55 protein-coding genes and 1 tRNA gene (2 of these 56 cut by a window edge) are annotated in these 55,543 nt (G+C 71.1%); 37 read left to right on the forward strand and 19 right to left on the reverse strand.

From position 1 onward, the window contains the following. On the forward strand, positions 1-422 hold the end of the coding sequence (locus tag BLV96_RS22190; RefSeq protein ID WP_086675044.1) for an aminoglycoside phosphotransferase family protein. It extends 466 nt beyond the left edge of the window; 422 of the gene's 888 nt are visible here — the last part of the coding sequence; its start codon lies off the left edge, out of view; its stop codon occupies positions 420-422. 212 nt (positions 423-634) lie between these two features. On the opposite strand, the gene BLV96_RS22195 is transcribed toward BLV96_RS22190, so the two are convergent. The 4 genes from BLV96_RS22195 to BLV96_RS22210 all read right to left on the reverse strand — a co-directional run bounded on the left by BLV96_RS22195 (position 635) and on the right by BLV96_RS22210 (position 3,596). Next, positions 635-1,663, reverse strand: a complete 1,029-nt coding sequence (locus BLV96_RS22195) for a copper resistance D family protein (protein WP_086675043.1) — start codon at positions 1,661-1,663, stop codon at positions 635-637. Continuing rightward, positions 1,663-2,211 (reverse strand): copper resistance CopC family protein, encoded by a 549-nt coding sequence (locus BLV96_RS22200; RefSeq protein ID WP_167379694.1) that lies wholly within the window; start codon positions 2,209-2,211, stop codon positions 1,663-1,665. Before BLV96_RS22200 ends, BLV96_RS22195 begins: the two co-directional genes overlap by 1 nt. After that, entirely contained in the window at positions 2,212-2,973 is a 762-nt protein-coding gene (locus tag BLV96_RS22205) for a YcnI family copper-binding membrane protein (protein ID WP_086675042.1), read from the reverse strand. A 77-nt stretch (positions 2,974-3,050) separates the two neighbouring features. After that, on the reverse strand, positions 3,051-3,596 hold the full coding sequence (locus tag BLV96_RS22210) for a hypothetical protein (RefSeq protein WP_086675041.1): 546 nt from the start codon (positions 3,594-3,596) through the stop codon (positions 3,051-3,053). 253 nt (positions 3,597-3,849) lie between these two features. On the opposite strand from BLV96_RS22210, the gene BLV96_RS22215 reads away from it, so the two are divergent. The 4 genes from BLV96_RS22215 to BLV96_RS22230 are packed head-to-tail and all read left to right on the forward strand — an operon-like array spanning position 3,850 to position 7,397. Beyond that, positions 3,850-4,497, forward strand: coding sequence for an ABC transporter permease (locus BLV96_RS22215; RefSeq protein ID WP_086675040.1), 648 nt, complete (start codon positions 3,850-3,852; stop codon positions 4,495-4,497). Further along, positions 4,490-5,656, forward strand: coding sequence for an ABC transporter ATP-binding protein (locus BLV96_RS22220; protein ID WP_086675039.1), 1,167 nt, complete (start codon positions 4,490-4,492; stop codon positions 5,654-5,656). Before BLV96_RS22215 ends, BLV96_RS22220 begins: the two co-directional genes overlap by 8 nt. Beyond that, complete coding sequence (locus BLV96_RS22225; RefSeq protein ID WP_086675038.1) at positions 5,653-6,432, forward strand: ABC transporter permease; 780 nt, start codon at positions 5,653-5,655, stop codon at positions 6,430-6,432. The genes BLV96_RS22220 and BLV96_RS22225 overlap by 4 nt, the downstream gene beginning before the upstream one ends. Next, entirely contained in the window at positions 6,429-7,397 is a 969-nt protein-coding gene (locus BLV96_RS22230) for a glycine betaine ABC transporter substrate-binding protein (RefSeq protein WP_086675037.1), read from the forward strand. The genes BLV96_RS22225 and BLV96_RS22230 overlap by 4 nt, the downstream gene beginning before the upstream one ends. 73 nt (positions 7,398-7,470) lie before the next feature. On the opposite strand, the gene BLV96_RS22235 is transcribed toward BLV96_RS22230, so the two are convergent. Further along, entirely contained in the window at positions 7,471-7,932 is a 462-nt protein-coding gene (locus BLV96_RS22235; RefSeq protein WP_086675036.1) for a DUF6474 family protein, read from the reverse strand. Positions 7,933-8,022: 90 nt separating this feature from the next. On the opposite strand from BLV96_RS22235, the gene BLV96_RS22240 reads away from it, so the two are divergent. The 3 genes from BLV96_RS22240 to BLV96_RS22250 all read left to right on the forward strand — a co-directional run bounded on the left by BLV96_RS22240 (position 8,023) and on the right by BLV96_RS22250 (position 11,035). Then, entirely contained in the window at positions 8,023-9,663 is a 1,641-nt protein-coding gene (locus tag BLV96_RS22240) for a TM0106 family RecB-like putative nuclease (RefSeq protein WP_167379695.1), read from the forward strand. 82 nt (positions 9,664-9,745) lie between these two features. Further along, positions 9,746-10,375 carry a PadR family transcriptional regulator gene (locus BLV96_RS22245; RefSeq protein WP_086675034.1) on the forward strand — a complete coding sequence of 210 codons (630 nt, stop codon included), beginning with the start codon at positions 9,746-9,748 and terminating at the stop codon, positions 10,373-10,375. 39 nt (positions 10,376-10,414) lie between these two features. Further along, on the forward strand, positions 10,415-11,035 hold the full coding sequence (locus tag BLV96_RS22250) for a class I SAM-dependent methyltransferase (protein ID WP_425266190.1): 621 nt from the start codon (positions 10,415-10,417) through the stop codon (positions 11,033-11,035). Positions 11,036-11,105: 70 nt separating this feature from the next. Here BLV96_RS22250 and BLV96_RS22255 read toward each other — a convergent pair whose 3' ends face one another. Then, positions 11,106-11,864 (reverse strand): SDR family NAD(P)-dependent oxidoreductase, encoded by a 759-nt coding sequence (locus BLV96_RS22255; RefSeq protein WP_086675032.1) that lies wholly within the window; start codon positions 11,862-11,864, stop codon positions 11,106-11,108. A 142-nt stretch (positions 11,865-12,006) separates the two neighbouring features. On the opposite strand from BLV96_RS22255, the gene BLV96_RS22260 reads away from it, so the two are divergent. The 3 genes from BLV96_RS22260 (at position 12,007) to BLV96_RS22270 (ending at position 15,617) form a co-directional block, all read left to right on the forward strand. Beyond that, entirely contained in the window at positions 12,007-13,311 is a 1,305-nt protein-coding gene (locus BLV96_RS22260; protein WP_086675031.1) for a UDP-glucose dehydrogenase family protein, read from the forward strand. Between the two features lie 119 nt (positions 13,312-13,430). Then, positions 13,431-13,823: a VOC family protein gene (locus BLV96_RS22265; protein ID WP_341866098.1), complete on the forward strand. Its 393-nt coding sequence runs from the start codon at positions 13,431-13,433 to the stop codon at positions 13,821-13,823. A 27-nt stretch (positions 13,824-13,850) separates the two neighbouring features. Next, a complete protein-coding gene (locus BLV96_RS22270) occupies positions 13,851-15,617 on the forward strand; it encodes a gamma-glutamyltransferase family protein (protein WP_091389452.1) in 1,767 nt (588 codons plus the stop codon). On the opposite strand, the gene BLV96_RS22275 is transcribed toward BLV96_RS22270, so the two are convergent. From BLV96_RS22275 to BLV96_RS22285, 3 genes are read right to left on the reverse strand one after another with little or no spacing between them, the layout of a single operon-like run. After that, a complete protein-coding gene (locus tag BLV96_RS22275) occupies positions 15,614-16,483 on the reverse strand; it encodes a VOC family protein (protein WP_086675030.1) in 870 nt (289 codons plus the stop codon). The genes BLV96_RS22270 and BLV96_RS22275 overlap by 4 nt on opposite strands. After that, positions 16,476-17,000 carry an RNA polymerase sigma factor gene (locus BLV96_RS22280; RefSeq protein ID WP_086675029.1) on the reverse strand — a complete coding sequence of 175 codons (525 nt, stop codon included), beginning with the start codon at positions 16,998-17,000 and terminating at the stop codon, positions 16,476-16,478. The genes BLV96_RS22275 and BLV96_RS22280 overlap by 8 nt, the downstream gene beginning before the upstream one ends. A 4-nt stretch (positions 17,001-17,004) precedes the next feature. Next, complete coding sequence (locus BLV96_RS22285; RefSeq protein ID WP_086675050.1) at positions 17,005-17,331, reverse strand: hypothetical protein; 327 nt, start codon at positions 17,329-17,331, stop codon at positions 17,005-17,007. 99 nt (positions 17,332-17,430) lie between these two features. Here BLV96_RS22285 and BLV96_RS22290 point away from each other — a divergent pair, with 99 nt between their 5' ends. Continuing rightward, positions 17,431-18,267: a helix-turn-helix domain-containing protein gene (locus BLV96_RS22290; protein ID WP_158104119.1), complete on the forward strand. Its 837-nt coding sequence runs from the start codon at positions 17,431-17,433 to the stop codon at positions 18,265-18,267. 18 nt (positions 18,268-18,285) lie between these two features. On the opposite strand, the gene BLV96_RS22295 is transcribed toward BLV96_RS22290, so the two are convergent. Further along, positions 18,286-19,710 (reverse strand): MFS transporter, encoded by a 1,425-nt coding sequence (locus tag BLV96_RS22295; protein ID WP_086675027.1) that lies wholly within the window; start codon positions 19,708-19,710, stop codon positions 18,286-18,288. A gap of 101 nt (positions 19,711-19,811) precedes the next feature. On the opposite strand from BLV96_RS22295, the gene BLV96_RS22300 reads away from it, so the two are divergent. The 6 genes from BLV96_RS22300 to BLV96_RS49955 all read left to right on the forward strand — a co-directional run bounded on the left by BLV96_RS22300 (position 19,812) and on the right by BLV96_RS49955 (position 26,946). Continuing rightward, a complete protein-coding gene (locus tag BLV96_RS22300; protein WP_086675026.1) occupies positions 19,812-20,645 on the forward strand; it encodes a helix-turn-helix transcriptional regulator in 834 nt (277 codons plus the stop codon). Between the two features lie 67 nt (positions 20,646-20,712). Then, positions 20,713-21,831, forward strand: coding sequence for a sensor histidine kinase (locus tag BLV96_RS22305; protein WP_086675025.1), 1,119 nt, complete (start codon positions 20,713-20,715; stop codon positions 21,829-21,831). After that, positions 21,828-22,496, forward strand: coding sequence for a response regulator (locus BLV96_RS22310; protein ID WP_086675024.1), 669 nt, complete (start codon positions 21,828-21,830; stop codon positions 22,494-22,496). The genes BLV96_RS22305 and BLV96_RS22310 overlap by 4 nt, the downstream gene beginning before the upstream one ends. Before the next feature lie 573 nt (positions 22,497-23,069). Then, entirely contained in the window at positions 23,070-23,966 is an 897-nt protein-coding gene (locus tag BLV96_RS22315) for a hypothetical protein (protein WP_143051013.1), read from the forward strand. 143 nt (positions 23,967-24,109) lie between these two features. Continuing rightward, positions 24,110-25,321 carry a hypothetical protein gene (locus BLV96_RS49950; RefSeq protein ID WP_158104118.1) on the forward strand — a complete coding sequence of 404 codons (1,212 nt, stop codon included), beginning with the start codon at positions 24,110-24,112 and terminating at the stop codon, positions 25,319-25,321. An 11-nt stretch (positions 25,322-25,332) separates the two neighbouring features. Continuing rightward, the gene (locus BLV96_RS49955) at positions 25,333-26,946 is read left to right on the forward strand and encodes an SAM-dependent methyltransferase (protein ID WP_158104117.1); all 1,614 of its coding nucleotides are present in this window, start codon (positions 25,333-25,335) and stop codon (positions 26,944-26,946) included. Here the strand turns inward: BLV96_RS49955 and BLV96_RS22330 are convergent. From BLV96_RS22330 to BLV96_RS22350, 5 genes are read right to left on the reverse strand one after another with little or no spacing between them, the layout of a single operon-like run. After that, the gene (locus BLV96_RS22330) at positions 26,943-28,247 is read right to left on the reverse strand and encodes an acyltransferase family protein (RefSeq protein WP_091389453.1); all 1,305 of its coding nucleotides are present in this window, start codon (positions 28,245-28,247) and stop codon (positions 26,943-26,945) included. The two genes, BLV96_RS49955 and BLV96_RS22330, sit on opposite strands and share 4 nt — an antisense overlap. 3 nt (positions 28,248-28,250) lie before the next feature. Continuing rightward, positions 28,251-30,056: a glycosyltransferase family protein gene (locus tag BLV96_RS22335; RefSeq protein ID WP_244180402.1), complete on the reverse strand. Its 1,806-nt coding sequence runs from the start codon at positions 30,054-30,056 to the stop codon at positions 28,251-28,253. A gap of 2 nt (positions 30,057-30,058) precedes the next feature. Beyond that, positions 30,059-30,610: a hypothetical protein gene (locus BLV96_RS22340; protein ID WP_091389455.1), complete on the reverse strand. Its 552-nt coding sequence runs from the start codon at positions 30,608-30,610 to the stop codon at positions 30,059-30,061. Further along, positions 30,607-32,547, reverse strand: coding sequence for a glycosyltransferase family 4 protein (locus BLV96_RS22345; RefSeq protein ID WP_091389457.1), 1,941 nt, complete (start codon positions 32,545-32,547; stop codon positions 30,607-30,609). Before BLV96_RS22345 ends, BLV96_RS22340 begins: the two co-directional genes overlap by 4 nt. Before the next feature lie 31 nt (positions 32,548-32,578). Further along, positions 32,579-33,904, reverse strand: coding sequence for an alginate O-acetyltransferase AlgX-related protein (locus BLV96_RS22350; RefSeq protein WP_143051015.1), 1,326 nt, complete (start codon positions 33,902-33,904; stop codon positions 32,579-32,581). A 165-nt stretch (positions 33,905-34,069) separates the two neighbouring features. On the opposite strand from BLV96_RS22350, the gene BLV96_RS22355 reads away from it, so the two are divergent. Together BLV96_RS22355 and BLV96_RS22360 are read left to right on the forward strand one after the other, a co-directional pair. Then, on the forward strand, positions 34,070-34,675 hold the full coding sequence (locus BLV96_RS22355; protein WP_086678188.1) for a hypothetical protein: 606 nt from the start codon (positions 34,070-34,072) through the stop codon (positions 34,673-34,675). Positions 34,676-34,741: 66 nt separating this feature from the next. Further along, a complete protein-coding gene (locus BLV96_RS22360; protein WP_086678189.1) occupies positions 34,742-36,220 on the forward strand; it encodes a serine/threonine-protein kinase in 1,479 nt (492 codons plus the stop codon). Here BLV96_RS22360 and BLV96_RS22365 read toward each other — a convergent pair. Next, positions 36,205-36,882, reverse strand: a complete 678-nt coding sequence (locus tag BLV96_RS22365; protein ID WP_086678190.1) for an alpha/beta fold hydrolase — start codon at positions 36,880-36,882, stop codon at positions 36,205-36,207. The genes BLV96_RS22360 and BLV96_RS22365 overlap by 16 nt on opposite strands. Before the next feature lie 134 nt (positions 36,883-37,016). Between BLV96_RS22365 and BLV96_RS22370 the strand changes: the two genes are divergently transcribed. The 3 genes from BLV96_RS22370 to BLV96_RS22380 all read left to right on the forward strand — a co-directional run bounded on the left by BLV96_RS22370 (position 37,017) and on the right by BLV96_RS22380 (position 38,705). Further along, positions 37,017-37,556, forward strand: a complete 540-nt coding sequence (locus BLV96_RS22370; protein ID WP_091389458.1) for a DUF2716 domain-containing protein — start codon at positions 37,017-37,019, stop codon at positions 37,554-37,556. A gap of 33 nt (positions 37,557-37,589) precedes the next feature. Next, the gene (locus BLV96_RS22375; RefSeq protein ID WP_086676128.1) at positions 37,590-37,988 is read left to right on the forward strand and encodes an immunity 7 family protein; all 399 of its coding nucleotides are present in this window, start codon (positions 37,590-37,592) and stop codon (positions 37,986-37,988) included. A gap of 423 nt (positions 37,989-38,411) precedes the next feature. Next, complete coding sequence (locus BLV96_RS22380) at positions 38,412-38,705, forward strand: YiaA/YiaB family inner membrane protein (RefSeq protein ID WP_086676130.1); 294 nt, start codon at positions 38,412-38,414, stop codon at positions 38,703-38,705. 6 nt (positions 38,706-38,711) lie between these two features. Here the strand turns inward: BLV96_RS22380 and BLV96_RS22385 are convergent, their stop codons facing one another. Next, complete coding sequence (locus BLV96_RS22385) at positions 38,712-40,178, reverse strand: phosphocholine-specific phospholipase C (RefSeq protein ID WP_086676132.1); 1,467 nt, start codon at positions 40,176-40,178, stop codon at positions 38,712-38,714. 201 nt (positions 40,179-40,379) lie between these two features. Then, positions 40,380-40,452: transfer RNA gene (locus BLV96_RS22390), tRNA-Gly, on the reverse strand. A gap of 188 nt (positions 40,453-40,640) precedes the next feature. Here BLV96_RS22390 and BLV96_RS22395 point away from each other — a divergent pair. The 13 genes from BLV96_RS22395 (at position 40,641) to BLV96_RS22455 (ending at position 54,408) form a co-directional block, all read left to right on the forward strand. Continuing rightward, the gene (locus tag BLV96_RS22395; protein ID WP_086677813.1) at positions 40,641-42,179 is read left to right on the forward strand and encodes a sigma-70 family RNA polymerase sigma factor; all 1,539 of its coding nucleotides are present in this window, start codon (positions 40,641-40,643) and stop codon (positions 42,177-42,179) included. Between the two features lie 104 nt (positions 42,180-42,283). Further along, positions 42,284-42,718 carry a DUF983 domain-containing protein gene (locus BLV96_RS22400; protein WP_086677814.1) on the forward strand — a complete coding sequence of 145 codons (435 nt, stop codon included), beginning with the start codon at positions 42,284-42,286 and terminating at the stop codon, positions 42,716-42,718. A gap of 39 nt (positions 42,719-42,757) precedes the next feature. Beyond that, positions 42,758-43,618 carry an Fpg/Nei family DNA glycosylase gene (locus BLV96_RS22405; RefSeq protein WP_086677815.1) on the forward strand — a complete coding sequence of 287 codons (861 nt, stop codon included), beginning with the start codon at positions 42,758-42,760 and terminating at the stop codon, positions 43,616-43,618. Between the two features lie 245 nt (positions 43,619-43,863). After that, the gene (locus BLV96_RS22410; RefSeq protein ID WP_086677816.1) at positions 43,864-45,180 is read left to right on the forward strand and encodes a histidine kinase; all 1,317 of its coding nucleotides are present in this window, start codon (positions 43,864-43,866) and stop codon (positions 45,178-45,180) included. Positions 45,181-45,200: 20 nt separating this feature from the next. Then, complete coding sequence (locus tag BLV96_RS22415; RefSeq protein ID WP_086677817.1) at positions 45,201-46,046, forward strand: S49 family peptidase; 846 nt, start codon at positions 45,201-45,203, stop codon at positions 46,044-46,046. Positions 46,047-46,204: 158 nt separating this feature from the next. Then, the gene (locus tag BLV96_RS22420; RefSeq protein ID WP_086677818.1) at positions 46,205-47,593 is read left to right on the forward strand and encodes a glycoside hydrolase family 16 protein; all 1,389 of its coding nucleotides are present in this window, start codon (positions 46,205-46,207) and stop codon (positions 47,591-47,593) included. 82 nt (positions 47,594-47,675) lie between these two features. Beyond that, a complete protein-coding gene (locus BLV96_RS22425) occupies positions 47,676-48,512 on the forward strand; it encodes a LytR/AlgR family response regulator transcription factor (RefSeq protein ID WP_167379696.1) in 837 nt (278 codons plus the stop codon). A gap of 13 nt (positions 48,513-48,525) precedes the next feature. Beyond that, positions 48,526-49,059 carry a hypothetical protein gene (locus BLV96_RS22430; protein WP_086677820.1) on the forward strand — a complete coding sequence of 178 codons (534 nt, stop codon included), beginning with the start codon at positions 48,526-48,528 and terminating at the stop codon, positions 49,057-49,059. Between the two features lie 30 nt (positions 49,060-49,089). After that, positions 49,090-50,880 (forward strand): sodium/solute symporter, encoded by a 1,791-nt coding sequence (locus tag BLV96_RS22435; RefSeq protein WP_086677821.1) that lies wholly within the window; start codon positions 49,090-49,092, stop codon positions 50,878-50,880. Between the two features lie 124 nt (positions 50,881-51,004). Continuing rightward, a complete protein-coding gene (locus tag BLV96_RS22440) occupies positions 51,005-51,355 on the forward strand; it encodes a DUF485 domain-containing protein (RefSeq protein ID WP_091389460.1) in 351 nt (116 codons plus the stop codon). Beyond that, a complete protein-coding gene (locus BLV96_RS22445) occupies positions 51,352-52,980 on the forward strand; it encodes a solute symporter family protein (protein WP_086677822.1) in 1,629 nt (542 codons plus the stop codon). Before BLV96_RS22440 ends, BLV96_RS22445 begins: the two co-directional genes overlap by 4 nt. Positions 52,981-53,032: 52 nt before the next feature. Continuing rightward, positions 53,033-53,392 (forward strand): rhodanese-like domain-containing protein, encoded by a 360-nt coding sequence (locus BLV96_RS22450; RefSeq protein ID WP_086677823.1) that lies wholly within the window; start codon positions 53,033-53,035, stop codon positions 53,390-53,392. 38 nt (positions 53,393-53,430) lie between these two features. Continuing rightward, positions 53,431-54,408, forward strand: coding sequence for a DUF4328 domain-containing protein (locus tag BLV96_RS22455; RefSeq protein ID WP_425266191.1), 978 nt, complete (start codon positions 53,431-53,433; stop codon positions 54,406-54,408). Here BLV96_RS22455 and BLV96_RS22460 read toward each other — a convergent pair. After that, positions 54,405-55,001 (reverse strand): TetR/AcrR family transcriptional regulator, encoded by a 597-nt coding sequence (locus BLV96_RS22460; protein WP_086677825.1) that lies wholly within the window; start codon positions 54,999-55,001, stop codon positions 54,405-54,407. The genes BLV96_RS22455 and BLV96_RS22460 overlap by 4 nt on opposite strands. Positions 55,002-55,091: 90 nt before the next feature. On the opposite strand from BLV96_RS22460, the gene BLV96_RS22465 reads away from it, so the two are divergent. Further along, positions 55,092-55,543, forward strand: the beginning of a protein-coding gene (locus tag BLV96_RS22465; protein ID WP_244180405.1) for a DHA2 family efflux MFS transporter permease subunit. It continues 898 nt past the right edge of the window; only the first 452 of its 1,350 coding nucleotides appear in the window; it begins with the start codon at positions 55,092-55,094; its stop codon lies off the right edge, out of view.

Raw genomic sequence — 55,543 nt, forward strand, 5'->3', positions numbered from 1 at the left:
TGCTCGACCGCTGCGCCGAGCTCGAAGCCGCGCTGGCGGAGCTGGAGTTCCCGCTGCCCAGGGGCCTGGTCCACGGCGACGCGTACCCCGGCAACGTCATCCCCGGACCGGACGGGCCGGTGCTCTGCGACTTCGATTCGTCGTGCGTCGGGCCGCCGGAGTGGGACCTGACGCCGCTGGCGGTCGGCCGCGAGCGGTTCGGCGACCCGCCGGTGCACTACCGGACGTTCGCCGCGGCGTACGGCTTCGACGTGACGTCGTGGTCCGGGTTCGGCGTGCTCCGGGCGATCCGCGAGCTCAAGCTGACGACGAGCGTGCTGCCGATCCTGCGCAGCCGCCCCCAGGTCCGGCCCGAGCTGTTCCGCCGTCTGGACGATCTGCGCAGCGGCCGGATGGACGCGCGCTGGACGCGTTACCGCTGAGCCGGGTCTGTCACTTCATGTGACCGGCGCCACAGATTGCACGTGCATTCGCCGACTGCAGATGACCGTTCGTCGCTTCCGAAATGGGCTCTTCTCTGGGTAGAAAGTTCGGCCCGACGGGTCGCCTCCAATGGTCTACCCCTCATCCCAATGCGCAAGTTGCAGCTACTCGGCGTGACTTGGCACCGGCTTCTACCTGCGGGGAAGGGTTTTCAGGACGCGACGACCGGCGCCCGCGTCAGCACCACGGCGAAGCCGAACGCCAGACCCATCACGGTCAGCTCGAGCGTGGCCCACGCGGCGAGCGCCGTGCGGTTGTGCCGGACGATCTGCGGCATCAGCCGGAAGCGCGTGTACGCGCCGAGCAGCGCGATGACGCCGGTGCAGAGGAACTTGAGGACGAACAGCTGCCCGTACGGCGTCGTGAAGATCGCCGCCCAGAAGCCGATGGTCGGGTTGAGCGAGATCTCGACGAGCCCGTTGAACAGCCCGGTCGCCGCGGACAGGACCAGGCAGAGCGTCGCCAGTTTCGAGAACCGGGGCAGCGCGTGCGCCAGCAGCGTCCGGTTCGCGACGAGGAGCACGGTCATCGCGCCGAGGCCGCCCGTCCAGGCGACCGCGCTCATGACGTGCAGCTCCATCGAGATCATCGTGTAGTCGTGGTAGTTCCAGTTCGACGCGTGCCCGGTGACCGGCAGCGGCAGCAGCGCGAACAGCCCGAGCCCGACGCGGACCTCGGCGGGCACCTTCTCGCCGAAGCGCAGCGCCAGCGCGCCGATGCCGGCGTGCACGAGCGCGAGCACGGCGACGATGACGAGGGCCTTGCCCGCGCCGACGGCGACGATGTAGTCGCCGATGTCCCCGGCGGTGAGCGTCGACGAGCCGGGCTTGTACTCCGCGGTCTGCAGGACCAGCGCGACGACCGCGGCCGTCGCCCAGACCAGCGCGGCCGCGACGCCGGCGGGCCGGGCCAGCCGCATGATCGGCTCGGTCAGCTTCGGCCGGTCGTAGCCGGCGAGCACCGACAGCAGCGCGAGGCCGATGGTCGTGACCGCGGCGAGGTCGAGCAGGACCCGCACGACCGGGATGCCGGCCGAGACCACCGCGCTCGGCTCCACGACCCCGGGGACCGGGGTGGTGGACATGAGCGCGACGCCGATCAAGGCGCCGAGCAGGCCCGCCGTCACGACGCAGAGCAGCGTCGAATAGCGGGGTTTGGCGGTGGTCTCGGCCTGGGTCATCAGTTCTTCTCTTCCACCGACCGGCCCGAGCGCAGGGCCACGGTGAGCCCGATCGCCAGCAGCACGACGGCGCCGGCGATCCAGACCCAGATCGGCACCCCGGTCGAGCCGGACTGCGGGGCCGCCTGCGACGAGCTGCCCGGCGACTTCGCCGCGTCGACGGTCGCCGGCGTGCCGGTGCCCGCCGCGGTCAGGGTGAAGGAGAGCTCACCGGTCACCGGGTGGCCGTCCGCGGACAGCACCCGGTAGCCGACGGTGTACTTCCCCGCCGGGCCGAGCGGCCGCAGGGGCGCGCTGATGACGTTGTTCACCACGCTGATCGGGCCCTCGGCCCACTGGCCGCCGCCGGGTCCGGTCACCGCGATCTGGTTGACGTCCGCGCCCTGCACGTACTGGTCGAACGTCAGGCTGATCTTCTGCGGGCCGGCGGCGACGGACGAGCCGTTCGCCGGGTCCGAGGAGATCAGCACGTTGTGCGCCAGCGCCGGGGTGGCCGTGCCGAGCACGGCCACCACCGTCAACACCAGCGCGACGAGCGCCTTCCGCATCTAGCTGTTGCCTCCCGACTTGGCCGTGGCCTTGCGGGCCCGGATGGTGGCGCCGGCCCCGACGCCGAGGCCGATGGCGCCGACGAGCAGGCCGGCTCCGCCGAGCCAGCGGGCGGTGCTGTCCGACGCCGCCGCGGCTTCAGTCTGCGCCCCCGTGGTGGCCGCCGTGTCGGCGCCCATCGCGGCGTGGTCGTCACCTTCGGCCGCCTTCGCGGCCAGCTTCACGGCCGGGGCCGGGTGCTCCGGCTCCTCGCCGCCCGCCGGGGTCGGCTGGTTCCAGTCGACGACCTTGCCGTCGCTGTAGGTCTGGTGCGCCGGGAACTCCACCTCGTCGACGTTGGTCGGCAGCGGGCCGAAGGAGACCGAGAACTCCTGGTAGTCGGTCGCCTTGAGCTCGCTGCCCGCCGCCGCGGTCCAGGTCACCGCGGTGACGGCTTCGGTGATCTGCGTGCCGTTGTCCTTGGTGATCGGGGTCGGCAGCTTCGACTTCGTGACCTCGGCGGTCCAGCCGGGGACCGGCTTGGTGCGCACCGAGCCGATGCCGTAGTCCGCCTTGAAGTCGACGGCGACCTTGGTGGTGGTGACCGGGGCCTTCTCCTCGCTCGGCACGCGGAAGACGATCGCCGCGTACCCGCCCTTCGTCGGCTGCGGGCCGTAGACGTTGGCGGTGACGTGCGCGGAGGCGACGCCCGCGCCGAGGAGACCGGCGACACCGACGGTGGCGGCGAGGAAACCGGCGCGCTGGAAGACGTGCTGGGACATGGGTTCACTCCTGATGAACTCAAGAAGGGGACAGCTCGGTTCGGGGACCGGGCTGTAAAGGGGGATGACGCTGGGGTTCAGGAGTGGACGGGCGGGCCGCGCCGCCCGCGGATCCGGCGCAGGTCGACGCCGACGAGGTGCCCCGGCGCCGCGGCGCGGGCGGGGACGAGTGCGGGGGCCGCGGCGGGCACCGGCAGCGGGGTGAGCAGCCGCGGCAGGATCGCGCGCAGCACGGCCAGCACCGTCAGCAGCGTCGCGTCCGCGCGGGCGAGCAGGAGCGCGGTGACCAGGGTGGCGACCGAGTGCGCGGCCACCATGCCGAGCCCGGTGCTGCCGGGCATCGCGTACATGTCGTGGTGGCCGGCGAGCGTGGTGAGCAGCAGGTGCATCACGAGCTGGGCGGCGCCGAGCAGGGTGATCGTGGCGACCGGCCCGCGGGCCTTGCGAGCCAGCGCGGCCGCGGTCCAGCCGAAGAGGCCGGTGAGCAGCACGGTCATCGCCGGGTCCGGCAGCCCGCCGTCGGCGAGGCGGTGCGCGGTCACGGACAGCGCCGCGGCGGACACGGCGAGCGACACACCCCGGGTAGCGCCGAGCACGGCGGGACGCCGTGCCGGAACGCTCATGAGGAGCAGCCTAAGGGACCTCTCCCGGGGTGAGCGTGTGATCCCGTGAAGTGAGCACACACCGAGTTCACGTACCACGCCACGCCGTGGTTCAGGCCATTTGTTGCCGATCACGCCGGACCAGGCCAAGGTGGGCGGAACCGGTGGGCCGAAGCGGGGGTTTGGACCGGTCAGGAGCTGGGTACTGAGCCGTCGGTCAGGAACTAGCCCGTTCGGGTGAGAGCCTGCACAAAGGGCGGGAGAGCGGACACGGATGAACCTCTTCGACTACATCTCCGACCGGGCGAGCAAGCTCTGGCTGGAGGCTTACCTGCACACCAGCATGGTGGTGCAGTGCACGATCCTCGCCGCGGTGCTCGGCGTGCTGATCGGGGTAGCGGTGTACCGCAGCCCGATCGGTTCGGCGGTCGCCACGGCGCTGGCGAGCACGATCCTGACGGTCCCGTCGTTCGCCCTCCTGGGGCTGCTGATCCCGATTTCGGGGCTCGGCCCGACGACGGCCGTGATCGCGCTGGTGCTCTACGGCCTGCTGCCGATCGTCCGGAACACCATCGTCGGGCTCGACGGTGTCGACCCGGCCGTCGTCGACGCCGCACGCGGCATCGGGATGAGCCGCTTCGGCGTGCTGACCCGGGTCGAGCTGCGGCTGGCGTGGCCGGCGATCCTCACCGGCATGCGCGTGGCGACGCAGATGCTGATGGGCATCGCGGTGATCGCCGCCTACGCGAAGGGCCCCGGCTTCGGCGCCGAGGTCTTCTCCGGGCTCACGAACGCGGGGAGCACGAACTCCCTGAACCAAGCCGTCACCGGAACGGTCGGGGTCGTCATCCTCGCGCTGATCCTCGACGGCATCTACGTCCTGATCAAGCGCTTCACCATTTCTAGGGGTGTCCGTGGCTGAGAACGAGGAAGTCTCCGGCGTCGAGATCGAGCTGGAGCACGTGACCAAGCGGTACCCCGGGACCCGTGAAGCGGCGGTCGACGACTTCTCGATGGTCGTGCCCGCCGGCAAGATCGTGGTCTTCGTCGGCCCGTCCGGCTGCGGCAAGACCACGACGATGCGGATGATCAACCGCCTGGTCCAGCCGACGTCCGGCAAGATCACCATCGGCGGAGACGACGCCCTCAAGCTCGACGTCGACACCCTGCGCCGCCGGACCGGCTACGCGATCCAGCAGGCCGGCCTGTTCCCGCACTTCACCGTCGCGCAGAACATCGGCGTGGTCCCCGGCCTGCTCGGCTGGGACAAGAAGAAGGTCAGCGACCGGGTCGAGGAGATGATGGACCTGGTCGGGCTCGACCCGGCCGACTTCCGCGACCGCTTCCCGCGCCAGCTCTCCGGCGGGCAGCAGCAGCGCGTCGGCGTCGCGCGGGCGCTGGCGGCGGACCCGCCGGTGCTGCTGATGGACGAGCCGTTCGGCGCGGTCGACCCGATCACCCGCGGCAACCTGCAGGACGAGCTGCTGCGCCTGCAGAGCGAACTGAAGAAGACGATCGTGTTCGTCACGCACGACTTCGACGAGGCCGTCAAGCTCGGCGACAAGATCGCGGTGCTCGGCAACCAGTCGTCGATCATGCAGTACGACACGCCCGAGGCGATCCTGGCCAACCCGGCCAACGACACGGTCGCCGGCTTCGTCGGCGCGGGCGCGTCGCTGAAGCAGCTGACGCTGCTGCGGGTCCGGGACGTCGAGCTGGCCCAGGACGCGCTGACCGCGACGGTCGACGACGACCCGGCCGAGATCCGCAAGAAGCTCGAAGACCAGCGCAAGCACTTCGCGCTGGTGCTGGACGCGCGCCGCCGTCCGACGCGCTGGGTGCACCTGCGCGACCTGCGGGCGGGGGCGTCGCTGGCCACCGCGGGCAAGCCGCTGCGGGACATCGTCAGCCTGCAGTCGACGCTGCAGGACGCGCTCGAAGCGATGCTCGCCGAGGGCGGCTCGGTGCCGGTCACCGGCGCGCGCGGCGAGTACGCGGGCACCATCCAGCTGGACACCGTGATCGCGACCATCCAGCACCTGCGGGACGAGCACACGAACGGTGAAGAGGTGTCCGCATGACGGCTGCCGTCGATACCGGCTTCAGCACCGAGTCCGGCTCCAAGCGCGCCGAACGCGTCCGGCTCCTCGCCCAGCCCCTGGTGGTGCTGCTGATCGTCGCGGTGACGCTGATCTGGGTGTTCTCCAGCGGGCTGAACGCGACGGAGAAGGAGACGCTCAACGCGTCGTCGCTGCTGACCGCGCTGTGGGACCACGTGCTGATGACGCTCGTGGTGACCGCGATCGTCGTGCTGGTCGCCGTGCCGCTCGGCGTGATCGTGACGCGGCCGTGGGCGCGGTTCCTCGCGCCGATCTTCCTGGCCATCGCCAACATCGGCCAGGCCGCGCCCGCGCTCGGCGTGCTGGTGCTGTGGTTCATCGTCACCGGCTCGGTCGGCGGGCTGTGGGTCGCGGCGCTGCCGCTGGCCTTCTACTCGCTGCTGCCGGTGCTGCGGAACACGATGGTCGGCATCCAGCAGGTCGACCCGGCCCTGATCGACGCGGGCCGCGGCATCGGGATGTCGGCCTCGGCGGTGCTGTGGCGGGTCGAGCTGCCGCTCGCCGTCCCGCTGATCCTGGCCGGGCTGCGCACGTCGCTCGTCCTGGCGGTCGGCACGGCCACGTTCGGCATGTTCGTCAACGCCGGCGGGTTCGGGCTGCTGATCGACACCGGCTACAAGCTGAACCTGACCTCGGTGCTGGTGACCGGCTCGGTGCTGGCCGTCGCGCTGGCACTGCTGGTGGACTGGCTGGGCGCGGTCGCCGAACAGTACTTCGGACCGAAGGGGCTGCGATGAAACTCCGGCGACTGACCGCTGCCTTCGGGGTGGCGGTGCTGGGCGCGACGCTCTCGGCGTGCGGCCTGACGGTCAACCAGGCGGTGCCCTACGACATCCAGCCGGGCACGATCGGGCCGATCCCGTCGCTTCAGGGGCTCAAGGTGACGGTGGGGTCGAAGGACTTCACCGAGAACATCATCCTGGCCTACATGTCGGAGATGGCGCTGTCCGCGGCGGGCGCGGACGTCGTCGACCTCTCCGACATCAAGGGGTCCAACTCCTCGCGGCAGGCGCTGCTGTCCGGCCAGACCGACGTCACGTGGGAGTACACCGGCACCGGCTGGATCAACTACCAGGGCAACGAGCTCCCGGTCCCCGGGGGCGAGAAGGCCCAGTACGACGCGACGGCCAAGGCGGACGAGGAGAAGTTCGGCGTCACGTGGCTGAACTACTCGCCGCTGAACGACCAGTACGCGTTCGCCGTCACCGAGGCGTACGGCGCGAAGAACAACCTGAAGACGACGTCCGACCTGGCGGCGTTCCTCAAGCAGAACCCGGACCAGAACCGGTTCTGCCTGGAGACCGAGTTCACCAGCCGCCAGGACGGGTTCCCGGCCGCGGTGAAGGCCTACGGCTTCCAGAACTCGAAGATCGAGAACTTCGGCATCGGCACGATCTACTCGGCGGTCGCGAGCGGCACCTGCCCGGTCGGCGAGGTGTTCACCACCGACGGCCGGATCTCCGGGCTGAACCTGCGGGTGCTCGAGGACGACAAGAAGGCGTTCCCGCAGTACAACGCGGTCCCGACGCTGCGCACGGAGTGGCTGAAGCAGCACCCCGAGGTCCGCGGGCCGCTGGAGAAGGTCGGCGCGGCCCTCGACAACCAGCAGATGGTCGAGCTGTGCAAGCAGGTCGACGTCGACGGCCAGGACGCGGGCAAGGTCGCCCACGACTGGATGGTCAAGAAGGGCTTCATCAAGTAGCCCGCGCGGGGGCGCCCCCCGTTTTCCACGCTACCGGCCGGCACCGACAGTTTCGCGGTGCCGGCCGGTGGCGTCAGATCCCGAGCCGGTGCAGCAGCTGGCCTTCCAGCCGCTCCAGCTCGCCGGCCACCGCGCGGTGCACGGACTTGCGCCGCGCCGCCGGCATCCGCTCCGCCGCGCGCACCGACGCCGACAGCTGCTCCAGCGTGCTCAGCGAGTCCTTGACGAACTCCTGGTCCGCCTTCGACGCCTTCTCCGACTTCTGCAGGTCCCGGCAGCCGTCGGCGATACCCGCGATCCGGGCGTGCAGCGCCGCGCCACGGCCGGTGTATTCACCCAGCCGGTCGACCGAAACGCCCAGCTTGCGCGCCTGGTAACGGTCGTACGCGTCCCGCGCGGCACCCGCCGCGCGCACCGCGAACGGCGCGACCACCGGGATCACGACCGGCCCGAGCACCTTCGCCACCGCGACCGCGTTCTTCGCCTTCTTGGGGGTGAACCTGGCATCACCCTCGACCTTGGCCTTGCGCGCCATGGCACCTCCTGCGACGTGTCGACGTCGAACTTACTGGTAGCCAGGGTGGCGGGCATGTCGGCTCGGCGGTGGGAATCTAGAGTGATCTCCATGCAGGGTGAGGTGGTACTCGACGCGGGCGCGGTCAGCCGCTGCCGTCGTCGCGTGCACCTGGAGCACGACCCGGCGATGCGCGAGGTACCGCTTTCCCCGCCGGACCCCACGGCGCAGCAGCGGATCGCCGACGCCACCGCCCACCGCGAGGACATCGTCAGCAGGCTGATGGCGGCCAACCCCGGCCACTGGGTGAAGATCGACCGCGACCTGCCGGCCCACGAACGCGTCGAGCTGACCGAGCGGGCCTTCGCCGCCGAGGCGCAGTACGTCTGGGGCGCGCTGTTCCCGGTCGACGCGGCCGGGCACCGGCGCGGCGGCGTCGACCTGCTCGTCCGCACCGGCCGCGGGTACGTCCCGGTGCTCGTCGTGCGCCACCGCATCTCCGACCGAGGCGCCGGCGCGATCGTCACCGAGCTGACCGACCTCGACCCGGCGCACCGCACGGCCGACGAGAGCCGCAAGGTCCGGTCGCAGCCGCGCGACCAGCTCAAGCTCGTGCACACCCGCCGCATGCTGCAGACGCTCGGGCAGGCCGACGAGAGCCTCGCCCTCGGCGGCGTCATCGGCCTCGACGCCGACGTCGTCGTCTGGCACGACCTCACCGCGGGCACCTGGCCCGGTGGGCGCAGCGCGCTCACCGAGTACCAGGTCCGCTTCGCCGACCGGCTCGCCATCGCGACGGCGGCCGCGAACGGCGAGGAACCACTGGCCGAGCCGTCGCGCGTGCTGGAGTGCCGCCGCTGCCCGTGGTGGCCGACGTGCGAAGTGGTGCTGACGGAGACCCGCGACGTCAGCCTCGTCGTGCGCGGCGAGGACGCGGTGGAGCTGCGCCGCGCCGGGGTGTCCACTGTGGACAAGCTGGCCGCGCTCGACCCCACCGGCGAGGCACCGGCGGTGAACTGGACGGGTGTGACGTTCCCGGACGCCGTCGTCCTGGCTCGCGCGTGGCTCGCCGACCTGACGCTGGTCCGCCGCGTCGACCGCGTCGAGGTGCCCCGCGCCGACGTCGAGGTCGACGTCGACATGGAGAGCTTCGGCGACGCCGGCGCGTACCTCTGGGGCTGCCTGCTCACGGGGGCCGACATCGGTGTCGCGCCGGGCTACCGCGCCTTCGCGACGTGGGACCCGCTGCCGACCGGCGACGAAGCCCGGTCGTTCGCCGAATTCTGGGCGTGGCTGACGGACATCCGCGAGCGCACCGAAGCGGCGGGACTGACCTTCCGCGCGTACTGCTACAACGCGCTCGCCGAGAACCGCTGGCTCTTCGGCTCGGTCGAGCGCTTCGGTGACCACCCGGGCATCCCCGCGAAGAAGGAAGTCCAGTCCTTTGTGGACTCCGAGGAGTGGGTCGACCTCTTCCGCAGCGTCACCGACCAGTTCCTGTGCTCCCAGGGCAAGGGCCTGAAGGTGATCGCCCCGGTGGCCGGCTTCTCGTGGCGCGACCCGGAGGCGGGCGGCGAGGCGTCGATGCGCTGGTACCGCGACGCGGTCGGCATGGACGGCGAGACGCCGGACGCCGGCCAGCGCGAGCGCCTGCTGCGCTACAACGAGGATGACGTCCTGGCGACGCACGCGCTGCGCGAGTGGATCGACGTCCGGGCGCAGGCCGAAGTGCCGTACATGTTCGATCTCTGAGTAGTTCACTGACTAAGACACTTGCCGACTGGCGTGTCGGAGTGCATACTCGTCTGCGAGTACTCGTGAACGAGGAGTCGGCATGAAGAAGCGGAAGGTCGCCAGCATGCTGGGCCTGGCCGTGCTGTCCGTCGCGCTGGAACGCGCGATGCACCCGTACGAGATGGCGGCCGTGCTGAAGCAACGCGGCAAGGACGCCGACATGCCGATCAAGTGGGGATCGCTGTACACGGTCGTCACGAACCTGGAGAAGCACGGCTTCCTGGAAGCCGTCGAAAGCGTCAAGGACGGTGGGCGGCCCGAGCGGACCGTCTACCGGATCACCCCGGCCGGCCGGGCGGAGTTCGAGGACTGGGTCCGCGAGCTCGTCGGCACGGTCGACCGGGAACCGCCGCGGTTCAAGGCCGGGCTGTCGATGATCGGCGTCCTGGGTCCGGACCAGGCGATCAGCCGGCTGCGGGAGCGGCTCGGGCAGCTCGACGAGCACGCCGAGGCGCAGCGGACGGCGCTGGAGCAGCTACGGCCGTTGATGCCGCGGCTGTTCCTGGTGGAGGTCGAGTACGACCTCGCGATGACGGAAGCCGAGGGGCGCTGGGTGCGCGGCTTCCTCGAAGAACTGACCACGGGCGCGCTACCGGGCATCGACGCCTGGCGCCACTTTCACGAAACCGGCGAATTCCCGGACGACCTGGGGGAGTTCGTGGAGAGGTAGGAACCGATGGAGACGACCCGCAAGCACAAGGTGCCTGAAATGGAGGGTTTCCAGGCCCGCTGGTACGCCAAGAACCGGGGGACCGAAGCCCAGCTGAAGCAGTACCGGAAGCAGGCCGCCGAGGTCACGTCCGGCCTGGAGGACGGCGCCGAGATCCTGGAGGTGGCGCCCGGCCCCGGCTTCTTCGCCATCGAGGTGGCGAAGCTCGGCTTCCGCGTCACCGGGCTCGACATCAGCCACACGATGGTCGAGATCGCCCGGGAAAACCGCGGGGACCTGGAGATCGACTTCCGTCAGGGCGACATCACGCACGCGCCGTTCGCCGCGGAGTCGTTCGACTTCCTCGTCTGCCAGGCCGCGTTCAAGAACTTCCGGCAGCCGGTGGCCGCGCTGAACGAGATGCACCGCGTGCTGCGGCCGGGCGGGTTCGCGGTGATCCACGACCTCAACCACGAGGCCACCGCCGCGGACATCGGCCGCGAGGTCGCCGGGATGAACGTCGGCGTGGTCAGCGGCTTCACCGTCCGGCAGACGCTGGGGTGGCTGCGGCGCCGGGCGTTCACGCGCGAGCAGTTCGAGGCGCTGGCCGCCGAAAGCGCTTTCGGCGGCTGCTCGGTGACGGCCGACGGCGTCGGCCTGGAGGTCCGCCTCACCCGCTGACCCGGAGCTTTCACGTGAAAGCTCCCACCTGGGGGCGTAGCTTTCACGTGAAAGCTACGCCCCTTAGGGGTCAGCGCGGGGCCATCCGGAGTGAACCGTCCATGCGGACGACCTCGCCGTTCAGGTAGTCGTGGTCGATGAGCGACAGCGCGAGCTGCGCGTACTCGTCCGGCCGCGCGAGGCGCTTCGGGAACGGGATGCCGGCGGCGAGCGTCGCGCGGAACTCGTCGCTGACCGTGGCCAGCATCGGGGTGTCGACGATGCCGGGCGCGATGGTCAGCACGCGGATGCCGTGCGAGGCCAGGTCGCGGGCCGCCGGGAGCGTCATGCCGACGACGCCGCCCTTGGACGACGAGTAGGCGACCTGCCCGATCTGGCCGTCGAACGCGGCGATCGACGCGGTGTTGATGATGACGCCGCGGGCGTCGTCCTCGAGCGGCTCGGTCTTGGCGATCGCTTCGGACGCGACCGTGAGGACGTTGAACGTCCCGACGAGGTTGATCTGGATGACCTTCGCGTACAGCGCGAGGTCGTGGCGGCCCTTCTTGGACAGGATCCGCGCGGACGGCCCGATGCCGGCGCAGTTCACGACGGTCCGCAGCGGTACGCCCGAGCCGGACGCGGTCGAGACGGCGGCTTCGACCTGCTCGACGTCGGTGACGTCGGCCTCGACGTAGGTGATGCCGTCGATCTTCTCGGCCTTCTCGATGGACGGCGCCAGGTCGAGCGCGAACACCCGCGCGCCCTTGGCCGCGAGGGCCTTCGCCGTCGCCCCGCCGAGGCCGGACGCGCCACCCGTGACGAGCGCCGCGGTGTCGGTGATCTGCATCTGTGCCGTTCCCTTCGTGGTCCTGTTCGCCGCCTCAGGTTAACGCTCGTTCGCACGCGGGGTTCGTGTCTTCGCTCACCGCTCCCGGGTACGACCGGTTCCGTTAGCGTCGTGGTCAACTCGGGCTGTCACCTTCAGCACCATGACGCCAGCTCGGATCGTGGTGGTAGGGACCGGTTACGTCGGCTTGACCACGGGGGCCTGCCTGGCCGGTCTGGGTCATTCCGTCACCTGCGTGGACGTCGACCGGGCGAAGGTCTCGCGCCTCGCCGCCGGGCGCGTGGACATCCTCGAACCGGGGCTGGCCGACCTGGTCACCCGCGGGATCGCGGCCGGCCGCCTCCAGTTCGTCGTCGGCGCGCGCGACGCGGTTCGCGACGCCCAGGCGGTGTTCCTGTGCGTCCCGACGCCGATGGGTGCGGGTGGCTCGGCGGACCTGCGCGCGGTCGAGGCGGTGGCCGCCGAGATCGGCGACGTCCTGCCCGCCGGCTGCGCGCTGGTCACCAAGTCGACCGTGCCGGTCGGCACGTCGAAGCGGATCCAGGCGATGCTCGGCCGCACCGACGTGCCGGTGGTGTCGAACCCCGAGTTTCTCCGCGAGGGCACCGCGGTCGCGGACTTCCTGGGTCCGGACCGGATCGTCGTCGGCTCGGACGACTTCGCGGCCGCGCACTGGGTCGGCGAGCTCTACAGCGAGCTGGACGCGCCGGTCGTCGTCGCCGACGCGGCCAGCGCGGAACTCGTGAAGTACGCCGCGAACTGCTACCTCGCGCTGAAGCTGTCCTACGTCAACTCGATCGCCGAGCTGTGCGAACGGCTCGGCGCCGACATCGACCTCGTCACCGAAGGCATGGGCTACGACCGCCGGATCGGGCGGACGTTCCTCAAGCCCGGCCCGGGCTGGGGCGGCTCGTGCCTGCCGAAGGACACGAGCGCGCTGGTCAAGGTGGCCGAGTCGGTCAACTACGACTTCAAGATGCTGACCTCGGCGATCGACGAGAACATCGCCCAGCGCGACCGGATCGTCGCGAAGATCGCCGGCGCGGTCGGCGGCACGCTCGCCGGCGCGCGGATCGGCGTGCTGGGCCTGGCGTTCAAGGCGGGCACGAACGACCTGCGCGACTCGCCCGCGCTCGCCGTCGCGTCGGTGCTGTGCGCGCTGGGCGCGGACCTGGTCGCCTACGACCCGGCCGTCGACGGCGAGATCGCCGGGATGACCGTGGTCGACGACGCCTACCAGGTCGCGAAGGACGCCGACGCCGTCGTCGTGCTGACCGAGTGGGCCGAGTTCAAGCACCTCGACTGGGCCGCGATGGCGGAGCTGATGGAGGGCATCGACGTCGTCGACACGCGGAACCTGCTGGACCCGCGGGCGATCGTCGACGCGGGGCTGTCCTGGCAGGGCGTCGGGCGGCCGCGGGCGGCGGCGCGGATCAAGGTTTCCTGACGCGGCCCGCTTGGCTAAGGTGATCAGCACGGCATCGCGTGTCGGTCACCGGCTGGGTGAGGCATGGAGGTGGCGGGAGTGCCCGTGGAGGCATTTCAACCGTGTCAGTTTCCGTTGAGTTGAACCATCTGATCATCCCGTCCCGGAACAACCGGGAATCCGCCGAATTCCTGGCGAACCTGCTCGGCCTCGAGGTCGGGGACGAGTGGGGTCCGTTCATCCCCGTCGAGACGCGCAACGGCGTCCGGCTGGACTTCGCGAGCGTCCCCGAAGCGGACCTTCGCCTGCAGCACTACTGCTTCCTGGTCCCCGAAGACGACTTCGACGCCGTCTTCGCGCGGCTCCTCGAAACGGGCGTGACCTATTCCGCCGATCCGCAGATGAAGCAGATCGGCGAAATCAACCACAACCACGGCGGCCGTGGCGTCTACTTCCTCGATCCCGGCGGGAACGGGATGGAGATCATCACGCAGCCGTACGAGCCGGAGCGGCGGCGGCCGACGGCTTGGTAATTCGTTAGCGTTGCGTACTATCGGGGCATGTTCACGACGAGGCCGGAGCTGACCGGCACCTTCGGGATGGTGGCATCGACGCACTGGCTGGCTTCGGCCACCGGGATGGCGGTGCTGGAGGACGGCGGCAACGCGTTCGATGCGGCGGTCGCCGCCGGGTTCGTCCTGCAGGTCGCCGAGCCGCACCTGTGCGGGCCGGCGGGCCAGGTACCGGGCCTCTTCGTGACGGCGGACGACCCGACCCCGCGGGCACTGGCCGGCCAAGGCCCGTCGCCCGCGGGGGCCACCGTCGCGCATTTCGCGTCGCTCGGGCTGGAGCTGATCCCGGGCAGCGGCCTCCTCCCGGCGACGGTCCCGGGCGCGTGGGACGCGTGGCTCCTGCTGCTGCGCGACTACGGGACGAAGCCGCTGCGCACGGTGCTGTCGTACGCGATCGGCTACGCGCGCAACGGCGTCCCGCTGGTGTCGCGGGTCGGCGACACGATCAGCGCGGTGTCTCAGCTGTTCACCGAGCACTGGCCGACGTCCGCCGCCCTGTGGATGCCTTCCGGCAAGCCGGCTTCCGGCCTGCACCGGAACCCGGCCCTGGCGGACACGTGGGAGCGTCTGCTGCGGGAAGCGGAGTCGGTCCCGGGCCGTGAGGCGCAGATCGACGCGGGACGTCGGGCCTGGTCACAGGGGTTCGTCGCGGAAGCGATCGATTCGTTCAGCCGTCAGGCGTTCCGCGACGACTCCGGCCGCGACCACGCGGGGCTGCTGACGGGCGAAGACCTGGCATCGTGGTCGGCGACGTACGAGGAGCCGGCGTTCGTGGACGTCGACGACTGGCGCCTGGTCAAGATGGGCGGCTGGACGCAGGGACCCGCGTTGTTGCAGCAGGCGTTGCTGTTGCACGGCTTCCGTGACGAGCTGTCCTATGTGGACGGAATCCCGTCGGAGCGCACGGTGCACCTGGCGACCGAGGCGGCGAAGCTGGCGTTCGCGGACCGCGAGGCGTGGTACGGCGACACGGACGTGCCGCTGGACGTGCTGCTCTCTGCTGCTTACACCGATGCTCGACGTGCTTTGATCACCGACACGGCGTCTCCTGCGCTCCGGCCCGGCGACGCCCGCGGCCCAGCGCGTCTCCCGGCGATCTTGGACTCGCTGCAGGGAGTCCAGGCGGAGGGCGGAGCGACGGGCGAGCCGACGGTCGGTCCCCAGGGCCAGACCCGCGGCGACACGGTCCACCTGGACGTCGTCGACGCGGCGGGCAACCTGGTGTCCCTGACCCCGTCCGGCGGTTGGCTGCAGTCGAGCCCGACGATCCCGTCGCTGGGCTTCTGCCTCGACTCCCGTGGCCAGATGTTCTGGCTGGAGGAGGGCCTACCGAACTCGTTGGCGCCGCGCAAACGTCCCCGGATCACGTTGTCGCCGTCGCTGGCGTTGCGCGGCGGCGTCCCGACGCTGGCGTTCGGCACACCGGGCGGCGACCAGCAGGACCAGTGGCAGCTGTGTTTCTGGCTGGCCCACGTGTACGGCGGCCTGAACCTGCAGGAGTCGATCGACTCACCGGCATGGCACACGACGGCGTTCCCGAGTTCCTTCTACCCGCGCTCCTGGAACCCGCGCGAGCTGGTGGTGGAGTCCCGGCTGGGTTCGTCCACATTGGACGCCCTCCGCGCCCGCGGCCACTCGCTGGTGGACGCGGGCGACTGGGCCTTGGGCAGGTTGTCAGCGGTCTCGAAGTCCGAAGGCCTGCTGCGAGCGGCGGCCAACGCCCGCGGAATGCAGGGCTACGCGGCCGGCCGTTAGGGCTTCTCCCACAGCCAGAACTCGATGCCCTGGTTGTCGGCGCAGTCGGCCGTCGTGCCGTACGGGTGGTTCTCCACTTCGCCCGTCCGGCCGCCCTGCTCCCGCACGCGGGTCAAAGCGGATTCGAGGTCCTCGACCGCGTACATCAGCTTCCAGCCCACCTGGCGGTCGCCTGCCCACAGGCCGCCCTCGAGGCCCGGGCCCGAGAAACCCCACGCGTCGGACACCGAACCCGGGGTGAACTCCCAGCCCAGCACCGCGCCGTAGAACGACTTCGCCGGCTCCGCCTCCGGGACCTGTAACGTGAAGTACATCGCCGAGCCGTGGGGAGCCGGGCGCGCGGGTGCCGCCTGCGAGACCAGCCAACGCTGGCCGAACGGGTCGCGGAACGAGCCGCCGCGGCCGTACGGCGAGTCGCTCACCGCGCGGATCAGCGTCGCGCCCAGCTCCAGTGCGCGGTTCACCGAGACGTCCGCGTCGGGCACCTCCACCCGCACCGACGCGCCCCCTTCGCGCGGCGCGACGTGGCCGATCTCCGGGTGCTCCTCGGCGAGCATCAGGACCGCGTCGCCGATGGCCAGCTCCGCGTGCCCGATGCGGCCGTCGTCCATCAGGATCGGCTCGCCCCGGCGTACCGCGCCGAACACCTCGACGTAGAAGTCGAGCGCGGCCCGCGCGTCGGACACGGCGAGGTACGGCGTCAGCGAGCGCAGTTCGGCGGCGGTGGCCGGCGCTTCGGACGTGGTCGTCATATCGGCTCCGTTCAAGATGACGCGACGCAGGTTGTCGCGCAGTTCGGCGGCGAAGTCCGGGTCGGGGACGACCCGCGCGGAGGGACGGCGAAGCGCGTCGAAAGGCTCAGGCATCGCGACCCTCCTTCTCCTCGTAGGCGCGCCGGAACGCGGCACGGGCCCGCACGAGCAACGCCTCCGTGGCGTGCACGCTGCGACCCAGGTGGCCGGCGACTTCGGGCACGCCGAGACCGTCGACGTACCGCAGGGTCAAGGCCGCGCGGTGGTGCGACCCGAGGGATTCGAGCACCTGTCTCGCGCGCAGGGCGTCGAGCCGCTCGTCCCACGGGTCGTCGACGTCCGGCTCGCTGTCGTGCACCAGCCGCAGCCCGCGTTCCTCACGTTCTTTGCGCCGCCAGTGGTCGGCGAGCTTGTGCCGGGCGACGCCGATCAGCCACCCGGTGCTCACTGGAGGTGCGTACTCCTTGCGACAGGCGGCGACCGCCCCGAGGAACGTCTCGGACGTCAGCTCCTCGGCGAGCGTGCGGTCACCGCACCGGGACAGCAGGTACCCGTAGACCTCCGGCAGCGCGGTCTCGTAGAGCCCGAGCAGCGCGAAGGCCGGGTCCGGTCGTACCCGAGGTTCCGTCACACCCTCATCGTCGTCCGGCGCGCGGCTTTTCCGACGGGTGAACTTTGGCTTTTTTCGGCGGCCAGGTCACCCGGATGGTGACGACGTGGTCCCGCCGCCCCGGGAACAGCCGGTAGACGCTGACGACGAAGGTCCCGGGCCGGGCCCGCTTGCGGGACAGGTAGTCGTGCGCGCAGGCGGTCCCGTACCGGACGGTCCACCCCTGGTACCGCTCGCTGCGGTGCTCGAGGACGAACCCCATGTCGTCGACGAGTTCGGTGTATTCGTGCACCCGCGAGCCGTCGGCCTCACGCCGGTACTCGAGCTCGTGGGGGTAGCCGTACCTGTCCATGACCTGCAGGTTCGCGTTCCGACCTCGAACGAGGGCGCCGGAAACGTGGGAATCCCACCGCCGGAGTCGCGCTCCTACGCTCGCCGCGGAGGTGATCGAGTGCCACGACCCACCAGGCCACCGTTCCCGCGCCGGCAGGTCGGCCGCTCGTTGCGCAGGCTGCGGGAGCGTGCCGGGCTGACCCAGTCGGAAGCCGGTGAGCCGATCCGGATCTCGAAGTCGAAGCTGAGCCGCATCGAGCAGGGCCACTTGCCGGGGTACAACGACTTCCTGGCTTTGCTGGATCGCTACGGCGTGCTCGCTTCGGAGTACGAAGAGTACGTGCGGATGCTCGACCAGGCCAAGGAGCCGGGTTGGTGGCCGCGGAACCCGCCGCGCGACTTCGGCTACGTGGGTGCCGAGGCAAGTGCCTCTCGTGTCCGCGGGATCGAGGTCGGGCTGGTACCCGGACTCCTCCAGACCGAGGCCTACGCGCGCCGGGTGTTCGAAGACTCGGCAATCCCGTGGACCGGCGACCAGGTCACCGCGATGACCGAGGTGCGGACCAAGCGCCAGCGCAGGCTCTGCCGTGACCCGGACTTCCGCGTGCACCTGATCATCGACGAAGTCGCACTCCGGCCTCCCCGGTGCCCTCGGGCGCAGCTGGAGCGGATCATCGAGCGCACCGCGCTGCCGAACCTCGTGGTCCAAGTCGTGCCTTGCGCCGCGGGACTGCACATCGGGCTGAGCGGCGGCTTCACGATCCTCGACTTCCCCGATCCCGAAGAGCCGGGCCTCGTCTACACGTGTGGCGGCTTCGGTGCGCTCCACCTCGACCGGCCCAAGGAGATCGCCGAGGCGCACATGCAGTTCAAGCACCTCGCCAAGGTCGCTCTCGGCGAGGTTGCGTCGATCGAGTTCTTGAAGCGTCTTGCCGTTGCGGCGGAGCCAGGATGAACCCGGCTCCGCCGCACTTCACACCCGGGGGTCCGGCAACCGCCGTCCGGTGATCGCGACCACCATCGCCAGCAGCGCCACCACTCCGATCACCCACGCGAACGCGTCCCGGCTTCCCAGCGAACCCGAAAGCGCCGCGTACAGACTCCCCAAAGTCGCCACACCCAACGCCAGCGACGTCTGCTGATTGGTCGTCATCACACCCGACCCGACCCCGGCCAAATCCGTCGGCACGTGCGACAACACGATCCGGAACAACGTCGTCATCGCCAGCGCGTTCCCGACCCCGATCGCCACCATCGACGGCGCCAGATCGAGCACCGTCACGTGCGGCCAAGCCGACAGCGTCGTGCACAGCAGCGCCACCATTCCAACGGCCGTGATCGCGCCGCCGATGGGGACCACGCGTTGGCCGTACCGCGCGACTAACCGGCTACTCAGCATCGACACCGTGAAGTACGCGACCGCCAGCGGCGTCAGCGCGACACCCGCGCCGAGCGGCCCGAAGTGCAAACCCTCCTGCAGCGTCATCGCGTACACGAACATGAACGAACCGAACGCCCCGAAGAACGGGATCCCCACCATCAGCCCGCGCCGGACGCTCGGTAGCCGCATCACCGACGGCGGCAGCAACGGCGTCCCACCGAGACGCTCCTGACGCCGTTCGACGTGCACGAACGCCGCCGCGGCGAAGGGCGACACGATCAGCAGCGCGATCGTCCACGCCGGCCAGCCCAGGGCGCGGCCCTCCATCAGCGGGATCAGGAACGACATCAGGGTGACCGCCAGCAGGAGCGTCCCGAGCCGGTCGACGCCCAGCGGGTTGTGCGCGCGGCTCTCCGGCAGCCGGCGGGCCATCACCAGCACGACCAGGCCGATCGGGACGTTGACCAGGAAGATCGGCCGCCAGCCCGTACCCCAGAGATCCGCCGCCACCAGGGCGCCGCCCAGCAGCTGGCCGACGACCGTCGAGAGGCCGCCCGTCGCGCCGAACAGGCCGAGAGCCTTCGAACGCGCTTCGCCGGACGTCGTCGCCTGGATGATCGAGAGCACCTGCGGCAGCAGCAACGCCGACGCCGCCCCCTGCGCGGCGCGGGCGATCACCAGCGTGGTCGCCGTCGGGGCGATTCCGCAGGCCAGGGACGTCAAAGTGAACAGCCACAGGCCCGTGAGGAACAGCCGGCGCCGGCCGAACGAGTCGCCGAGGCGGCCGCCGACCACCAGCAGGACCGCGTACGCGATGCCGTACGCCGCCACCACCAGCTCCAAGGTGGCCGTGGACGCGTGGAGGTCGGCATTGATCGTCGGCAGCGCCACGTTGACGATGAAGAAGTCGATGATGGGCAGTGCCGCCCCCAGCAGCACCGTGACCAGGCCGGCGGGGGTCAGTCCCGGCCGGGTGGGGGCGCCGGGGGTGCTCGGCGCGAGTTCTGTCGTGGTCATGGGTACTACGATCGTCCTGGATTTAAACTGGTACCAGTTGTCGTTTATCCAGGTATTGCGACTACCTGGTACCAGGTTCGAAGACGTGCGATCCTGGCACCATGACCACCGCCGTCGAATCCGATGTCCGCCGGCAGGAACTCGCGAGGTTCCTGCGCAGCCGTCGCGAGCGGATCACGCCCGAGCAGGTCGGGCTCCCGCTGCAGGGCCGCCGGCGGACGCCGGGGCTGCGCCGCGAAGAGGTCGCGCAGCTCGCCGGCGTCGGGGTCACCTGGTACACGTGGCTGGAGCAGGGCCGCGACATCAACGCGTCCGAGCAGGTGCTGCAGGCGATCGCGCGCACGCTGCGCCTCGACCCGCACGAGCACACCCACCTCTTCCGCCTGGCCGGCGCGCCCGAGCCCGAGGGCGAGAAGGACTGCCAGGTCATCACGCCGGCGATGGAGCTGATGCTCAAGAAGCTGGAGCCGTACCCGGTCGCCGTGCGCAACGCTCGCTGCGACCTGCTGGCCTACAACCGCGGCTACACCTGGCTGATGGGCGAGGTCGACCAGATCCCGTTCGAGGACCGCAACACCCTGGTCCAGTGCCTGCTCAACCCGGAGTGGCGCAAGCGCATGCTCGACTGGGACACGAACATCCCGCGCGTGATCGCGTCCTTCCGCGCGGCGATGGCCGAGCACGTCGCCGAACCGGCGTGGAAGAGCCTGGTCAAGCGCCTCAAGGCGGAGTCGCCGCTGTTCGCCGAGCTGTGGCCGCACCACGACGTCAATTCCGAGCCGATCCGCACCAAGCGGTACCTGCACCCGGACGTCGGCCTGCTGCGGTTCAACTTCACCTACCTCTACTACGGCCGCCGCTCGGAGATCACGATGTCGACCTACACCCCGGCCGACGCGGAGACGGCGGCGAAGCTGCCCTTCATGTTCGACTGACGACGTACGCCGGGAGCCCGCTCCGGGACGGACGCGCCGCCGTGGCGTGACCGGTAGTTTTCGCGGCATGAGATGGCAGCCGGGCTGGTCCCCGTGGGTGGGGCGCGTCGTGCGCACCATCGTGGTCACCGGGTTCGTGCTCGGGGCGACCAGCGGCGCGTCGCGGTGGGATCCCGCCTCGCCGCCGATGACGCCGGGCGCCGCGTTGTGGCTCGTCGGGACCGGGCTCACCCTCCTGCTCGTCCACCGCTTCCCGCTGACGCTCTTCCTGGTCACGGCCGCCTCCGCGTTCGGCTACTACGCCTCCGGCCTGCCCGGCGGGCCGGTCATCCTGGTACCGACCATCGCGTTGTTCGTCCTGACCCGGCAGCGCGGTCCGCTCGTCGCGGGAATCACCGGCAGCTGCGCGCTCGCCGCCGCCTACGTCGTGCACGTCGTCACCACCGGGTCGTTCGCGCTGGAAGCCGGGGCCGCGTTCCTCGTCGTCTGGCTGACCGCCGTCATCGGGGTCGGGACCGCCGTCCGGTACCAGCTCGACGCGCTCGCCGCCCGGCGCGAACAGGCCGACGAGCACCGGCACCGGCTCGCCGAGCAGGAACGGCTGCGGATCGCGCGCGAGGTCCACGACGTCGTCGCGCACAGCCTCGCCATGATCAACGTCCAGGCCGGCGTCGCCGCGCACGTCGCCGACCGGCGGCCCGAGCAGGCGAAAGAGGCGCTGCTCAACATCAAGGCCGCCAGCGCGTCCGCGCTCAACGACCTGCGCGCGACCCTGGCCGTGCTGCGCTCGGGGGAGGACAAGGCGCCCGCGCCGAGCCTCGCCCAGGCCGCCGAACTGCTGGACCACGCGCGCGACGCCGGGCTCAGCGTCGACGTCCACGGCGAGGCGGGCGACCTCCCGGCGCCCGTCGACGCGGCCGCCTACCGGATCCTGCAGGAGTCGCTGACGAACGTCGTCCGGCACGCCGACCAGCCGGACCACGTCGATGTCCGGTTCGAGCGAAAACCCGGAGCTTTCGTCATGAAAGTGCGCGACGACGGCCGCGGCACCGCCCAGCCGACCCCGGGGCACGGCCTGCGGGGCATGGGCGAACGCGCCGCCGCGCTCGGTGGGCGGTGCACCGCCGGGCCGGTCGACGGCGGTTTCGAAGTGTGCGTCGAGCTACCGATCGAGGGGGAAGCATGATCCGCGTCCTGCTGGCCGACGACCAGGTCCTGGTCCGCGCCGGGTTCCGCGTGCTGCTGGAGACCGAAGACGGCTTCGACGTCGTCGGCGAGGCCGGCGACGGCGAGCAGGCGGTCGCCGGCGCGGTCGAGCACAAGCCGGACATCGTCGTGATGGACGTCCGGATGCCGGGGGTCGACGGCCTCGAAGCCACCCGCCGGATCACCGCGAACCCCGACCTCGCCGGGACGAAGGTGCTGGTCCTGACCACTTTCGACGTCGACGAGTACGTCTACGAAGCCCTGCGCGCGGGCGCCAGCGGGTTCCTGCTCAAGGACACCGAACCGGTCGAGCTGCTCCGCGCGCTGCGGGTCGTCGCGAGCGGCGAAGCGCTGCTGGCGCCGACGGTCACGCGCCGGCTGATCCAGGAGTTCGTCGGCCGCCCGGAGAACCGGCGCATCGACACCAGCGCCGTCCGCGAGATCACCGACCGCGAGCGCGAGGTGCTGGGCCTGGTCGCGGGCGGCATGTCGAACGACGAGATCGCGGCCCACCTGGTGATCTCCACCGCGACGGCCCGCACGCACGTCAGCCGCATCATGACGAAGATCGGCGCGCGCGACCGGGCGCAGCTGGTGGTGCTGGCCTACGAGTCGGGGCTGGTCACCCCACGTCACTCCGCCTGACCCGGCGCACCACGCGCGACGCCCGGACCAGGAACACGACGGCGAGGACGCTCACCAGGCAGATCCAGATCACGGTGCCTCCTCTCCGGGCCGATGCTCTGCTCAGAAGGCGTGTGGGAGTGGGACGGCGTTCACCGACACGGCGGAAAGTCACCCCTTCGGGGCAGAGCACCGGGCGCCCGGCGAAGACTCCCCAAACTCCTTGTCTTCCGCTACGTTGCGGATCAATCGCAAACCGCAACCTCGCAGGTCGGCCCTTCGTGCCAGACTGATGCCCCGAACGGTGGATGGGGGTCGAACATGAGCTGGCAGGACGATCTGCGCCGACTCGACGCGGACCTGGCAGCCGGGCGAATCGAGCCCGCGACACACCGCAAGCAACGGGACGAGCTCCTCGCCGCCGCGTCCGGGGCGACCGTGCCCTCTCCGGTTCCTTCACCGTTGCGCCGGCCGGGCGGACCGCGTTCCTGGCAGAGCACCAACCCCGCGGCGGTCCCGCCGGCCACACCGTCCTCGCCCGTTCCCGCCCCGCGGCCCGGTTCGAAGCCGGTGACCCCGCAAGAACGCCCCTGGATGCGGTCCCCGCAGGCGGCGAAGACGCCGGCCCCGAGCGGGATCCCCGTCCTGCCGGACCACATGACCACCGCGCCGAGCCCGGCCGACATCGTCCCGACCCGGTACCTGAGCGTCGGCGGCCAAGTGCCGCAGCAGTCGCCGCTGAGCCGATTCCCGCCGGTCGCGACGGACGCCGGTGCGCCGGCGGACCCCGAGGCCGAGCCCGGGCGCCACCGGCACCGGTTCACCGGGGGCGAAGACGGGCAACGCCGTCCGGCCTGGCTGCTCCTCACCCTCGGCGTGGTGGTGGTCCTCGTCCTGGTCGTCGGGGGCACGTACTGGCTCGGCACCCGGACCGACGCCCCCTCGGACGCCGCGCTGCCCCCGATACCGACCACCGCGGTGCCGACGGACGGCGCCATCGACCCGCAGGCCCCGCTCGACCAGCGGCTGCCGGCGCTGCCGGGCAAGCCGAACGACGACGACTCGACGATGTCGATCGACAAGGCGCTCGAGGCCAAGGTCATCACCGAAGCCGACGCCAAGCAGCTCCAGACCCACAACGCCAGGGAGATCATCTTCCGCGCGTCGTCGGACCGGGACAAGCCGCACAACGGCAACCTGCTGATGGCGATCCCGACGCTGTCCGTCTTCGACGCCAAGCACCTCGCGGCGGGCCTTCGCAACAACCTCTCGGGGGCGCACCTGGCCGCCACCCGGATCGGCCCCACGGACAACGACCTGATGTACACGCAGCGGGGGACCGCCGGCTGGGTCGCCCTCCTCTGGTACTCCTCGGGCGCCGTCGTGGTGGGAGTCGGCGTTTCCCAGCCCGAAACCGGGGATTCCGCCGAGCTGCAAGTCCGCCTCAAGGCGATTCGGGACAACGTCGCGACCGTCCTGCCGCCCGGGTGAACGGCCGGCGGCCGAAGCCCGGGTAACAAATCGACCCGCAGGTCGGCCGGGGTGGCCTGAAGTGCACAATATGCATGGCATTCGACAGGCGAAGTCGGGTCGGCCGCCGGCCGGCCGATCGGACCGGAATAAGGGGGCTCCTGGTGTCCTGGCAGGAGGAGCTGCGTCGGCTTGACGAGGAGCTCGCGGCGGGGAAGCTGTCCGCGGACGACTACCGGCTCCGGCGCGACCAGGTACTTTCGTCGGCCGTCGGCGTGGAGAACCAGCAGCCACCGCAGCAGTCGTCGTCCAGCGCGGACGAGACCCAGGTGATCAGCCCGGTCAGCCCGCCCGGCGGGATCCGGCAGCCGAACCAGGGAGGCGACGCCGAGCGCACCCAGGCGGTGGCGTGGCACCCGCAGCAGGGCCAGCCCGGTGGCGCCGGGGCGACCGCCTACACGCAGTCGCCGGCCGGCGGCTTCCCGGCGCCGCCGCCGAACGGCGACGACAGTCCGGAGCGGACCCAGGTGGTGCGCAACACCGGCGAGTACCAGCCGAACTACGGCGAATACACGCAGCAGCCGCCGCCCGGGCAGCCGGGCTGGAACCAGGTGCCGCCGGGAGCGGCCGCACCGCCGTGGGGCGGCGGCGACGCCGGGGCACCGCACGGCTCGAACGACCTGAGCTGGATGCGCCAGGGCCCCGAGTCCTACTTCGAGACGAAGAGCGGCTCCGGCAAGAAGAAGGGCGTCATCATCGTCGCGGCGGTGCTGGTCGTCCTGCTCGCCGGGTTCGCCATCTGGTGGTTCGGCCTGCGGAGCGACTCGAACTCCGTCGCGGATCCGTCCACATCGAACAAGCCGACGTCCGCCGCGCCGACGACCAGCGCACCGCCGCCGAGCGTCGCGCCGACCCGCGTGCCGCCGATGCCGGGCAAGGCCAGCGACAAGAACGGCACGATGAGCGTCGACGACGCCGTCGACAAGGAATTCCTCAGCGCGGCCGAGGCGACCTCGATCAAGTCCACCGGCTCCGCGTACGTCACCTGCCAGGCGGCGACCAACACGCCGTTCGACTACACGGTCGTGCTGGTGAACACCAAGAGCGTCAACGACGCGAACCGCCTCGCCGAAGCGATGCAGAAGCCGCCGGCGAGCACGAGCCTCCAGCCGGTCGCCGACCACGCCGGGCTCCCGCAGTCGGTGTCGGTCTTCAAGGCGGTCCTCTCCGACCACACGACCTACCGCGCGGTGTACGTCTCCGGCGCCGCCGTGCTGCGAATAGACGTCAACCAGGCACCCGCCACGGACACCGCCGTGACCAAGGAGTTCCAGGGCGTCATGAAGGCGATGCTGGAGAACGTTCCGAACTCGTGACGGATGTCCAGGTGACCACGCCGCTGCGGTCCCTCGTCGACCACGACGAGCACGGCTGCACGGTGCTGTCCGACGGCGTCTCGGACTACGCCGACGGAGCCGAGGACATCGTCACGGCGTTGCTGGAGAACGCGCAGGACCGCGGGTCGCTCAGCGACGAGCTGACCCTGGCCGCGCGCACCTGGCCCGAGCGCTACCACCTCGACCACGGCCGGGCAAATGTTCTGCGCGGCCTGCGGTTGCCGGCGGGGGCCGCGGTGCTCGAGATCGGCTGCGGCACCGGCGCGGTGACCCGTTACCTCGCCGAGTGCTGCGCGTCCGTGGACGCCGTCGAGCCGGTGCCGAGCCGCGCGCGGGGTGCCCGCGCCCGGACCCGCGGCTTCGGTGACGTCGAGGTCTTCGTCGGCGGCATCGAGGACGTTCCCGCCGCCGAGGCGTACGACGTCGTGGTCGTCGTCGGCGTGCTCGAGTACGTGGGTGCGGGCGCCGCCGCCGACGACTCCTACCTCGGCTTCCTGCGCGCGGCGCACGATCGGCTGCGCCCGGGCGGCACGCTGGTGCTCGCGATCGAGAACCAGCTGGGCGTCAAGTACCTCTGCGGGGCCGCCGAAGACCACACCGGCATCCCGTGGGACGGCGTCGCCGGCTACCCGGCGGGCGGGGTCGCGCGGACCTTCTCCCGCAAGCGGCTCCTGGATCTGCTGAGCCGCGCCGGGTTCGCCGGGACGACCGTGCTCGGGGCGTTCCCGGACTACAAGCTGACGCGGGCCCTGCTCTCCGACGAGCTGCTCGAGACCCAGCCGCGGCTGGCCACGCAGCTGCCCGGGTTCCCCAGCCCGGACTGGGCGGGCGGCGGCGAGCGCGTGGTGGACGAAGAGCGCGTGTGGCGCGAGCTCGTCGACGCCGGATTGGCGGCGCACCACAGCAATTCATTCCTCCTGCTGGCCGCGAAGGGCGGTGCCGAGGGTCTCTGGCCGGCCGAAGCGCTGGCGGTCTTCTTCAGCACGGACCGGGCCGCCGACTTCTGCACCCGGGCGTTCGTCGAGCGCGACGGCGACGTCCTGCGCGTGCGCCGGACGCCGATCGCCGCGCACCCCGCCGCCGCGCACGGCGTCCGCGTCGTGTCCACAGGGGACGAAGTGGTGGACGCACCGACCGTGTTCGAGCTGGCGGCGGCGGATCCCGCCCGGCGGATCGAACTGTTCGCCCGCTGGCGTGACCTCGTCGTCGCCCGGGCCGGCGAGCTCGGCTCGCGGCTGTGGGACCTGACGCCGCGGAACCTGCTCGTGACCCCGGCCGGGCTCGTGCCGATCGACCTCGAATGGTCGGTCGACGGGTGCACCGCGGCCGACGTCCTCGCCCGCGGCGTTCTGATCACCGCCGACGAGCTGGCCCGCGGCGGCCACGCGTCCGGGCCGACCGTCGGCGACGTCGTGCGCGACCTGTGCCACCGGCTCGAGCTCGACGAAGCCGAGGTGCTGGCGGCCACCGCCGTGGAGGCCCGCTTCCAGGTGGTCCGCCAGGCCGGCCGCTGCGACGCCGGCTACCTGGCCGAGCGGACCGCCGAACTGCACCGTGCCTGGACCGACCGGCTCGCCGAGCCGGTCGCCGGCCTGAGCTCCTAGGCGCGCATCGACTCCGGCAGCATGCGGCGCATCGCCCGGCGGGTCGGTTCCTCGAAGCCGCGGTGCAGCACGTGCGCGAGCACGATCGTCAGCCCGATGAAGCCGAGCACGATCAGCCGGTACTCCCAGCTGGTCGGCATGTCCGTCAGCTTCAGCTTGGTCTGGATGACGTGCCGCATGACGTCGATGACCAGCCAGTGGACCAGGTACAGCGCGAACGAGATCTTGCCGCCCCAGATCAGCAGCTTCGTGCGCAGCAGCCACGCGGTGGGTTCCCGGTCGCTGATCGCCAACGAGCCGATCAGCAGCAGGAACAGGGGCACCACGACCACCGTCTCGGCCGAGCCCCACATCAGGTGGCCGTTGATCCGCCAGTCCAGGCCCATGTTGTAGCGGCGGAACGGGTCGAAGTGCTGCACCAGGAAGATGACCGCGACGATGACCACGAACACCACCGTCGGCCGCAGGAACCACGGCAACCGCGCGGATCGGCCGTACCTCAGCACGATCAGCGCGGTGAACGCGCCGCCGAAGAACTCCGTGAGGACGCGCAGCGGGATCATCCCCGGCACCAGCGCGTTGTGGAACAGCAGCAGGTCGCTGCCGTCCTCCATGGTCACCCCGATCGCGACGATCGGGAACACCGAGACCAGCGCGCACAGGACGAGCGAGCGGATGCGGACCGTCTTCAGCATCTTCGCCAGCACCGCGACCGCGACGCTGAAGACGAGGTAGGCCAGCCATTCCGCGCTCAGCGACCAGTCCACCGGGTTCCACTGGTCCGGTTCGATGAACCAGCCCTGGATCAGCAGGACGTGCTCGAGGAACCGCGCGGGGCTGGCCGCCGCCTGGATGCTCGCGTCGGCGTTCACCTGCAGCGAGTACGCGCGGTAGAGCGCCCAGCCGAGCAGCACCAGGAACATCACCGGCCAGATCCGGCTCAGCCGCAGCCAGAGGAACCCGAGCGCCTTGCGCGGCGTCCACGGCTCGGTCATCCGGTCGAGGTGGGTGTAGGTCATGATGAAGCCGCTGAGCACGAAGAACAGGTCGACGCCGAGGTGCCCGGCGTCGAACAGCGGCGCCAGCCGGCCGAGGAACGGGAACGACGAGACCAGCTCCGGGCGGAAGTGGAACGTCAGCACCCACAGGGCCGCCAGCGCGCGCACCCCGGTCAGCTGCGGGATGAACGACGGCAGCGGCCCGTGGTCGGCCGGCTTCGCCGGTTCCGGGCGGGCGGCCGGCGGGGCCGGGGTCTCGGCTTTGATCGCCGGGAGCACGTCCGTGGTCTCGGTGCTGTCCATGTCCTACCGTTTCGCGTTGGCGGCGGCCCAGGCGCGCTGGGGATCGAGGTCGAGCGGCCGGGCCGGTGGGTCCGGCACCGTGCGGGACAGCAGCACCTGCTGCACCAGCTCGGTGCGGTCGTCCCGGCCGGCGACGCCGAGCCAGAAGCCGTGGTGCTCCAAACCTTCCGACCACGGGTCTTCCGGCCAGCCGCCCAGTTCGTCGAGCACGGTCCGCCGGACCAGGTAGCCGCTGCCCAGGTAGGGCAGCCGGGCCAGCCGCCGGGTTTCCGGCGGAAGCGCGCCGACCAGGCCCCGGTCGGCGTCCGCGACCGGGCAGTGGGCCACGTCCGCACCGGCCCGCACCGCGGCGAGCAGCCGGGTGACCAGGTGGGGCGAGCATCGCACACCGGCGTCGAGCACCAGCAGCAGGTCGGCGTCCGACTCGGCCAGGAGCCGGTTGTACGCGTGGCCGGTGCCCCGGGGGACGGGGTGGTGGAGCGCGTCGTAGGGCTTCGGCCCGGGCGGCTCCACGGTTCCGTCCTGGCAGACGAGGACCCGTCCCGGCACCGTCGTCCCGCGTGCGAGGTCGTCGACGAGCGCGGCGACCCCCGGGTCCGCGATCCGGCGGACGACGAGCACGTCGAGGTCGTCCGCGCGCGTCACGGGTCCCGGCGCCAGCGGCAGCGCGGCCGGGGTGAGGACGCCGCCGTCGGTCCGCCGGGCGGTTTCCGCGCGTTCCACGACGAGCCGGGCAGCGAGCCGCCGGTCCGGGCCGGGTTCGCCGCCGAGGGAGGCCTCCCCGAGGAACCGCGGGTCCCAGCTCGGGGTGTCCACGGCCAGCGGTCCGTCGGCGGGTACGACGATCGGCGCCGCCTTGCGGAGCGGGCGCTCCGGCCCGGTCGGCGCCGGTTGCCGCTCCGCCAGGTCCGCGGCCAGCTCCAGCAGCGTCCGGGCCGACGGGCCCATGTCCAGCTCTTCCTTGACGAAGCGGTAGGCCTCGGCGCGGATCGACCGTTCCAGCCGCCGGTCGCGCAGCATCGCCGCGGTGGCCGCGCCCACGACGGTTTCCCGCGCCACGAGCAGGTGCTTCCCGGCGGTGAACGGTGCAAGGTCGCGGCTCGGTTCGGTGACCACGACGCAGCCGTTGCAGGCCGCCTCCAGCACCCGCACCCACTCCAGGGCGCGCGAGGCCTCGCGGTGCAGGTTCAGCAGTACCCGGCTGCGGGCGAGGTGTTCGTGCTTCGCCCGGCCCATCAGGAAGTCGGGGCGTGGCTTGACCATCGGCTCGTGCGGCGGCGTCAGCAGCCGGACCGCGAAGTCGTCCAGGTCGCGGGCGGCCCGGGCCAGCAGCGCGGAGCGCCGGTGCTCGGCGGTGCCGAGGTAGGTGACGTCGATGTCGCGCGGCGCGTCCGGGTCGCCGCCCCACCGGTCCCACAGCGGGGTGTAGCCGAGCTGGAACCGGCGGACGTCGTGGCCGCGCCGCACCAGCTCGTCGGTGGAGTCGGCGTTGATGTCGACCGCGCCGCCGAACTGGGGCAGCAGCGCGGCGCTGGTGTCGAAGGTCCGCGTGCCGCGGTGTTCGACGCAGAACGCGATCGTGCGGCGCAGCTGGTCCGGTCGCGGCCGTTGCCGCTCCGGGAGCACCACGAGGTATTCGTGCGGGACGACGACGAACACCGTGTCGTCGTCCTCGTCGGGCAGCGGTCCGACGTGCGTCTCGGCCCGCCCGCCCGCCCGGCGCACCGCGTCGGCGACGACTTCGAAGAGCTCTTCCATGAAGGCGCTGCCGCCCGGCGCGGACGCCAGCACCAGTCGGGGATCGGCCACTGTCAGCGGGTCTTCCGGCGCACTGTGCGCAGCGGTGCGGTGACCCGCCAGCTGATCGTCTGCCGGTGCGCCTCGAGCTCCTGCGCGAGCTCGGCGACCTGGCGGCGCAGCTGTTCCGCGTCCCGGTCGTCCGTCGGCACGAGCTCGGGCAGGTCGGCGCCGTACAGGGTGAGCTCGGCCTGCAGGAGATCCATCCGCAGCTGATCGCGCTCGAGCCGGGTGCGCTCCAGCTCCTGGCGGGCGAGGTCGCGGTCGCGGCGCAGGGCGTCCAGCTCCACCCGGGCCTCCGAGGCCTCGTCGACCTGGCGCCGCAGCTCGTCGTTCGCGCGGGCGTCCTCGACGAGTCGTTCCTGGACGCGCAGGGCTTCGCGCAGCTCGGCGTCGGCGCCGCGGAGCCGGCCCTGCAGCCGCTCGCGCTCGGCCATCAGCACCGAGCGCTCGGCGCGCAGCTGCAGCAGCTCGGCCCGCACGGACGCCGGCACGGCGTACTCGACCGGCGTTCCCTCGTCTTCAGGGGTGACCGCGCCTGCGGTGGCGTCGTCGTCGGAGCTCATGCGTCCCGTTCCTCGGTGGCGTTGCCTCGAGCGAGGCTCTTCAGGATGGTGGAGAACTCCTGCCCGTAGTGCGCGGAGTCCAGGAAGGCGCCGACGCCGGCCCGAGCCCGCCCGGCGATCCGCGCGCGGTCCTCCGGCGGCGTGTCCAAGGCCCGCAGCAGGCCGACGGTCAGCGCGCTCAGGTCGTTGGGCAGGAACAGCCAGCCGCTTTCGCCGTCGCTGACGATCTCCCGGGTGCCGAAGACGTCGGCGGCCACCACGGGCACGCCGAAGGCCATCGCCTCGAGGATCGAGCGGGGCAGCGACTCGATGTCGGAGCTGTTGACGAACAGGTCCGCCGCGCGCAGCCACTGCCGCGGGTCGCGGCAGATCGGCACGAGGCTGACCGAGCCGGCCAGCCCGGCCGCCTCGACGTAGTCCCGCAGCGCGTCGCAGTACGGCGATTCGTGGGTCCCGACGATCACCAGGTGGGCGTCCGGGTGCGTCGCCCGGATCTGCTCGAAGGCCAGCAGCAGCGGTGCCTGTCCCTTGCGCGGCTCGCTGACGCCGATGTTGAGCAGCACGGTCGCCGCCTCCGGCAGGCCGAGCTCCCGCCGGACCTCTTCCTTGGTGGCGTACTGCGCCTGCTGGACCGGGACGAGGTCGATGCCGTACCGCACGGTCACGCACCGGCGCGGCCGCGACCAGGGCAGGAACATTTCGCGCGTGGCGTCCGCGACGAACAGGAGCGTGTCCGCGTCCGCCAGGCAGCTTTCCCAGCGTTCGCGCACCAGCGGGTCGAGCCCGTCCATGCCCCAGTTCAGGTAGGCGAAGTCCTCCAAGCTGAAGCTTTCGTGGATCACCCACGCCACCGGCAGTCCGGCGCGCTTGGCCGCTTCCACCCCGGCGAACATGCCGAGGGTGTTCACCAGCGCGACCCCGGCGCCGGACGCGGTGGCCAGCATGGCCAGCTCACCGACGTAGGCGGCGTACTGCGTCGCGTCCTGGACGCGGTGGTGACCCGTGACGTGCACGGTGACACCGAGTTCTTCCAGCTCCGCGCGCAGCGGCCCGTCTTCGGGGGAGACGAGCGTGACCTTGTGCCCGTGCGAGCCGGCCAGGTGGCGCAGCAGCTCGCTGAGCCAGAACTGGCCGCCACCGACGCGGAGGCTGTGCGTCACGACCAGGACGTGGTCGGTGTCCACGGCGGCCTTGACCCGCCCGAGCAGCTCTTCGGTGAACGCGGACGCGCGCGCCGCGGCTTCGGCGTCGCGCTGGTCCACCGCGCGGCGGCGCAAGGTCGCGTACCGGACCGGCGAAGTCCACTCCCGCCCGTCCCGGGTCCAGGCGCGGACCCGCAGGCTCACCTTCCGCCGTTCGCCCGGGGCCAGCGGAAGGGGCACGCGGGCTTCGTACCCGCTCAACCCGGCTTGCCGGATCTGGCCCGGCAGGTTCTGGGTGACGTCCGGCCTCGGCAGCATCAGCCGAGCGCGTTGCGGGGTGGCGCCGTCGACCTCGACCTCGATCCGGCTGGGCAGCCTGCCGTCGAGCAGCAGCCAGCCCGAGACGACGACCAAGTCACCGGCCAGCTCGGCGTCCGCCGCCGGGAAGTCGATCTCCCCCAGGGACGCGGGGGTCCGGAAGGTGCTCTCCGGCCAGACCGCGACCCGGCTGAGCACGGTGCCGTCGGGAGCGGTGACCGTCGCTTCGAGGCCGACCGGCTGTTCGATGTCGATCTCGGCCCGCCAGACCCAGCTCGGCCAGTCGGCGGGCACGCCGGGCACGGCTTTCGTGCCGCGCTCCCAGTGCACCCGGGCGATCCGGTCGCCCAGCCGGACGGTGCTGCCGTCCGGTCCGGTCGGCGAGACCAGCCAGCCACCGACCGCGACCCGGCCGGTGGTGATCGAGGCACTGCCGGCGTCCACGCCGGCGAGCCACGGCAGCTCCCGCACGATCATCCGATTCCTTCGTCCATGCGCTGGTGCGCGCTCACTGCCGGGGGTGTTTCGCGAGCTGTTCGCTCAGCGTTTTCACCACGGCCGGGGCCAGGATAGGGCTTTGCCCGCCGATGAGGTTGCGTTCCGCGATTTCGAGGACGACGACATCGCTGTCGGCGAGCTTCGCCGCGGCCGCGGCCGTGTCCTGCGAGACGTAGTCGGAGTGCATGATCGTCATGTCCGTGAACGCGGCCGCCAGGTACATGTTGGCGAAACCGGTGAAGGAGTCGCCGATCATCGCGACCTTGTCCGGGACGGTGCCGGGGACGGCCGGGCCGTGCAGCTCGATGGGAACGGTGTTCGGCTGGCCGAAGAACGTGCGCGTCCGGTCGGCGCCGCCGTCCGGGGCCAGGCTCTCCAGCTCGGCCGGTTCGCTGCCGGTGCGGCCGATCAGCGGCGGCAGGTCGGTCTGCTTGTCGAAGGTCTCCTTGGCCGCGGTGCGCCAGGTGCGGGTCACGCCGGGACGCAGGTCCTCGGCCAGCGCCCGGACCATCGTGAGCCCGCCGTGGAACTGCCAGTGGGTGTCCTGCTTGAAGTAGATCGGGGCACCCCGGCGCTGCGACTCGGCCAGCAGCGGCCCCCGCATGTCCAGGTAGCCGACGTCGTTGTTGAGCCGCTGCCACATCGTCCGGGCCGCGACCGGCGCGCAGTCCTTGCCGGGGTACTGGTCCGGCAGGAACTGCGGGAAGAGGTCCGACTTGTCCGGCGGCACGATCAGCACCAGCCGCCGGCCGGACGCCTCGACCGCGTGCCGGAACCCGATCAGCTCGTCCATCACGGTGGCGGTCGGGATCATCGGGTTGCACTTGGCGTACAGGTCGTTGCCGAGGAACAGCCAGCCGTCGCGGCCCTCGACGACCGGCGGGTAGTTGCTGTTGGTCTGCCCCTGCAGCTGGCCGGTGTCCGGGCGCGCGGGCGGCTGCGCCGGCACCGGGCCGACCCCGGGGGCGGCGGGCTTCGCGCCGAGCGCCGGCGGCTCGCCGAAGACCCCCCGGCTGATCCCGTCCTCGGCCTGGACCGCGGCCTGGCGGCCGGGCAGCCAGTCGGTGGCCCAGTCGCCGAGCCCGGTGAAGAACCCCCAGCCGTCGGACAGGCTCGGGAAGTCGTGGAGCTTGCGGTTCTCGAACGGCTCGGGCGGCCCGAACAGGCCGAGGGAAACCACCGGCGTCAGGAAGAAGATCACCGCACAGACCAGCGCCACTTGCTGGCGGCCGTGCCGCGGGCGGTACATCGAGTGGTCCTTCGGCAGCCATGCCTCGTGGACCGGGAGGGGCCGGATCCGCTTCTCCGGCTCCCCGCCCCTCAAGTGCACCGACACCCGTTCACCATAGCCGACCACCGGTTCGCCGGATTCCGACACCCGAGTTCGCCGGCGTCACCTCGTCGGCGGCCGAAAACTGTCGTACATATGTTCTAAAATGGGCGTTGTCCAGGGGAGATGCCGCCCGCGTCCGCGGGTGGCGTGATGGAGGAAGGCAGGGCCATGGCCTACATCACCCTGTCCACGTTCGTGGGCTACAGCGCCAGCAACGGACCGTCGCGGTCGTCGTTCGTCCGGCGGCAGCGCCGGCAGTACGAGGACCCCGCGCGAGCCGCGTTCAACTACTACCGGCGGGCGGCCAACGCCGTGCGGTCCGGGCGGGCGGCGGGGCAGGACGCGACCGCGTTGCGCGCGCTCGTCAACGCCGCCGACGACCGGACGAAACCGCACTACGCGGCGATCGCCGAGGGCTGGCTGCGCTGGCTCGGCCGGAAGTCGCCGCGGCTGGTCGAGGTCGGCCGCGGCCGCTGCCGGATCGGTGACCTCGAGGTCGGCGTCAGCCCGCAGATCGGGCTGCGCAAGAGCGACGGCCGCCGGTACGCGACCTGGCTCTACTTCAAGGAGGAGCCGTTGGCGAAGGACTCCGCGCAGCTCGCGCTGTGGGTGCTGGAGCAGGCGATGCCGGACCTGCTGCCGGGCGGGCACGCCCTGGTGATCGACGTCCGGCGGAGCAAGGAGTTCCAGCTCTCGGCGCGTGACCGCGAACGGTTGCGGCCCTGGGCCCGCAGCGAGGCTTCGGCGTTCCTCACGCTCTGGGACGCCGCCTGAGCCGGGGAGGCGCCGGGCCCGCCCGGCGCCTCCCCTAGCATCGCCCCCGGACTTCAGGGGGCGACGATGAGAGTGGTCGCGGGGCGGTACGCGATCTCGGCCGAGCTGGGCCGCGGCGGCATGGGCGTCGTCTGGCGCGCCGAAGACACGGTGCTCGGGCGGCCGGTCGCGCTCAAGGAGCTGGCGACGCCGCCGGGCACGAGCCTCGAGCGGGTCATGCGCGAAGCCCGCACCGCCGGGCGGCTCAACGACCCCGGCGTCGTCACGGTGTACGACGTCGTCAGCGAGCAGGGCGCCACTTTCATCGTCATGGAACTGGTCGTCGCGCCGACGCTGGCGGACGTCATCGAGCGTGCGGGGCCACTCGACAACCGCCGCGTCGCCGCGCTCGGCCTGCAGGTGCTCGGCGCGCTGGAGAGCGCGCACGCGGCGGGCATCGTGCACCGGGACGTCAAGCCCAGCAACATCATGGTGCTGCCCGGCGACCGCGTGAAGCTCGCGGACTTCGGCATCGCGCGGGCGCTGGACGACCCGTCGCTGACGCAGACCGGCGGCGTCATGGGCTCGCCCGGGTACATGGCACCCGAGCTGTTCGCCGGGGCCGGGCCGTCGCCGGCGGCGGACCTCTGGTCGCTCGGCGCGACGCTCTTCCACGCCGCCGAAGGCCGCGCGCCCTTCCAGCGCACGACGACGGCTGCGACCCTGCACGCGATCATGTACGAGCAGCCCGTGCTGGAGCGCACCCGCGGCCCGCTCGCCGACGCCGTGCGCGGGTTGCTCACCCAGTCCGCTGCGGACCGGCTGACCGCGCCCGAGCTGCGCCGGCTGCTGGAAGCCGCGCGCGCGGGCGGTGTTTCGGCACCGCCGTCGCGGACCGCGTGGCTCGCCACGCCGTCACCGGCCACAGTGGACGGTCCCCCGAAGGGGAAGCGCCGCCTGCCGCTGGTCCTGACCGGGGTGGCCGTCGCGGTGATCGCGGCGCTCGGCGCGATCTTCCTCCTCAAGCCGGACCGCACCACGCCCGCGCCCGTCGCCGCTCCCGCGTCGACGTCCGCGACGCCGACCCCCACCACTCCGAAGCACAGCACCAAAAAACCCACGCCGTCGCCGAGCACGTCCGCGACTTCTGCCACGCCGTCGTCGTCGACTGCGGACAAGCCGCACCCGGCCGAAGTGCCGCTGATCCGCTACCACCAGTCCGACGGCGGCCACTTCAGCGGGACGAAGAAGGTCTCCCCGCCGGCCGGCTTCACGAAGGAGGGCGTGTTCGGTTCCCTCGTCGAGAAGGCCGAACCGGGCACGCGGAAACTGTTCGCCTGCAAGGTGAAGGACCAGAAGGACTGGTTCACCTCGACCGACCAGAGCGGCAAGTGCGAGGGCCAGCAGGCGCTGGGCCTGCTCGGCCACCTCTACGCGAACCCGCCGTCCTGGGGGACCGCCCGCCCGATCTACCGCTGCAACGCGGGCGCGAGCCACTTCGACTCGCTCGACGCCGGCTGCGAAGGCAAGACCAAGGAACTGCTGCTGGGTTACGTCGTCGTCTGAAGCAGCACGTCGGCGACCAGCTCCGGCCGCGTGACGAACGGGTGGTGCGCGACCGGCAGCTCGACGACGTCGGTCGCGCGCCCGGCTTGCCGCCGCTGGGTCTCCGGCAGCGTCGCGCGGTCCTCGGCGCACACGAGGTAGGTCGACGGGACCTCCCGCCAAGCCGCTTTCGTCACCGCCTGGCCGAAGACGGCTTCGTTCTGGAGCGTGAGCCGGGCGGCGGCACCGGCGTACGTCGGGTCGTCGAAGTCCTGGGCGAACAGCGGCCGCACGAACTCCTCCCGGACGCTCGCGGTGCCGTCGCCGTGGCTGACGTGCCACGGCGCGGGCTCGCTGCCGCCGAAGCCCGCGAGCGCCTCGCCGGCGTCCGGCAGGAACGACGTCACGTAGACGAGCCGGTGGACCGCGGGGTGGTTCCCCGCTTGTGTGATCACCATCCCGCCGTAGGAGTGCCCGACGAGCAGCGCGGGCTCGTCGGAGGCGTCGAGCAGCGCGCGGACGGCCTCGGCGTCGTCGTGGAGATCGCCGAGCGGCTCGCGCTCGCAGCTCGGCAGCACCACCGCTGAACTGCGCAGACCGCGGCCGGCGAGGACGTCCGCCGTCGGCTGCCACCACCAGGCGCCGTCGCGGACGAAGGCGCCGTGGACGAAGAGGACCCGCATGGTGACAATCTGGCAGAACCCACCCGGACGAGTGACACAGTTCGCGGCGAGCGGACGAGGACTGGACAAACCGGAGGGCGAACACGAAGCTTTCGCGTGTTCTTCCGTGCCCGGCCGAATCAGAGGTCGTAACAGTGAATGCTGCCTGGGAACCCGTCTCCCGCGTCGCCGACGAACCCGCCTGGTACTGGGTGTATGACAAGCTGGGGTTCTGGCCGAGCACCTACGCGCACGCCTGGCCGGGCTTCCGCGAGCCGGCGCCGTCGCGGACCTGGGACCTTTCGCCGGGCGACCTCGACCGCGCGTCGGCCGAGTTCCGCCTGGGCCCGTATGCCGTCGAAGAGCACCAGGTCGCGGCCATCGCGCTCGCCGCGTTCCGCGAGGTCTGCGGCCCGGACGGCTGGCTGTGGGCCCTGCACTGGCAGCACCAGTCGTACCGCGTCCGCCCGCACCTGATGACCGAGGGCGCGCGCTGGCCGGTGCCGGTGTTCCCCCGCGCGGACTACCACCTGTTCCTGGCTTCGGACTTCTCGTTCGGCACGCTCGGCCACCCGTGGGAGCGCACGCTCTGCGTGTTCGGCGACAAGCTCGTCGCGGCGTTCGAGAAGCACGGCGAAGGCGTCCTGACGAACGTGCTGCGCCGCGACGGGAAGCCGTCCGCGCTGGCCCGCTGAGCTCGCCGTTGATCTCTTGCTACCGTTCTGCGGGTGTACGAGTATCACGGCTGGGTGACCATCCAGGCGACCGCGAGCGGCGACGACGACGCGGCGCTCCTGGAGCGCCTGGTCGACCGCGTGCACCGCGCGATCCGCGACGCGGGTGACTTCGACCTGGTCGACCTCCGCTGGAGCGCGGGCATGCCGATGCTCCACCTGGCGGGCTTCGACAAGCACGGCGGCCCCGGCCTCGAACTCCTCGACCTCTTCGCCCGGGTCGGCGAACTGGCGGCGGGCTCGTACGGCCTGCTCCACGTCTGGGACGACCAGGACACCGAGCACGACAACGAGTTCCGCGTCTACCGCATGGCCCGGGGCCAGGTCACGGAACGCGAAGACCCGCACCTGACCCCGGTCGCCCCGACGGTCCTGGACGTCTACGAGCTGTAGCCGGCTGCCTTTCGCACTTCAGCCGCGAGCTGTCCACAACCTGTGGCGGTTGTGGACAGCCGGGCCCGCAACGCGTTCCATCCCGGGCTTTGTCGGCAGCCGCCGATACGCTGGAAGCGGGGCCGCCCCCCAGGGAGGGCGGGGGCTGCCTACGCGCGGGGGTTGTCCGCCTTCGCCCTGCCCGCTGCGCCGCCCGAGGCAGCCGCCAGACACCCGCGGCCTGGCCACGGACGCGCGTCGTCCGGAAACTGGTCCGGCGGCACAGTCGCAGCTGCGACGGACCGCCCGGTCGGTGGAAGGCCGGTCCGCCGGGCGGTGCGGAACACGGCCGCGTCCCGCGCTGACCACCTGTGGCCCGATCGCAACCGGGCCTGAGTAGTACTGCTCAAGACACCCGCCCAACCCCGGCGAGACCCTCGTCACATGACGAAATCCGGAACGGCGTCCCCCACCACCACGGCCTTCTACATCCAGGCGGCCATCTCGTTCGGCCTGGCACTGGCAGCGGTCATCGGCGGCATCGCGTACCTGCCGGTCAACGGCTGGATCCGCGGTTTCCTCGCCCTCGGCGCGCTCTACCTGGTCACCTCCACCTTCACGCTCGCCAAGTGCGTCCGCGACAGACAGGAGGAGACCTCGGTGGTCTCCCGCGTCGACCAGGCCCGGCTCGACAAGCTCCTCGCCGAGCACGATCCGTTCAAAACCGCTGCCGTGTAGACAGAACTAGTGGCGCGGCACCCGCGGCCGGCCGCCCGGCTCCTGCTTCGGCGGCTTCTGGTCCGTGCCCGGGAACGTCGGCGCCGGCAGGTTGGCCTGCTCGTAGCGCGACAGCGTCAGCGGGCCCGAGGTGTCCGGGAGCACCGGCGGCTTCGCCTTGTGGTCGTCGAAGCGGAACGCCGACGTCAGGTCCCCGAAGGTGCGGCGGCGCCAGGCCGAGATGTTCGGCTCCGCCACCCCGGTGACCTCCTCCAGGAACCGCAGCGTCGACGTGTGGTCGAAGTTCTCGCTGCACACCCAGCCGCCCGCGGTCCACGGTGAGACGACGATCGCCGGCACGCGGTAGCCCGCGCCGACCGGGAGGCCGTTGCCCGGGGTGCCGCCCGGCGACGTCTTCGTGACGAACTCGCCGGGGGTGCCCGCCGGTGGTGTCGGCGGGACGACGTGGTCGAAGAGACCGTCGTTCTCGTCGTAGTCGAGGATGAAGACCGTCTTGGCCCAGACGTCCGGGTTGGCCGCGATCGCGTCGATCTTCGACGCGACGAACGCGGCACCTTCGGCGGGCGTGTACTGCGGGTGCTCCGACGCCGTCGAGGTGCAGATGATCCAGGAGACCGTCGGCAGCTTGTCGTTGCGCGCGTCGTATTCGAACTGGCCTTCGGGCCGGTGCGTGAGGCCGTTGACCGCGAGCGGCGAGTCCGCGGGCGCGTTCCGGAAGTTCGCGAACTGCTCCAGCATGTTGCAGCCGTAGGTGTCGCTCTGCTCGTACACCTTCCAGCTGACGCCGGCCGCCTGCAGCCGCTCCGCGTACGTCGTCCAGGTGTAGCCGCCGGCGGGGGCGTGGTTGTCGAGGATCGGGCCGCCGTGCGCGCCGTCGGGGTCGATCGTGCCGGTCATCCACATCATCCGGTTCGGCCAGGTCGGGCCGAACACCGAGCAGTGATAGCTGTCGCAGATGGTGAACGCCTCGGCGAGCGCGAACTGGAACGGCAGGTCCGCCCGGGTGTGGTAGCCCATGACGTAGGGACCGTTCTTGCCGTCGGCCTTGCGGTGGGCCGGCAGCCAGTTGTCCATCTTGCCGCCGTTCCAGGCGTCGTGCTGGACCTGCCAGGCGTGCGACGTCGACGGGATCTTCTGCGCGTTGGTCGCGTGGGTGTCCAGGTGGAACGGCAGCGCGTAGCCGGCGGGGTTCTCGGCGTCGGGCTGGTAGAAGACGGACCGGCCGTTCGGCAGCTTCGCCGCGTGCGGGTCGCCGAACCCGCGGACGCCGGACAGCGTGCCGAAGTAGTGGTCGAAGGACCGGTTCTCCTGCATGAGCAGCACGACGTGCTCGATGTCCTTGAGCGAACCGTGCTTGGGCGCGCCCTGGGCGAGCGCGCGCTGGACGTTCGGCGGCATGAGCGTGGCGGCAGCGGCGGTGGCGGCGGCACCGGCGGCCCCGCCGAGGAGACGGCGACGAGTCAGTTCGGTCATGCCCAGCACGATCTTCCCCGAGCATCACCCGAAGAGGTGGCATCTGCGAACGTGGCCGGAACACCAGATGAAAACGATTGCCGAACCGGCACAAACCCGGTGGGGAAGCGACGAAAGTCTTGTGACGGCGCTCACGCGCGAGCGGCCCGAGACAGCGAAAAGCCCCTGCTCGATGTTCTGAGCAGGGGCTTTTCGATCTTGAGCGGATGACGGGATTCGAACCCGCGACCCTCACCTTGGCAAGGTGATGCGCTACCAGCTGCGCTACATCCGCACTGCGTTGCTGTTGAGAAGTACTCTATACCCTCCCGAAACTGCTCCGATGAGCGGGTCCCGAAGTGCCCTGACCCGGTGCTTCGGTGTCACAGCTGGCGTACAAGGGGTGACGACGGCTGAATCCCTCCGTATGGTGTCCCCATTCGACCGAATGGGGAGACCTTCGGGGAGGAGGTGCCGGGCCGGATGACCGAGCTGGGCACGGCGCCGCCACCAGCGGCCTCGGAATCCGACGAGCAGGCACTGCTGCAACGACTTCGAAACGGCGAAGACGCCGCGTTCGGGGAGCTGTTCGAGTTGCACGCCGCCGCCGTCCGGAGACTGGCGCAGAGCCTGGCTTCCGACCGGTCCGAGGCCGAGGACATCACCGCGGAGACGTTCTTCCGCGTCCTGCAGGCCCTTCGCCGGGGCGCCGGCCCCAGGGACTACGTCCGCGCCTACCTCCTGACCGTCGCCCGCCGCGTCTCCTGGGAGTGGCACGGCGCCCGCCGCGACGTCCCGGTGTCCGACGACGAACTGACCTTCCGCGCCGGCGCGGGTGCCGACACGCACGCCCGCACGGCCGAGCACACGCTGATCACGACGGCGTTCACCAGCCTGCCCGAGCGCTGGCGGACCGTCCTCTGGCAGACCGAGGTCGAGGGCGAGCAGCCCGCCATGGTCGCCACCCACTTCGGGCTGAGCGCGAACGCCACCGCGGCGCTGGCCCGGCGCGCTCGTCAGGGTCTCCGTGCCGCGTACTTGCAGGCACACCTTTCGGTCAACCGCGGGCCGGACTCGTGCCGCGCGGTCGTCGAGAAGCTCGGCGGGTTCACCGCGGGCAGCGTGACCGGCGCCGAGGCCGAGCGGATCAAGGCGCACCTGCACGGCTGCCCGTCGTGCCGCGCGACCCAGGACGAGCTGCGCGACGTCTGTTCGTCGCTGCGCGCGCACGCCGGGGTGCTGGTGCTGCTGGTGCCGGCGGCCGGTGCCGCCGCGAGCGGCAGCGGCGTGCTGGCCGGGCTCGGCACGACGATCAAGGGCGTGCTGGTCGGCTCCAAGGTCAAGATCGGGCTCGCGCTGGCGTCGACCGCGGCCGTCGGTGCCGTCGGCGTCGCGGCCGGTCCGGTGCTGTTCGGGTCGGCGCCGGTGCAGGACATCGGGCTGACCGGCGGTGCGCCCGAGCTCGTCGTGGTGCCGCCCGCCGAGTCGCACCAGCAGCCGCCCCCGCAGCCGCAGCAGGACCCCCGGATCGGCATCGGGGTGCTCAACGGCCGCGGCACCGGGGTCAACGTCCCGGCGCGGCAGCGCGCCGGTGGCAAGCAGGTCGCGGCGAACGAGGTGCCGACCGTGCCGGGCGACGTCCCGGCCGGCGAGGCGAGCGGCGGCGACGGCCTCACCCCGCGCGACGACATCACGTCGTCGACCTTCAGCACGCCCGGCCACTCCTCGACGTCGCCGCGGCTCGACGCGACGACGAGCCCGCTCATGACCGTCACGACCGAGTCGACCGACACCGGCGTGCCGGAGGACGCGGAGGCACCCGAGCTGTCGCCGACCGCCCGTCCCGGCGCGTCGACGACCCCGTCCGGGGAGCCGAAGCCGAAGGACGATGAGACCGCGACCACCGAGCCGTCGACGACGGTGACGCCGACTTCCGGAAAACCCTGCCCGAGCAGCGCGTCCGCTGTCACTGGTTCGAGCGAACCGGCGCAGCCGACGTCGACCGCCGCTGAACAGCAGTGATCAACTTCGCCGGGTGGGATGTCCGGTTCATCCCTCGCGCGGGCGAGCCCGGGCACGGTAACGTTGTCCGTGCTCACCCTGCGGGCGCCCCGGGAGGCAACTGAATGAACCGGCTGGTACGCGGCGAAGACGGCCGCGACTGGGTGGTCCGTGCCCAGATGGAATGGCGCGCACCGGCGACGGCCGACGACTTCGAGCACGACGTCGCGGGCAGCTACGGCCCCGGCATCGCGATGATCGTGGTGACCGCGCTGCTGGCCGTGATCCTGGTCGTGTGGACGCCGAACGAGGTCAACATCCCCGCGTGGGTGCTGCTGGCCCTGCTGCTGGTGGTGCTGTTCTTCCCGTTGCGCTGGATCTTGCGCCGGCCGTGGACGGTCGTCGCGGAGACCGACGGCGACCGCGACCGGCCGTCCGAACGCTGGGTCGGCACGATCCGCGGCATGTTCACCGTGCAGGGCGAGGTCAAGAAGATTTCCAAGACGATCCAGCGGCACTCGCTGCCCGACTTCGACGGGCCGCTGCACCCGGTCGAATAGCGAGTACCGGAATTCGGCCGAAGGGGTGAAACTGGGAGCATGCCCGAACTGCCCGAGGTCGAAGCGCTGGCGCACCACCTGCGTGAGAACGCGGTCGGCCAGACGATCTTCCGCATCGATGTCGCATCGCTGAGCGTCCTGAAGACGGCGACCCCGCCGTGGACCGAGATGCACGGCCGCGAGATCACCGGCGCGACCCGGCACGGCAAGCATCTCGACGTCGTCGCGGGCGATCTGCACCTGGTCGTCCACCTGGCCCGCGCGGGCTGGTTGCGCTGGTCCGACGGCCTGGCCGCGGCGCCGCTCAAGCCGGGCAAGGGCCCGATCTCGCTGCGCGTGCACCTCGAGTCCGCCACCGGTCCCGGCTTCGACCTCACGGAGGCGGGCACGAAGAAGGGCCTGGCGGTGTGGATCGTGAAGGACCCGCAGGAGATCGCGAGCGTCGCGCGCCTGGGCCCGGACGCGCTCTCGCTGGACGCGGCCCAGCTGCGCGAGCTGTTCGCCGGCAAGAACACGCGGCTGAAGTGGGCGCTGACCGACCAGTCGCTGATCGCCGGCATCGGCAACGCGTACTCCGACGAGATCATGCACCGCGCGAAGCTCTCCCCGTACGCGACGATCGGCAAGCTCGACGACGGCGCGCTGGAGACCCTCGCGGAGGCGATCGTCGAAATCGAGTCGGACGCCGTCCAGCGCTCGGTGGGCCAGAAGGCCGCGCGCCTGAAGGGCGAGAAGCGCTCGGGCCTGCGCGTCCACGCGCGCACCGGACTGCCGTGCCCGGTCTGCGGCGACACGATCCGCGAGATCTCGTTCGCGGACAAGTCCTTCCAGTACTGCCCGACCTGCCAGACGGGCGGCAAGCCGCTGGCCGACCGCCGGATGTCGCGGCTGCTGAAGTAAAGATTCGCCCGTTCGGCCGCACGTACTGCGCCGCGCGTCGCTGCCTCCAGATCGTGACGTGGCGAAACTGCGTTCTTCCTGGCCATTCGCTGGAAGGAGTGGAACAGCGGGCGCTCTCCGCATGTTGCGGACAGTGACCGTGCCGGGCCGGTTCCGACTCTCGGTAGGGTTCGCTCCACCCTCGGTCATCACAGTTGGACAGAAAGTGGGAACAGGCCTTGCACCCGGTTGGTCGAGCGCAGAGCATGGACGCCGTGTCCGGGTTTCCGCTTGCGCAGATCGTTCCGTGGGGTCTGGCGGTGCTGCTCGGCATCGCGGTGATCGTGCTGCTCGTGAAACAGCGCAAACCGGCCAGCGTGGTGGAAGACGCCATGCTGCAGGCCGTGCACCGGATGTCGAAGGCCGCCCCGAACCTCCGTTCCGGGCTGGACGAGGACGCCGCCGACAAGATCACCACCCAGCTGCTGCAGATGCTCGACTGCGTCGCCGTCGGCATCACCGACAGCGAGGGCACGCTGCTGTCGTGGGACGGCGAGGCGAACGAGCACTACGTCGACCTCGTCGACGCGATCGGCGCGGCCATCCGCAAGCACCGCCGCGAGGTCGTCGCGCACGACCGGATGCCGTGCAACCACCGCGGCACCTGCCGGATGAAGACCGCCGTCATCGTGCCGCTGCTGGTGGAGGGCGAGACCGAGGCGGCGCTGATCGTCGTCGGCCGCACGCGCGGGCGCCTGGTGCAGATGGCCGACGCCGTCGCCCAGTTCGTCTGCACCCAGTTCGAGCTCGCGCGGCTCGACGAGTCCAAGCACCAGCTCCAGCAGGCCGAGATCAAGGCGCTGCGCGCGCAGATCTCGCCGCACTTCGTCTACAACGCGCTCAACACGATCTCCGCGCTGATCCGCACGGACCCCGAAGAGGCGCGAGAGCTGCTTCAGGACTTCGCCGACTTCACGCGCTACTCGTTCCGGACGTCGGGCATGTTCACGTCGCTGGCCGAGGAACTGCGCAACATCGACCGCTACCTGACCATCGAGAACGCCCGCTTCGGCGGCCGGCTCGAGGTGCGGATGAAGATCGCGCCCGAGGTGCTCAGCGTCGTCGTGCCGTTCCTGATCATCCAGCCGCTGGTGGAGAACGCGGTCAAGCACGGGCTGGCCAGCAAGCCCAGCGGCGGCTGCGTCACGGTGATCGCGCAGGACCACGGCACCGAGGCGCTGATCAGCGTCGAGGACGACGGCATCGGCATGGACCCGCGGCGGCTGCGGGACGTCAAGAACGCGCACAGCACCGGCGCGCACGTCGGGCTCGGCAACATCAGCCAGCGCATGCAGCAGGTCTTCGGCACCGACTACGCGGTGATGGTCGAGACCGCGCCGGGCGCCGGCATGAAGGTGACGCTGCGGGTGCCGAAGTTCGTCCCGGGCGTCCGCCCGAACATGCCGGATTACAGCGCCGACGCGGAAGCCGACGTCCCGGCCCAGGGCGGCCCGGCCCAGCTGAACGGCGCCGAGGTCAACGGCGTCAACGGCACGCGCTCCGGCATCCTCCCCATGAGCTGAATCCCGCTAGCCTGGGCGGTATGAGCGTTACGGACAAGCTGGCTTCGCGGATCCCGGTCCTCGCCGACCGGGTCGAGCGCAAGGACGTCGTGGCCGTGGTGAAGCTGCACGGCGTGATCACGCCGTCGCCATCGCCACTGGGCCGGGGCGCGATCAACCTGGCCGCCGTGGAGTCGGCCCTGACCAGGGCATTCGGCCACGACCGGCTGAAGGCGGTCGCGCTGCTGATCAACTCCCCGGGCGGCGCGCCGACGCAGTCCGGCCTGGTCGCGGAGCGGATCCGTCAGCTGGCCGACGAGAAGGGCGTCCCGGTACTGGCGTTCTGCGAGGACGTCGCGGCATCGGGCGGGTATTGGCTGGCCTGCGCGGCCGACGAGATCTACGCGCACCGCACCTCGATGGTCGGTTCGATCGGCGTGATCAGCGGCGGCTTCGGCTTCACGGGGTTGCTGGAGCGCTTCGGCATCGAGCGCCGCCTGCACACCGCGGGCGCGAACAAGTCGCGCCTCGACCCGTTCTCGCCGGAGAAGCCGGAGGACGTGGAGTGGCTGAAGAAGATGCACGCCCAGCTCCACGAGCTGTTCGTGAGCTGGGTCAAGGAACGCCGAGGCGAGCGTCTGGCCGACACGGAGGACCTGTTCACGGGTGACGTCTGGCTCGGCGCGAAGGCGCTGGAGCTCGGGCTGATCGACGGCGTGGGCAGCCTCCGCCAGATCGTCACGGACCGCTTCCCGGACGCGGAGATTTCGGTGGCGGAGCCGAAGAAGGCCCTGCTGGCGAGGCTCGGCATCGGCGCCCCGGCGGCGGCGTCGGCGGTGCTGGAAGCGGTGACGCAGAAGGCGGCCTGGTCCCGCTTCGGCCTCTGAACCCCAGTGTCCGGTTTGAGCACTTCCGGGCAGACTTTGTGACCTGGATCACCCAACCCCCGTAACGCCCCTGGAGTCGCGAAGGGGTATCAGGTCTCCTTGTCGACGGGCTTTGTTGTGAACGGCAACAAATCCGGTCGACAAGGAGGTCGTACCCGATGCCCCACTCCCGAAGACTCGCCCTCGGTGCCGTCGTCGGCGCCGCGCTCATCACCGTGCCCCTCACCCTGAACGCCGAAGCGTCGATCCCGCCGCCCGAGTCCGGCTGGACCACCGTCTTCGCCGACGACTTCACCGGCGGCGCGAACACGCTGCCCGCCGGCTCGAACTGGATCATCGACACCGGGCACGCCTACCCCGGCGGCCCCGGCAACTGGGGCACCGGCGAGATCCAGAACTACACGTCGAGCACCAGCAACCTGTCGCAGGACGGTGCCGGCAACCTCCGCATCACGCCGTTGCGCGACGGCTCCGGCAACTGGACCTCGGCGCGGATCGAAACCCAGCGCACCGACTTCAAGCCGCCCGCCGGCGGTGTCATGCGGATCGAAAGCCGGATCCAGATGCCGAACGTCACCGGCGCCGCCGCGCTCGGGTACTGGCCCGCGTTCTGGGCCCTCGGCGGTCCCTACCGCGGCAACTGGTGGAACTGGCCCGCCATCGGCGAGTTCGACATCATGGAGAACGTCAACGGGATCAACTCCGTCTGGGGGGTCCTGCACTGCGGCGTCAACCCCGGCGGCCCGTGCAACGAGACGACCGGCCTGCCCGCCAACCGCGCGTGCCCGGGCAGCAGCTGCCAGTCGGCCTTCCACACCTACCGCTTCGAATGGGACGCGAGCACCAGCCCGCAGGTGTTCCGCTGGTTCGTCGACGGCCAGCAGTTCCACTCGGTGAGCCAGAACCAGGTCGATGCCACGACCTGGGCGAACATGACGACCCACCAGGGTTACTTCGTGCTGCTGAACGTGGCCATCGGCGGCGCGTTCCCCAACAACAACTCCGGCACCACCACGCCGGGACCGGGGATCGTGCCCGGACGCCCGATGGTCGTCGACTACGTCACCGTCACCACCCGCGGCGGCGGCGGTGGTGGCACGACGACACCACCGACGACCACGACGCCCGGTGGCGGCACCAGCGCGTACAACACCATCCAAGCCGAGTCGTACGGCCAGCAGTCCGGTTCGATCACCGAGACCACCACGGACACCGGCGGCGGCCAGAACCTCGGCGCGCTGGCCAACGGCGACTGGGCGCAGTACCCGAACGTCGACTTCGGGAGCAGCGCGGCGACGAACTTCCAGGCCCGCGTCGCGTCCGGGGCGGCGTCCGGCGTCAGCGGGCTCATCGAGGTGCGGCTCGACAGCCGGTCCAACGCCCCGATCGGCAGCTTCGCCGTCGGCAACACGGGTGGCTGGCAGAGCTGGCGGACCGTCCCGGCGAACATCAGCGCGGTCACCGGCGTGCACAACGTCTACCTGACGTTCACGAGCGGCCAGCCCGCCGACTTCGTGAACCTCAACTGGTTCAAGTTCGTGCATTGAGGCAAGGGACCCGCGGCCCCGGTCGCGGGTCTCCCCACTTCAGGCAGACGGGGGCTGGACATTGCACTCGGCAATGGGCAGGATGCGTTTCACTGTGAGTGCTCACGATGACACCCGGAAGCTCGTGGTCCTGGCCGTGGACGACGAGCCGAACGGTCTTGACGAACTCGTCCACTGCCTGCGCAACAGCCCGCACGTGGCGAAGGTGTTCCCGGCGATCGACGCGTCCGAGGCGCTTCGGTTGCTGTCCACCGACGACCCGAGGCTACGCGAACGCAAGGACCGCGGCCTGCCGATCGTCGACGCCGTCTTCGCGGACATCGATATGCCCGGCCTGTCCGGCATGGAGATGTCGCGCGTGTTCGCCGCGCTGCGGCCGTCGCCCGCGCTGGTGTTCGTCACCGGCCACGCCGAGGAGGCGGTCAACGCCTTCGACCTCGGCGCGCTCGACTACGTGCTCAAGCCGTACCAGCAGGACCGCCTCGACCGCGCGATCACGCGCGTGATCGAGAAGCTCGCCTCGGCCGCCGCGCCCCCGCCCGGCGCCCTGGGCGGCGAGCCGGGCGTGAAGAACGACGACGAGGTCATCCCGGTCGAGCTGGCCGGCACCACCAAGCTCATCCCGCGCTCCTCGGTCCGCTGGGTCGAGGCGCAGGGCGACTACGCGCGGCTGTTCACCACCGAAGGCAGCCACCTGGTCCGCATCCCGCTGGCCCAGCTCGAAGAGCGCTGGGAGAAGGCCGGGTTCGTCCGGATCCACCGCTCGTTCCTGGTCGCGCTGCCGCTCATCACCGAGCTGCGCATGGGCCAGGGTGGCTACCAGGTCGTGATCGGCAACGAGGAGAAGGTGCTGCCGGTCAGCCGGCGGCACACCCGCGCGCTGAAGGACCGGCTGGTCGGTTCGGGCCGGAACGGCTGAGCCGGGACCGGTCATGACCGACGACTTCTACGAGCGTCTGCCGAACGGCGTGCGAGAGCCCGATCCGACGCTCGGCCGGCGCGTCCGCCAGCAGCGGCCGCTGCCGCAGCCGACGGACCGCGCCGTCGTCGAGTCGCTGCCGCCCGCGCCGGAGGACGAGCCGCCGCCGAAGCCGGAGCACCACGCGCGACCCAAGCGCGAGCGCGTGATCCTGGCCGACCCCCGCCGCGGCGCCGGCACCCTGCGGGCCCGCGTCGAGCTGGAAGAGCAGACCAGCTGGGGGAAGCTGCTCGTCAAGGACCACCTGGTGAAGGTGCAGCTGCGGACGGCGCTGCTGCTGGCCGGGCTCGTCGTCGTCGTGTTCGGCTCGCTGCCGGTGCTGTTCTACCTCGTGCCCGGGTTCTCCGAGCTGAGCGTGGTCGGGATCCCGGTGGCCTGGCTGATCCTCGGCGTGCTGCCCTTTCCGTTCTTGTTCGGCGTGGGCATTTGGTACAACCGGCTGGCCGAACGCAACGAACGCGCGTTCGTGGACATGATCGAAAACTAGTTTCCGCACGACTCGTGCGAGGATTCCCCCGTGCAGCTGAACCCGTGGGCGTTGACCGGCATAGTGCTGGTCGCCGTGGTGACGTTCTTCCTCGGTCACCGCTCTTCGCGTTCCGCCACGAGCACGCACGATTTCCTGGTGGCCCGGCGGACCGTCCGGTCGCGCCGCAACGCCGCCGCGATCTCCGGTGAGTACCTTTCCGCGGCGTCGTTCCTCGGCATCGCCGGGATCGTGCTCAAGGACGGCGCCGACGCGCTGTGGTTCCCGATCGGCTTCACCGCGGGTTACCTCGCGCTGATGCTCTTCGTCGCGGCCCCGCTGCGCCGGTCCGGCGCGTACACGCTGCCCGACTTCGTCGAAATGCGGCTGGGCTCGAAGGGCCTCCGCCGGTTCTCGACGGGGTTCGTGGTCTTCATCGGGATCCTCTACATGGTCCCGCAGCTGCAGGCCGCGGGCCTGACGCTGGCGACGATCCTCCCGGTGCCGGTGTGGGCGGGCGCGGTCGCGGTGATGGTCGTGGTGGCGTTCAACGTGATCGCCGGCGGCATGCGCGCGATCACCGTCGTCCAGGCCTTCCAGTACTGGCTCAAGCTGTTCGCGATCGCGGTCCCCGCGTTCGTGCTGTGCATGGTCTTCTTCGCCGGCGGCGGCCCGGACGGCTTCCGCCCGCTCGGCGCGGCCGCGCCGCCGGTGTTCCCCACCGACACCACGGTGGACGTCCAGACCGACGTCACCCTCACCGTCCGCGGCGACACCTACCTCTGGGCCTACGGCCGCACCGACAACGGCCCGGCCGCCGGGCCGACGCACTGGACCCCGCTGGCGCCGCACACGGTTTCCGAAGGCACGACGCTGAAGTTCCTGGCAGGCACGCCGGTGCCGGCTGTCAGTGACGCGATCGCGGACAACGCGAGCTGGCTGCACCCGGCGTCGGGCAGCCTCACCGACCTGCTCCAGACGTACTCGCTGATGTTCGCGACGTTCCTGGGCACGATGGGCCTGCCCCACGTGCTGGTCCGCTTCTACACCAACCCCGACGGCAAGGCCGCGCGCCGCACGACCGTGCACGTCCTGCTGCTGCTCGGCCTGTTCTACCTCTTCCCGACGCTGCTGGGCGCGCTGTCCCGGATGTACGTCCCGGAGCTGCTGGTCACCGGCAAGACGGACGCCGCGATCCTGCGGTTGCCCTCGGCGATGCTGCCGGGCGTCGGCGGCCAGATCCTCGGCGCGGTCACCGCGGCCGGCGCGTTCGCCGCGTTCCTCTCCAGCACGTCCGGGCTGCTGGTGAGCGTCGCCGGGGTGGTGTCGACCGACCTGCTGCCCGGGCGCGTCCGCGACTTCCGCGTCGCGACCGGGCTGGTCGCGCTGTTCCCGATCGCGCTGGCGGTCGCGTTGCGGCCGGAGGACATCTCGCTGTCGATCGGGCTGACGTTCGCGCTCGCCGCGTCGACGTTCAGCCCGCTGCTGGTGCTGGGCATCTGGTGGCGCAAGCTGTCCTGGCCGGGGGCGCTGGCGGGGATGTTCGTCGGCGGCGGTCTCGTGGTGGCCGCGCTGGCGGTCAACGTCGTGAGCGGCTACACCGGCGGCTGGGCACCGTGGTTCGTCAACCAGCCGGCGCTGATCACCGTGCCGGCCGCGTTCGTGACGACGTACTTCGTCAGCCGCGCCACCGGTTACGGACGCCCGGACCACGTCCACGACATCATGCTGCGGCTGCACGCGCCCGATCCGCTCGGTTTCATGCGGGACCGGGCGGTCGCACGATTCGGACAAGCCGAAGAAAAGACGCGAATCGCCGGTCGGGGTCGGCACCGCAAGTAATGCGCTGACAGTCAGTAAGAAAGTATTACCCGATCGAGGGATTACGAACTACACGGTCGACCCATACGTTCCGTTGGTTTCTACCAGTACGACCAGTACGAAAAACGGAAGGTGGAGATCCGCCGTGAGCAGCACCGAACACGACGTCGGTGGCGCGGAGCCGCAGACCGACTGGGAAAGCATCCAGGGGAGTCCTGAATTCACGGACCTGCGCCGCCGGTTGCGGGTGGTCGTGTTCCCGATGACCGCGCTGTTCCTGCTCTGGTACCTGCTGTACGTGTTCCTCGCCGACTACGCGCACGGCTTCATGAGCACGAAGCTCTTCGGCAACATCAACGTCGGCCTGGTCTTCGGCCTCCTGCAGTTCGTGTCGACGTTCGTCATCACGGGCCTTTACGTGCGCTACGCCAACCGGAAGCTCGATCCGGTCGCCGACGGAATCCGCGCCCGGATCGAAGGGGAGCCGGTCGAATGACACTCGCGGCGGGTGTGGAAGGCAGCAACTCCACCCTCAACATCATCATCTTCCTCGTCTTCGTCGCGATCACGCTGGTGATCGTGTTCCGGGCCAGCCGGAACACGAAAACGGCGTCGGACTACTACGCCGCCGGGCGCGCGTTCACCGGTCCGCAGAACGGCATCGCGATTTCCGGCGACTACCTTTCCGCGGCGTCGTTCCTCGGCATCGCGGGCGCGATCGCCGTCAACGGCTACGACGGTTTCCTCTATTCGATCGGCTTCCTGGTCGCGTGGCTCGTCGCGCTGCTGCTGGTCGCGGAACTGCTGCGCAACACCGGCAAGTTCACGATGGGCGACGTGCTGGCGTTCCGGATGAAGCAGACGCCGGTGCGCGCGGCCGCGGCCGTTTCGACGCTGGCCGTGTCGTTCTTCTACCTGCTCGCGCAGATGGCGGGCGCCGGCGGCCTGGTCAACCTGCTGCTCGGCATTTCCGGCGAGGCCGGGCAGGACATCGTGATCGCCGTCGTCGGCGTGATCATGATCCTGTACGTCCTGATCGGCGGTATGAAGGGCACCACCTGGGTGCAGATCATCAAGGCCGCGCTGCTGATCGTCGGCGCGTTCGCGATGACGCTGTGGGTGCTCGGCAAGTACGGTTTCAACCTGTCCGACCTGTTCCAGGCGGCCGTCGACAAGGGCGGCAAGGGCGGTGCGGCGCTGCTCGACCCGGGCAAGCAGTACGGCAAGACGGGCACGACGAAGCTCGACTTCCTGTCGCTCGGCATCGCGCTGGTCCTCGGCACGGCCGGCCTGCCGCACGTCCTGATGCGCTTCTACACGGTGCCGACCGCGCGCGACGCCCGTCGCTCGGTGGTCTGGGCCATCGTGCTGATCGGCGTGTTCTACCTGTTCACGCTGGTGCTGGGTTACGGCGCGGGCGCAATCGTCGGGCCGGACAAGATCTCGAAGGCGCCGGGGACGACGAACTCGGCGGCCCCGCTGCTGGCTCTGGAGCTGGGCGGCCCGGTGCTGCTCGGGTTCATCTCCGCGGTCGCGTTCGCGACGATCCTCGCGGTGGTCGCCGGCCTGACGATCACGGCGTCGGCGTCCTTCGCGCACGACGTCTACGCGAACGTGATCAAGAAGGGGCAGATCTCCACCGGCGGCGAGGTCCGCGTCGCCCGGATCACCGCGCTGGTGATCGGCGCGCTGGCCATCGCGGGCGGCATCCTGGCGAAGAGCCAGAACGTGGCGTTCCTGGTCGCGCTGGCGTTCGCGGTGGCGGCGTCGGCGAACCTGCCGACGATCCTGTATTCGCTGTTCTGGAAGCGGTTCAACACCCAGGGCGCGCTGTGGTCGATCTACGGCGGCCTGCTGGTCACGATCGTGCTGATCGTCTTCTCGCCCGCGGTTTCGGGCAAGCCGGTGGACGCCAAGACGGGCAAGAGCGCGTCGATGATCCAGGGCGTCGACTTCCACTGGTTCCCGCTCGACAACCCGGGTCTCGTCTCGATCCCGGCCGCGTTCCTGCTCGGCTGGCTCGGCACGGTCCTGTCGAAGGAGCGCAACCCCGCGAAGTACGCGGAGATGGAGGTGCGCGCGCTGACGGGCGTGGGTGCCGAGAAGGCCGTCCGGCACTGACGCTGTGCGGGGGCGTCTACCTCACGCGCGGGCAACGCCCCCGCATGGCAGCATGGAGATCGTGGTGAGCCCTGCTGAACTGCCGACCGCCGAGGTCCGCGACCTGCCCAAGGACGGCCTCGTGCTGCTCGACGTCCGCGAAGACGACGAGTGGGCCGCCGGCCACGCGCCCGGCGCGGTGCACATCCCGATGGGGGAGCTGCCCGCCCGCGTCGGCGAGCTGGCCGACCTGCCCGAGGACCAGCCGATCCACGTGATCTGCCGCAGCGGCGGCCGGTCCGCGCGGGCGGCCGCGTGGCTGAACCAGAGCGGCTGGGACGCGGTGAACGTCGCCGGCGGCATGGGCGCGTGGCAGCGCGAAGGTCGGCCGATGGTCGGCGAGCACCCCGGCATCGACCCCGAAGTGATCTAGCCTTGCAGCCGCCTCCGCCTGGGTACTGGCCGCGTCAGGTGCCGCCGCCTTCGGCGCAGCAGCTGCAGGGCCGGACGCTGGCCGCCCAGCCGGAGCCGTACCCGTACCACCGCCGTCCGACGCACCGGCCGAAGCTGCGCTGGGTGGCGACCCCGCCGCCGGGCGCGTGGCCGCGTCGCCGAGTGACTCCGCCCGAGCGGTACTACGGGCCGCCGTCGTACCCGGTCCCGCCGCGCTGGGGCTTCCCGAACCTGGTCTGGCGCCGCCCGACGTCGGTGCCCGGCACGGCGTCCGACGGGGTCCGCCCGATCGACCGGGTACCGGTGCTCAGCCGCAGCTTGACCGGCATCCTGTTCGCGTTCGCCGTCCTGGCCGTGGTCGCCGCGGGCGCTGAGGTCTGGCGGTACGTGCTGCTCGTCCAAGGCCGAGAATCCGCGCTGAACCGCTCGGTGGTGGCGTTTTCCGACGGCTTCGTGCTGACCGCCGGCCTGCTGGCCTCGATCCTCGCGCTGCTGCCCGCAGGGCTGTCGCTCTGGTGGCTGCTGGTCGCCCGCCGCGCGGCGGCGGACGTCTCGGGCGACGACCCGCCGCGGCCGGTGTGGCAGGTGCTCGTCGGCGTCCTCGTGCCGGTGGCGAACCTGCCGATGGCGCTGTCCATCGCCGGCGAGCTGGAGCACGCGGTGCTGGGCCGCCCCCGCGACGTCCGGCCGAAGCCGTCGCGGCAGCTGCTCGTGTGGTGGGGCGCCTGGCTGCTGAACTGGGTCCTGCTCGGCGTGACGATCGCCTGGCGGTTCCGCGACGACGTCCAGGCGATGGCCGACAGCGTCGTCCTGGTCGCGCTGACCGACCTGGCCGCGGCGTTCCTGGCCGTGCTGACCGCGCTTGTCGTGCGGCGTTTTTCGGCTCTGCTGGCGCCGTCGGACGCGCGGGCCGTGCGCTCGATGCGCGTGCTGAAGGTGACGGACGCCCCGGAGCCCGAGCTGCGCACCGCACGCCCCGCCGGCGCGGCGCGCTAGTACCCGCCCAACGCCGGTTCCAGCTGGTCGAAGGCCGCTTCCGCGGCCGGCCACAGCGCGTCGACGATCCTGTTCTTCGGCTGGTCGTCGAGGATCCGGTCGAAGACGTCCTGGAAGAGCACGCGCAGGAGCGTCGCGAGGTGCGCGGCGGCGAGCCGCGGCTTGAGGCCGTCGTCGGGGTGCCGCCGGGTCAGCAGCTCGGTCAGGGTCGCTTCGCGCTCGCGGTGCAGCTCGTGCAGCGCGTTCGTCAGGATCGGGCTCTGCCGGATCATGCGGGCGAAACCCTGGCCGGAGAAGCCGACCAGGGCGTGCTGGGCGTCAAGGGCCTCGAAGTAGAGCTCGCGCGTGTCGTCGAAGACGCTGTCGTGGATCAGCGACGTCGGCCAGGACGTGAAGTCCGCGCGGATGTCGAAGACCAGATCTTCCTTGCGCGGGAAGTGGTTGGTCACGGTCATCTTGGCGACGCGCGCCTCGGCGGCGATCTCCGCGATCGTCACGTCCTCGAAGCCTTCCTGAATGAACAGCTTCGTCGCGACGTCCGAGATGTTCTTCCTGGTCTCGTGCTTCTTCTGGGCCCGGAGTCCCTCGCTCATGGCGTCACCCTACTGGGTCGGACCCAATATTGTGCTTGACCCAGTAAGTGGGTCGGACCTAATCTGAGGTTCGACCTAATCTTCTGGGGGGTGGGTGTGACTCTGACCGCGGCTCGACCCGACGCGGCGCTGTGGCGGCTCGGCGGCGTCCTGATCATGGGCGCGGTGCTGTCGATCCTCGACGCGACGATCGTGACCGTCGGGATCGACTCAATCGCGCGTGACCTGGGCAGCCCGGTCACGACGGTGCAGTGGGTGGCCAGCGCGTACCTGCTCGCGGCGTCGGCGGCGATCCCGTTGTCGGGCTGGCTCACCGACCGCTTCGGCGGCCGCGCGGTGTGGTTGACGGCGGTGGCGATCTTCACGGCGGGCACGCTGCTGTGCGGGTTCGCGTGGTCGGCACCGGCGCTGATCGCGTTCCGGGTGCTGCACGGCTTGGGCGGCGGGCTGATGCAGCCGGTCGGCCAGGCGGTGTTCGCCCAGGCGGCGGGCCCGGCGCTCGGGCGGATGATCGGCGTGATCACACTGCCGGCGACGGTGGC

The organism is Amycolatopsis pretoriensis (genome assembly GCF_900107925.1).
Classification (GTDB): domain Bacteria; phylum Actinomycetota; class Actinomycetes; order Mycobacteriales; family Pseudonocardiaceae; genus Amycolatopsis; species Amycolatopsis pretoriensis.

Bases quoted from the DNA above. Each gene is read 5' to 3' on its own strand.
- BLV96_RS22340 (WP_091389455.1), bottom strand. From the start codon at position 30,610: ATGAGCTCCGACGACGACGCCACCGCAGGCGCGGTCACCCCTGAAGAC.
- BLV96_RS22255 (WP_086675032.1), bottom strand. From the start codon at position 11,864: ATGCAGATCACCGACACCGCGGCGCTCGTCACGGGTGGCGCGTCCGGC.
- BLV96_RS22360 (WP_086678189.1), top strand. From the start codon at position 34,742: ATGAGAGTGGTCGCGGGGCGGTACGCGATCTCGGCCGAGCTGGGCCGC.
- BLV96_RS22300 (WP_086675026.1), top strand. From the start codon at position 19,812: ATGACCACCGCCGTCGAATCCGATGTCCGCCGGCAGGAACTCGCGAGG.
- BLV96_RS22385 (WP_086676132.1), bottom strand. From the start codon at position 40,178: ATGACCGAACTGACTCGTCGCCGTCTCCTCGGCGGGGCCGCCGGTGCC.
- BLV96_RS22235 (WP_086675036.1), bottom strand. From the start codon at position 7,932: ATGGCGCGCAAGGCCAAGGTCGAGGGTGATGCCAGGTTCACCCCCAAG.
- BLV96_RS22250 (WP_425266190.1), top strand. From the start codon at position 10,415: ATGGAGGGTTTCCAGGCCCGCTGGTACGCCAAGAACCGGGGGACCGAA.
- BLV96_RS22305 (WP_086675025.1), top strand. From the start codon at position 20,713: ATGAGATGGCAGCCGGGCTGGTCCCCGTGGGTGGGGCGCGTCGTGCGC.
- BLV96_RS22395 (WP_086677813.1), top strand. From the start codon at position 40,641: ATGACCGAGCTGGGCACGGCGCCGCCACCAGCGGCCTCGGAATCCGAC.
- BLV96_RS22430 (WP_086677820.1), top strand. From the start codon at position 48,526: ATGACCGACGACTTCTACGAGCGTCTGCCGAACGGCGTGCGAGAGCCC.
- BLV96_RS22405 (WP_086677815.1), top strand. From the start codon at position 42,758: ATGCCCGAACTGCCCGAGGTCGAAGCGCTGGCGCACCACCTGCGTGAG.
- BLV96_RS22330 (WP_091389453.1), bottom strand. From the start codon at position 28,247: ATGGACAGCACCGAGACCACGGACGTGCTCCCGGCGATCAAAGCCGAG.
- BLV96_RS22285 (WP_086675050.1), bottom strand. From the start codon at position 17,331: ATGGACAGGTACGGCTACCCCCACGAGCTCGAGTACCGGCGTGAGGCC.
- BLV96_RS22415 (WP_086677817.1), top strand. From the start codon at position 45,201: ATGAGCGTTACGGACAAGCTGGCTTCGCGGATCCCGGTCCTCGCCGAC.
- BLV96_RS22420 (WP_086677818.1), top strand. From the start codon at position 46,205: ATGCCCCACTCCCGAAGACTCGCCCTCGGTGCCGTCGTCGGCGCCGCG.
- BLV96_RS22400 (WP_086677814.1), top strand. From the start codon at position 42,284: ATGAACCGGCTGGTACGCGGCGAAGACGGCCGCGACTGGGTGGTCCGT.
- BLV96_RS22460 (WP_086677825.1), bottom strand. From the start codon at position 55,001: ATGAGCGAGGGACTCCGGGCCCAGAAGAAGCACGAGACCAGGAAGAAC.
- BLV96_RS22215 (WP_086675040.1), top strand. From the start codon at position 3,850: ATGAACCTCTTCGACTACATCTCCGACCGGGCGAGCAAGCTCTGGCTG.
- BLV96_RS22225 (WP_086675038.1), top strand. From the start codon at position 5,653: ATGACGGCTGCCGTCGATACCGGCTTCAGCACCGAGTCCGGCTCCAAG.
- BLV96_RS22200 (WP_167379694.1), bottom strand. From the start codon at position 2,211: ATGCGGAAGGCGCTCGTCGCGCTGGTGTTGACGGTGGTGGCCGTGCTC.
- BLV96_RS22275 (WP_086675030.1), bottom strand. From the start codon at position 16,483: ATGCCTGAGCCTTTCGACGCGCTTCGCCGTCCCTCCGCGCGGGTCGTC.
- BLV96_RS22380 (WP_086676130.1), top strand. From the start codon at position 38,412: ATGACGAAATCCGGAACGGCGTCCCCCACCACCACGGCCTTCTACATC.
- BLV96_RS22425 (WP_167379696.1), top strand. From the start codon at position 47,676: ATGCGTTTCACTGTGAGTGCTCACGATGACACCCGGAAGCTCGTGGTC.
- BLV96_RS22450 (WP_086677823.1), top strand. From the start codon at position 53,033: ATGGAGATCGTGGTGAGCCCTGCTGAACTGCCGACCGCCGAGGTCCGC.
- BLV96_RS22245 (WP_086675034.1), top strand. From the start codon at position 9,746: ATGAAGAAGCGGAAGGTCGCCAGCATGCTGGGCCTGGCCGTGCTGTCC.
- BLV96_RS22445 (WP_086677822.1), top strand. From the start codon at position 51,352: ATGACACTCGCGGCGGGTGTGGAAGGCAGCAACTCCACCCTCAACATC.
- BLV96_RS22210 (WP_086675041.1), bottom strand. From the start codon at position 3,596: ATGAGCGTTCCGGCACGGCGTCCCGCCGTGCTCGGCGCTACCCGGGGT.
- BLV96_RS22240 (WP_167379695.1), top strand. From the start codon at position 8,023: ATGCAGGGTGAGGTGGTACTCGACGCGGGCGCGGTCAGCCGCTGCCGT.
- BLV96_RS22295 (WP_086675027.1), bottom strand. From the start codon at position 19,710: ATGACCACGACAGAACTCGCGCCGAGCACCCCCGGCGCCCCCACCCGG.
- BLV96_RS22310 (WP_086675024.1), top strand. From the start codon at position 21,828: ATGATCCGCGTCCTGCTGGCCGACGACCAGGTCCTGGTCCGCGCCGGG.
- BLV96_RS22195 (WP_086675043.1), bottom strand. From the start codon at position 1,663: ATGACCCAGGCCGAGACCACCGCCAAACCCCGCTATTCGACGCTGCTC.
- BLV96_RS22355 (WP_086678188.1), top strand. From the start codon at position 34,070: ATGGCCTACATCACCCTGTCCACGTTCGTGGGCTACAGCGCCAGCAAC.
- BLV96_RS22410 (WP_086677816.1), top strand. From the start codon at position 43,864: ATGGACGCCGTGTCCGGGTTTCCGCTTGCGCAGATCGTTCCGTGGGGT.
- BLV96_RS22260 (WP_086675031.1), top strand. From the start codon at position 12,007: ATGACGCCAGCTCGGATCGTGGTGGTAGGGACCGGTTACGTCGGCTTG.
- BLV96_RS22365 (WP_086678190.1), bottom strand. From the start codon at position 36,882: ATGCGGGTCCTCTTCGTCCACGGCGCCTTCGTCCGCGACGGCGCCTGG.
- BLV96_RS22270 (WP_091389452.1), top strand. From the start codon at position 13,851: ATGTTCACGACGAGGCCGGAGCTGACCGGCACCTTCGGGATGGTGGCA.
- BLV96_RS22345 (WP_091389457.1), bottom strand. From the start codon at position 32,547: ATGATCGTGCGGGAGCTGCCGTGGCTCGCCGGCGTGGACGCCGGCAGT.
- BLV96_RS22315 (WP_143051013.1), top strand. From the start codon at position 23,070: ATGCGGTCCCCGCAGGCGGCGAAGACGCCGGCCCCGAGCGGGATCCCC.
- BLV96_RS22230 (WP_086675037.1), top strand. From the start codon at position 6,429: ATGAAACTCCGGCGACTGACCGCTGCCTTCGGGGTGGCGGTGCTGGGC.
- BLV96_RS22205 (WP_086675042.1), bottom strand. From the start codon at position 2,973: ATGTCCCAGCACGTCTTCCAGCGCGCCGGTTTCCTCGCCGCCACCGTC.